The sequence below is a fragment of the Streptomyces sp. NPDC008121 genome, assembly GCF_042957155.1.
GTDB lineage: Bacteria > Actinomycetota > Actinomycetes > Streptomycetales > Streptomycetaceae > Streptomyces.
The window spans coordinates 340457-398127 of the sequence record NZ_JBIBHT010000002.1; the positions used below are offsets into that span (position 1 = coordinate 340457).

Below are 57671 nucleotides of genomic sequence, written 5' to 3' on the forward strand. Positions count from 1 at the left end.
CGCTCGACCGCCTCCCCCTCACCCCCAACGGCAAGATCGACAAGCGGGCGTTGCCGGAGCCCACCGCTCCGGACGCGTCGGATCGGGGGCGGCCGCCGCGCACCCCGTTGGAGGAGATCGTCTGCGCCGAGTTCGCCGAGGTCCTGGGCCTGGCCGGGGCTCCGTCGGCGGACGCCGACTTCTTCGAGCTCGGCGGGCATTCGCTGCTCGCCGCCCGGCTGGCGAACCGGCTCGCCTCGGCCCTGGACGCCCGGCTGGGTCTGCGTGAGGTCTTCGGCCACTCCACCCCGGCCCGGCTGGCCGCGCACCTCGCCGACCGGACCGGGAAGCGCGCCGCGCTGCCGCCGCGAACCGCCCCGGGCCGGCGGCCGGAGCGGCTGCCGCTCTCCTTCGCGCAGCAGCGTTTGTGGCTGGTGAACGGGCTGGAGGCGGGCGGTACGGCGTACAACGTGCCGATGGCGGTCCGGCTCGACGGGCCGCTGGACGTGACCGCGCTGCGCGCCGCGTTCCGCGACCTGGCGGAGCGTCACGAACCGCTGCGGACCCGGATCGCCGTCACGGACGGCGAGCCCCACCAGGTGGTGGATCCGGCCGGAGACGTGTCGTTCACGGTCCGCGAGGTCGCCCCGGAGGAGGTGGACGCGGCGGTGCGGGCGGCGGCCGGGCACGTCTTCGACCTGGCGGCCGAGGCGCCGCTGCGGGTGACCGTACTGCGTACCGGACCCGCGTCGGCCGTCCTGCTGGTGCTGCTCCACCACATCGCCACGGACGGGCAGTCCTTGAGCCCGCTGTTCGCGGACCTGTCCGAGGCCTATGTGGCCCGGCGTTCCGGCCGGCAGCCGGACTGGCCGCCGCTGCCGCTCGCGTACGCCGACCACGCGCTGTGGGAGCGGTCCGCGTCCGCAGGACCCGTGCTGGACGAGCAACTGGCGTATTGGCGTGAGGCCCTGGCCGGGCTGCCGGAGGAGCTGGGGCTGGTCCACGACCGGCCACGGCCTCCGGTGGCCGGGCAGCGCGGCGGGGCCGTGGAGGTGGACTTCGGTCCCGAACTGGGCCGTCAGGTGTCGGAGTTGGCCCGGAGGGAGCGGTGCACGCCGTTCATGGTCGTGCAGGCGGCGCTCGCGGCCGCGCTGACCCGGCTCGGTGCGGGCACCGACATCCCGCTCGGGTCGCCCGTGGCGGGGCGTTCGGAGGAGCATCTGACCGGTCTTGTGGGGTTCTTCGTGAACACGCTGGTGCTGCGTACGGACACCTCGGGCGATCCGGAGTTCCGGGAGCTGCTGCGCCGCGTGCGGACGACGGACCTCGACGCGTTCGCGCACCAGGACGTGCCCTTCGATCTCGTCCTGGAGGCCGTCAATCCGGTGCGTTCGCTGGCCCGGCATCCGCTGTTCCAGGTGTGCCTTGCGGTGGAGCGCGGCCCGGCGCCGGCCCCGGACTTCCCGGGGGTGCGGGCGGGCGCGGCCGAGCCGGTGGTGACCGGCGCGGTCAAGTTCGACCTGGAGTTCCTGCTGCGCACCGGTGCGGCGGACGGCGGCCCCGGCGCGGACGGTCTGGCGGGCACGGTGCTCTTCAGCGCGGACGTCTTCGAGCGGGCGACGGTCGAGCGGATGGTCGGCGTGCTGCACCGCGTCCTGGAGCAGGCCGTGTCGGCTCCTCGCCTCCGGGTGTCCGAGCTGGAGCCGATGGCGGACCGCGAACTGCTCCAGGTGCTGGGCGAGTGGGCGGGGGTACGGGACGTCGGGGCGGACGACAGGCCGCTGACCGAGCGCTTCGAGGAACAGGCCCGGCTACGCCCGGACGCGACCGCGGTGATCTTCGGCGAGGACCGGCTCTCCTACGGCCGGCTCGACGCCCGCGCCAACCGGCTGGCCCACCACCTGCGTACGACCACCGGCCTGGGCCGCGGAGACCTGGCCGGCATCCTCCTGGACCGCTCCCCCGACCTGGCCGTCGCCATCCTCGCCGTGCTGAAGACCGGCGCCGGATACGCCCTGCTCGACCCCGAGTTCCCCGACGAACGCCTCACCGGCACCGCCACCGACGCCGGCCTGACCACCCTCGTGACGACGGGCGGGCAGAACGGACGGCTGGCCGGTCCGTGGGCGGCGGTCGCGCTGGACGAGACGGATGTGTCCGGGCAGCCGCGGACCGGTCTGCCGGTGCGGCCCGGACCGCAGGACCCGGCGTGCGTGATGTTCACGTCCGGATCGACCGGGCGCCCCAAGGGGATCCTCTCCACCCACCGCAATCTCACCTCCACCCTCACCCACCAGACTCACTGCGCCTTCGGCCCCGAGGAAGTCTTCCTCCAGTGCTCCCCCGTCTCCTGGGACGCCTTCTCCCTCGAATTCTGGGGCGCCCTCCTCCACGGCGGCACCACCGTCCTCCACCCCGGACAACGACCCGATCCGGCCCTCATCGCCGACCTCGCCCCCCGCCACCGCGTCACGATGCTCCAGCTCTCCTCCAGCCTCTTCAACTACCTCACCGACGAACACCCCGACACCTTCACCACCACCCACACCGTCCACACCGGCGGCGAACCCGCCTCCCCGACGCACACGCGGCGGCTGCACGAGCGCTTCCCCGAGCTGCGGATCGTCAACGGCTACGGTCCGGCCGAGTCGATGGGGTTCACGACCACGTACACCCTGGACCCGGACCCGGCGGCTCCCGCGCTGCCCTCGGTGCCCATCGGGCGTCCGCTGGTCAACAAGCAGGCCTACGTCCTCGACGACCACCTCCGACCCGTACCCCCCGGCACCACCGGCGAGCTCTACCTCGCCGGACACGGCATCGCCCACGGCTACCTCGCCCAACCCACCACCACCGCCACCCGCTTCATCCCCCACCCCTACGGACCCCCCGGCACCCGCCTCTACCGCACCGGCGACCACGCCCACTGGGACACCCACGGCAACCTCCACTACACCGGCCGCACCGACACACAGATCAAAATCCGCGGCTTCCGCATCGAACCCACCGAGATCGAAACCCTCCTCACCACCCACCCCCACCTCACCCAAGCCACCGTGACCACCCGACCGGACCGCCACGGCACCGCGCAGCTGATCGCCTACGTCGTCGCCTCCGACCCGGCGACCGGGCAGCCGTCGTCGGCGGAGGTACGGCTGTGGCTGCGGGAACGGCTGCCCGACCACATGGTCCCGGCGTTCGTCGTACCGCTCGACCGCCTCCCCCTCACCCCCAACGGCAAGATCGACAAACGCGCCCTGCCCGCACCGCACGCCGGCGCCGGTGCCGGCGGGGAGGGGCGGGAACCGAGTACGGCGCTGGAGCGGACCCTGTGCACGGCGTTCGCCGAGGCGCTCGGCACGTCCGCGCCCGTCTCGCTCGACGACGACTTCTTCGACCTCGGCGGGCACTCGCTGCTCGCCGCCCGGCTCACCAACCGCCTGGGCTCCGCGCTCGACCTGCGCCTCACCCTCCGCGACGTGTTCCAGAACCCCACGCCCGCCCGGCTGGCCGCGTACCTCGACGACCGGTCCGCGCGGGCGGCGACGACCACCCCGAAGCCGCGCCGCGCCAGGCCCGCCCTGCGCCGCCGCACCGACCAGGAACGGATCACCTCATGACCGACCGGACCGCGCCCCTCCCCCACGCCGACGACATCGTCTGGGACCTGCCCGGCGAGGCCCCGCAGCGGACCGCGCTGCTCGTGCTGCCGCACGCGGGCGGCAACGCCCACGCCTACGCCGAGTGGCGGGCCCATCTGCCGCAGGACGTACGGCTCTTGATCGGACAGTACCCGGGCCGGGGCGCCCGCTTCGCCGAGGACCTGCCCCGGACCATCGCCGACCTGGCCGGCCCGGTGGCGGCGGCGCTCCCCGCCGACCTGGGCGAGGATCTGGTGGTCCTCGGGCACAGCATGGGCTCGCTCGTCGCCTTCGAGGTGGCCCGGCTGCTCACCGCCGCCGGCCGGGCGCCGCGCGCCCTGGTGGCCTCGGCCTGCCGGGCGCCGTTCCTGGAGAACCCCAGCGCCGTGCACCCCGAGCGGCTCGACGACGACCAGCTCGTCGCCGCGATCAAGGAGCGGGGCGGGACGGACGACGGCATCCTCGACGAGCCCGAGCTGCGCGAGATCATCATCCCGTCCATCCGTGCCGACTTCGCCATCGACGACGTGTACCGCTGCCCCGTCGAGGACGCCCGGGTCTCCTGCCCGGTCACCGTGATCGGCGGGGACGCCGATCCGGTGGTGCCGGTGGCGGCGCTCGACCGGTGGGCCGAGATCACCGAGGCCGGCTTCGCCGCGCACGTCCTGCCCGGCGGCCACTTCTACTTCCAGCAGCAGCTCCCGGGCTTCTTCGCCCTGCTCGGCGGCGTACTGGACGGTGGCGAACGGACCGCCGCGGGCGCCCCGCCCGTCGCGGCGGCGCTCGCGACCACCGCCGTGTGACGCCGTTTCCGCCTCCGCCGCGCCGCCCGACCGGGACCCGCTCCCGGACCCGGCCCGTACTCCCTCCGTACCCGCTTCCGCGCCCGGCCCGTACGCCGTTCGCGTCCCTTTCCGTCTCCGACCGGCTACCGACCGGCTTCCGCTCCGCCTCCGATCCGCTTCCGTGCTCTTCCCGCAGCAGAGGACTGTTCCGATGACGACTTACGCCGATGCCCCCGTCTCCACCGACCCGACCGTGATCCGCGAGCCCGGCAAGCCGGCCGTCCTGGTCACCCCCGGCCACTCGGACATCGCCGCCGCGGCGGCCTGGCTGACCGCCCACCGCGCCGCGATCCAGGCGGAGTTGCGGCGCTCCGGCGCGGTGCTGCTGCGCGGCCTGCCGGTCACCGACGCGGCCACCTTCGCCACCGCTCGTGACGCGTTGATCGAACAGCGCGCCGGCTACAAGGAGAAGGCCACCCCGCGCACCGACTTCGGCGAGGGCGTCTTCTCGTCCACCGATCTGCCCGCCGCCCAGCCGATCCGGCTGCACAACGAGAACAGCTACACGCTGGACTTCCCCGGCGTCCTGCTGTTCGGCTGCGTGACCGCCCCCGAGGAGGGCGGGGCCACCACCGTCGGCGACATGCGCGAGGCCCTGCGGCTGCTGCCGGCGGAGCTGCGCGCCCGCTTCGAGCGGGCCGGCTGGCTGCTCGTACGCAACTACTCCGAACTGGCCGGGCTGCCCTGGTACAAGACCTTCGCCACCGAGGACAAGGCGGTCGCCGAGGCGTACTGCGACGAGAACACCATCGGCTACGAGTGGCCGGACGACGACTCCCTCGTCACCCGGCAGCGCCGCTCGGCGATCGTCACGCACCCCGTGACCGGGGAGCGGGTGTGGTTCAACCACTTCGCCTTCTGGAACAGCCGCACCCTCGACCCGGACGTCCGTGACGTGCTCGTCGAGACGTACGGCGAGGACGGCCTGCCGTTCAACACCTACCTCGGCGACGGGACCCGGCTCACGGACGCCGAGGTCGACGCCGTCAACGAGGTCTACGACCGGGTGACGCGCCGGGAGACCTGGCAGCGCGGCGACCTGATGCTCGTCGACAACATCCTGTGCGCCCACGGCCGCGAGGCGTTCAAGGGCGACCGGAAGATCCTCGTCGCCATGGGCGAGCCGGTCGCGCTCGCCGACTGCTCCCCCGCCACCCAGCCGTCCACCACCGTCTTCGGGAAGTGACCACCGCCATGACCGCCGTCCTGCCCGAGCGCGCCCGCACCCCCCTCGGCCCCGCCTTCCCCCCTGCCACCGCCGACACCGGCGCCGACAGCGCCGCCGTGCGGCCGGCTCCCGCCGACCTGCTGGACCGGCTGGCCGCCGTCCCCGGCGGCCGTGCCGCCGTGGTCGCGGCCGACCGCGAGCTGACCTTCGACGAGCTGCGCGCCGACGCCATGCGGATCGCGGGCCGGCTGGCCGCGCTCGGCGTCGGCCCCGAGAGCGTGGTGGCGCTCTGCCTGCCGCGCGGTGCGGGACTGGTGTCCGCGCTGATCGGTACGCTCACCGCGGGCGCCGCCTATCTCCCGGTCGACCCGAGGCTTCCCGCCGACCGGCGCCGCTATCTGGTCGAGGACTCCGGCGCCGACGCCGTCGTCGCCCTGGGCGGCGGCCCGGACGACATGCCGCTGTCGCCCGGCGTCCCGCACCTGGACCTGGCGGAGCTGCTCGCCGACGGCACGGCCTCCACCGCCACCTCGTCCGCCCCCGCGTACCGGCCGGCGCCGGTGACCGGGAACACCCTGGCGTACGTCATCTACACCTCCGGTTCGACCGGCCGCCCCAAGGGGGTCGAGATCGGCCGGGAGGCCGCCTCCCGGCTGCTCGCGGAGCTGGAGGAGGCGGGCATCGCCGTGACCGAGGGCGGTAGGGTCGGCTGGAACGCCTCCCCCTCGTTCGACGCCTCCGTGCAGCAGTGGACCCGTGTCTGCCGCGGCGACACGCTGGTGATGATCGACGACGAGACGCGCGCCGACCCGGCGCTGCTCGCCGCGCTGGTGGCGGACGAGGCCCTCACCGACCTGGACCTCACCCCCTCGCACGCCGACCCGCTGCTGGAACTCCTCGGCGCCGACGGGGACCCGGGCCCCGGCGCCGGCCCCCTGACGCTGCTGATCGGCGGGGAGGCGATCAGCCCGGCCCTGTGGTCGCGGATCTCGGCCCTCGCCGCGACCGGCGCGGTCCGCGCCGTCAACCTCTACGGACCCACCGAGTGCACCGTGGACGCCACCGCCGGCTGGATCGAGACCGCGGCCGGGGAGGCCGCGGCCCCGCACATCGGCGCCGTCCTGCCGGGTCTGCGGATGCGCGTCCTGGACGAGAAGCTCCAGCCGGTCGGCGAGGACGGTGTGGGCGAGCTGTACCTCGCGGGACCGCGCGTGGGGCGTGGATACCGCCGTCGCCCCGGTCTGACCGCCGAGCGGTTCACCGCCGACCTCGGCCCCGACGCCGAGCCGGGCGGGCGCATGTACCGCACCGGCGACCTGGTGCGGGTCCTTCCCGGCGGCCGGCTCGGCTACCTGGGCCGGGCGGACGGCCAGGTGAAGCTGCGCGGCTTCCGCATCGAACTCCCCGAGATCGAGGCGGCGGTGACCGCCCACGGGTCGGTCGCCGAGGCCGCCGTCGTCCTGCGCGAGGACGTGCACGGCGCGCCCGGCCTCGTCGCCTACTACCGGGCCACCGGGCCCGTCACCGAGGCCGCCCTCAAGGAGCGGCTCGCCGCCGCCCTGCCCGCGTACATGGTGCCCGCCGTCCTCGTCCCCCTGGAGCGCTTCCCGACGACCGTCAACGGCAAGCTGGACCGGACGGCGCTGCCCGAACCGCCGCAGGCGGACACCCCGCGGCCCGCAGGGCCGGACTCCCCGACCGGCTCCGGATCCGGGCCCGCCGGGCCGGGAGCGACGTCGGCCGGCGACGGACTGTCCGCCTCCGAGGCGTTGATCGCCGGGGTGTGGACGGCCGTGCTCGGCGCCGAGGCCATCGGCCCCGAGGACAACTTCTTCAAACTGGGCGGCCATTCGCTGCTCGCGATCAAGCTCGTGTCGCGGGTACGGGCCGAGCTGGGCGTGGCCCTGCCGGTGAAGGCCGTCTACGCCAACCCGCGGCTGCGGGACCTCGCCGCCCACATCGACGGGCTCGTCGCAGCCCACGACGCCTGAGGACATGACCGTGACCCCGTTGTCGTTCGCCCAGCGCCGCCTGTGGTTCCTCGGGCGGCTGGAAGGCCCATCCGCCACCTACAACGCCCCGGTGGTGCTGCACCTGGACGGGACGCCCGATCCGGCGGTGCTCGGCGCGGCCCTCGCCGATCTGGTCGAGCGGCACGAGGTGCTGCGCACCGTCCTGCCGGCCGGCCCGGACGCCGAGCCCCGGCAGGAGGTCCGGGGCGCGGGCGCGGTCCCGCCGCCCGAGGTCGTCCGGTGCCCGGCCGCCGAACGGGAGGCGCGAGTGGCGGCGTTCGTCCGCGAGCCGATCGACGTGACCCGCGAACTCCCCCTGCGGGTCGCCCTGTTCACCTCGGAGGGGCCGACCGAGGGGCCGGGCGCCGGACGTCCGGAGGCGCGGGGCGGAGACGGCTCCGTCCTGGTGCTGCTGATCCACCACATCGCCACGGACGGCTGGTCCGTACGCCCCCTGCTGCGTGACCTCGACACCGCCTACCGCGCCCGGCTCGCGGGCCGGGCGCCCGCGTGGGAGCCCCTGCCGGTCCGGTACGCCGACTACGCCCTGTGGCAGCGGGAACTCCTCGGTGACCCCGACGACCCCGAGAGCCTGGCGGCGGAGCAGCTGGACCACTGGAAGCGGCACCTCGACGGGGCCCCCGAAGTGGCGGCCCTGCCCGCGGACCGGCCTCGCCCGGCCGAGCCCTCCGGGCGCGGCGGCACGTTCACGGTCCGGGTCCCGGCCGGCACCCACCGGGCACTCCTCGCCCTCGCCCGGCGGCACCGGGCGACCCTGCCGATGGCGGTACGGGCGGCGCTCGCGGTCGCCCTCTCGGCGGCCGGGGCCGGGCAGGACCTGGTGATCGGCACCCCGGTCGCCGGGCGGCCCGAGGAGGACCTGTACGAACTCGTCGGGTTCTTCGTCAACACCCTGGCGCTGCGGACGGACCTCTCCGCCGATCCGAGCGCCGCCGCCCTGCTGAAGCGGGTCCGGGACGCCGACCTGGCCTCGTACGAGAACCAGGACCTGCCGTTCGAGCTGCTGGTGGAGCGGCTCGCTCCGGAGCGGTCCCTCGGCCATCACCCGCTCTTCCAGGTGATGCTGACCGTCGACGGCGCAGAGGGCGCCGGCACGGTCCCGCTCGGGCCGCACCTCACCGGTCGGCCGGGCACCGCCGACCTGGGGGCCGCCAAGTTCGACCTCACCTTCTCCTGCGCCCAGGGCACGGCCCCGGACGGCTCCCCCGATGGGCTCGACCTCGCGCTGGGTTACGCCGTCGACCTGTTCGACGCGTCGACCGCGCGGCTTCTCCTGGACCTGTTCGTCCGGGCTCTGGAGGCCTTCGCCCGGGACGCCGACCGGCCGCTCGGCGCGCTGTCGCTGACCACCGCCGAGGAGCGGGCCGGGCTGGCGGCCCGGCACGAGGCCCTGGCCGTGGCGCGGTCGGCGACTGCGGCGGCGGCCGAGCGGCCCGGGACGCAGGCGGCGCGTCCGGGGCGCCGGGACGTGGGCGGCCCACGGGAGGAGATCCTGTGCGGGCTGTTCGCCGAGGTGCTGGGCCGCGCGCAGGCGGGGCCCGACGACAACTTCTTCCGGACGGGCGGGCACTCGATGCTCGCGGGCCGGCTGGTCAATCGGGTCCGGTCCGTCCTGGGGCTCGAACTGGGCATACGGGACCTGTTCCTGGCGCCCACCCCGGCCGCCCTGCACCGCCGGCTCACGGAGGCGGCCCGCTCCAGGAGCGCCTCCACCGACGGAACCGAAGACGGGACCGGGGCCGGGGTCGCCGCCAGGTCCGCGCCGCGTCCGGTGCCGGAGGGTGAGCGTCCGGCCCGGCTGCCGCTGTCGGCGGCGCAGCGGGCGCTCTGGCTCCTGGCCCGTATCGAAGGCCCCTCGGCCACCTACAACGCCCCCGTCGTGCTGCGCCTGGACGGGGAGCCCGACGCCGGGGCGCTGGGCGCGGCGCTCGCCGACCTGATCGCGCGGCACCCGGTGCTGCGCACCGCCTACCCTCACGTGGACGGCGAGCCGTACCAGCTCGTCAGGGAGGACTTCTCCCTCGGCCTGGAGACCGTGCGGTGCGCCGACGCGGCCGCACTCGACGCCGCCGTCACCGGGTTCGGGCGTACGCCGCTCGACGTGACCGACGGGGTGCCGCTGCGGGCCCGGCTGTTCACCACCGGCCCGGGGAGCGCGGACGGAGCCGGCGGCGCCTGCGCGCTGGTCCTGCTCGTCCACCACATCGCCGTGGACGGCTGGTCCCTGGAACCGCTCCTGCACGACCTGGACGTGGCCTACACCGCCCGCCTGGGCGGCCGCGGACCCGGGTGGGAGCCGCTGCCCCTCACCTACGCGGACTACGCGCTGTGGCAGCGCGACCTCCTCTCCGACCCGGAAGGCCTGCTGGGCCACTGGCGGGCCGCGCTGGCCGGACTGCCCGAGCGGACCGCGCTGCCGTACGACCGGCCGCGGCCCGCCGAGCCCGGCGGCCGCGGCGGGACCGTCGGCGCCCGGCTCGAACCCGGGACGTGGAGCGGGCTGACCGCGCTCGCCCGGGACCGGGGGGCCAGCCTTTTCATGGTGGCGCGGGCCGCCCTCGCCGCCGCCCTCGCCGCGACCGGTGCGGGAGAGGACCTGGCGATCGGCACCCCGGTCGCCGGCCGCTCGGACGAGGCGCTGCACGACCTGGTCGGCTGCTTCGTCAACTCCCTGGTGCTGCGCGCCGACACGTCCGGTGATCCGACGGCGGCGGCCCTGGTGGACCGGGTACGGGACGTCGACCTGGCCGCCTTCGACCACCAGGACCTGCCGTTCGACGTCCTGGTGGAGCGGCTGACCGGCGCGTCCGGACGGGCCCTCGGCGAACACCCCTTCTTCCAGGTCATGCTGACGGTCGCCTCCCCCGGTGCAGGCGACGACGTGGCCCGGCTCGGCCCGCTGACCGCCCGGGCCGGCACCGTCGACCTGGGGGCGGCCAAGTTCGACCTCAGCGTCCACTGCGCCCCGGAGCCCGACGGCGGCCTGCGGCTGCTCCTCGGGTACGCCGAGGACGTCTTCGAACAGGACACGGCACGACTGCTCCTGGACGTGTACGCCCGTACGCTCACCGCCTTCGCCACCGACCCCGCCCGGCCCCTGAGCACGCTCGGCCTCCTCACCGGGGCCGAGGCGGCCGGACTCGCCGTCCGCCGGGAGCGGCTCGCCGAGGCGGCACGGGTCGCCGCCGAGGCCGCGGCCGCACGAGCGGCCTCGCGGCAGCGGGCCGAGGGCGGCGGCGCCGGGAGCCGGCATCCCCGGGTGGAGCTGCTGTGCGGCCTGTTCGCGGAGATCCTCGGCCGGGTCGAGGTGCGCGCCGACGACAACTTCTTCCGGACCGGCGGCCATTCGATGCTCGCGAGCAAGCTGGTCAACCGGGCCCGGGAGGTGCTGGGCGTGCGGATCGGCATCCGGGACCTGTTCCTCGCCCCGACCCCCGAGGCGCTGCACGACCGCCTTCCCGCGGGCCACCCGGGTGCCGACGCTCCCGAGGCCGGCATGGAAGGCGGCGAGGACCGGCCGCCGCTCCGCCCGGCGGACGACCGTCCGGAGCGGATCCCGCTGTCGTACGCCCAGCGCCGCCTGTGGTTCACCGACCAGCTGGAGGGGCCCTCCGCGACCTACAACATCGCCCTGGTCCGGCGGCTCGACCGGCCGCTGGATCCGGCCGCCCTCGCCGCCGCGCTCGCCGATGTCGCCGAGCGGCACGAGGTGCTGCGCACGGTGTACCGGGCCGAGGGCGGGGAGCCCTTCCAGGTGGTCCTCGACGGGGCCCGCCCGCCGCTCGAGCTCGGCTTCCCCGCCGACCCGGCGGCGGCCGTGGACGCGGCGGCCGGTCATGTCTTCGACCTGGCGCACGACCTGCCGTTCCGCGCCTGGCTGTTCCTGCCGTCCGACGGCTCCGGCCGGCAGACCCTCGTCCTGCTGCTCCACCACATCGCCGCCGACGGCTGGTCGACGCGGCGCCTCCTCGCCGACCTCGGCACGGCCTACACGGCGCGGGCCTCCGGTGCGGCCCCCTCCTGGGCCTCGCTGCCCGTCCAGTACGCCGACTTCACCCTCTGGCAGCGGGACCTGCTCGTCTCCGGCCCGGAGGCCCGGCTGGGCTTCTGGGAGCGCGCCCTGGCCGGGCTCCCGCCGCTGATCGACCTGCCCACCGACCGGCACCGGCCCCCGGTGCCCTCCGGGCGGGGCGCGGTCACCGGCTTCACCGTCCCGGCGTCCGTGCGCGGCGGCCTGGAACGGATCGCCCGGGACACCGGCAGCACCCTCTTCATGGTGGTCCACGCGGCGCTCGCGGCCGTCCTCGCCCGCTGCGGGGCCGGTCCCGACGTGGCGGTGGGCACGGTGGTCGCGGGCCGGGACGACCAGGCGCTCGACGAGCTGGTCGGGTTCTTCGTCAACACCCTGGTCCTGCGCACCGACACATCCGGCGACCCCTGCTTCGCGGATCTGCTCGTACGGGTCCGGGAGGCCGACCTGGCGGCGTACGCGCACCAGGAGGTGCCCTTCGACCTGGTCGTCGAACACCTCAACCCGCACCGGTCGTCGGCGCACCACCCGCTGGTGCAGGTGATGCTCCGGGTCGACCAGGACGCGGACCCGGACAGTGCGAGCGGGGCGGGCGCGCCGGGCGGTCCACTCGCCGGCGAGGCGCTGCCGTTCGGGGCGCACACCGCCAAGGCGGATCTGACGTTCGCCCTGACCGGCAGCGCGGACCACGGAGGTCTGGACGGAGTACTTGAGTACGCCACCGACCTGTACGGCGCGGCCGGCGCGGAGCGGCTGGCGGGTCTCCTCCAGTACGCGCTGGCGCTCTTCGCGGCGGACCCGGCGGCCCGCCTCGGCGTCCTCCCGGAGGGGCCCGGGCGGCCGGGCCGTGGGCCGTACGCCACCGTGGCGGGCTACCGCGTCGACCTGGGGCACGTACGGCAGGTCCTCGAAGGCCTGCCCGGCGTCACGGACGCCGAGGTGTCCCTCGCGGAGGGCAGGCTGGTGGCCCGGGTGACGGGCTCGGTCACGGAGGCCGAGGCGCAGTCGTGGGCGGCGGACCGGCTGCCGGAGTACGCGGTGCCGGTGGTGACCGCCACCGGGCAGGAACCGCCGGCGCCGCCGGCGCCGGGGGGTCCGCTGCCCCGGCTGGTGGAGCTGTTCAGCGAGGTCCTCGACGGCAAGGAGATGTCCGCGGACGCGAACTTCTTCCGCTCGGGCGGGCACTCCCTGCTCGCGGTGCGCCTACTGAACCGGGTCCGCGCGGAGCTCGGCCGCGAACTGACGCTCCGGGACGTCTTCCGCCACCCCACCCCCGTCGCCCTGGCCGCCCTGCTCGCGGCCGCCCCCGCCCCTCCGCCGGTCCCCGCCCTGCGCCGCCGCACCCGCGCGGGCACCCGCGTACCGCAGCGCTGACGGAACCTTCACCGGCCGGTGGCGACCCCCGTCGGCCGGACGCCGACACAGCGAGCGTGCGTGCCGGTCACCGACGCCGCGGGGAATTGCCAGACACCTCCCTAGAGCCCGCCCGTCCTCGGGCGGGCTCTCGGCGTGCCCGTACGCATGCCGTCCTGACGCCGGCTCCTCGCACGGCACGCGGAGGGAGGCCCGTCGGGTGCAACGGAGCGGACGCGCACCCGTCGGGTCGTCCGGAGTCCCGCCCGCCGTGCCCCGGGGGGGGCAGTTCCGGGCGGCAGTGGCGGGGGCCGGAGCTGCCGCGGGGACTGCCCGCCGCGGGGTGGTCGCGCTCGTAGCGTGGTGGGCGGAGTCGGGAGGAGGTCCCGATCCCGGACCCCTCTCACCCCTCACCTGGAGGCCACGCGATGCCCTCGACCGCTCCCCCCGCCTCTGCCGCCTCCGGGTCCGGCCCCCTGGACCGGTTCGACGCGCAGGTCGCCGCCGGTCCCGAGCGGGTCGCGCTGGTGCACGGTGAGCGCCGGATGACGTACGGGCAACTGGCCCTGGCCGTGGCCCTGCGCGCGGATCGGGCGCAGGGTCCGGCGGAGGCCGAGGGCGGGACCGAGACCGGGATCGGTCGGGCCGTCGCGCTCCTGGCGGCGCTCCGTTCGGCCCGCGACGAGGCCGCCGAGGCGCCGGAGCTACGGGAGTTGCTGCCGGCCCTGTCCGCCGGTGCGGCCGTGGACCTCGGTGCGGTCGGGCCGGCGGCCGGGGACCGCGTACCCCTGTCGTTCGCGCAGCGTCGGCTCTGGTTCCTCCACCGCCTGGAGGGTCCCGCCGCGACCTACAACCTGCCGCTGGTGGTCCGTCTGGACTCCGTCCCCGACCGGGACGCGCTGGAGGCGGCGCTCGGCGACGTGGTGGAACGCCACGAGGTGCTGCGCACGCTGTATCCGGCGGACGACGCCGGTGAGCCGCGCCAGCTCGTCCTCGACCGGCCGCGCCCGACGCTCACGGCGCGTGCCTGCCCGCCCGCCGACGTGTCCGCCGAGGTCGCCCGCTTCACCTCCGGCACCTTCGACCTGGCAGCCGAACTCCCGCTGCGAGCCGCCCTGTTCCTGCCGGACGGCGACGGCGCGGAGGGCGCGGGCGGCGCGGAGGACGGGGGCGGCGCCGTGCTGGTTCTGCTCGCGCACCACATCGCGACCGACGGCTGGTCGGTGGGCCCGCTGCTGCGGGACCTCGGGGTCGCCTACGACGCGCGCCTCGCCGGGCACGAGCACGGCTGGGAGCCCCTGCCGGTGCAGTACGCCGACTACACCCTGTGGCAGCAGGAGCTGCTCGCCGACGACACGGAGCTCGCCGCCTACTGGCGGGGCGCCCTCGCCGGTGTGCCTCCCCTGCTCGACCTGCCCGCCGACCGGCCGCGGCCCGCCGCCCCGAGCGGCCGGGCCGGCACGCTCACCGCCGAGCTGGACGGCGAGACGCACGCGCGGCTGGCCGCCCGGGCCGCCGGCGCGGACGCCAGTCTGCTGATGGTGGCCCAGGCGGCCCTCGCCACCGCCCTGGACGCCTGCGGCGCCGGACCCGACGTGGCGATCGGCACCCCGGTGGCCGGGCGCTCCGACGAGGCCCTCGACGAGCTGGTCGGCTTCTTCGTGAACTCCCTGGTGCTGCGCACCGACGTCTCCGGGGAGGCGGGACCGGCCGAACTGGTGGCCCGCGCCCGGGAGGCCGCGCTGGGGGCGTACGCCCATCAGGAGTTGCCCTTCGACCGGCTGGTGGAGCTGCTCAACCCGCGCCGGGCACCCGGCGCCAACCCGCTGTTCCAGGTGACCCTCGCCGTCCAGGAAGAGGCGGCGGGGGCGGACGCGCGGGCGGTGCGGATCGGGGACACCCTCGGCGGCCGGTACGAGGAGACCGGCCTGGACGCCGCCAAGTTCGACCTCGCCGTCACGGTCGTCGCCCGCCCCGGGCACGGCGGCCTTGAGCTGTGGTGGAGCTACGCCGAGGACCTGTTCGACGCCGCCACGGCCCGGCTGCTGCTCGACGCCTACGTCCGGGCGCTGGGCCGGTTCGCCGACGGCGGCGACGTGCCGGTGCGTTCCGTACCCCTGCTGTCGGCGGCCGAGCGGGAGTCGCTGGCCGCCCGCCCGTCGCGGACCACGGTCCTGGCGGGGCCGGACGGAGCGGAGGGGTCCGACGGGGGCCGGGGGCCCGGCGCCGCGCCTGGGACCGCCGGGGAGACCACGGCCGATCCGGCCGTCGTGACCGCGCTGTGCGGGATCTTCGCCGAGATCACCGGCCGGGAGGAGGTCGGCCCGGACGCCAACTTCTTCGCCGTCGGCGGCCACTCGATGGCGGGCGTACGGCTGATGAACCGCGTGCGCGCCGTCCTCGGGGCGGACCTGAGGCTGCGGGACCTGTTCCTCGCGCCGACCCCCGCCCGGCTGGCCGTCCGCCTCGCCGCCGCGTCGGCCGGCGCATCGGACGCACCGGGTACGGCAGGTGCGGCGGTCGCGGCCGGGGGCCGTCCCCCGCTGGCCGCCGTGCCCCGCGCACAGCGGCCGGAGCGGCTGCCCCTCTCGTACGCGCAGCGCCGGCTGTGGTTCGTCGACCAGCTGGAGGGACCCGGCCGTTCGTACAACATCCCGTTCGTGCTGCGGCCCGACCGGCCGCTGGACGCCGGGGTTCTGGCCCGGGCGCTCGCCGACACGGCCGAACGGCACGAGGTGCTGCGCACGGTGTATCCGGCGGTGGACGGTCAGCCGTACCAGGAGGTGCGGGAGAACGTCCGACCGGTGCTCGACGTCGTGACGACGGACGCCGGGGGGCTGGCGGCCGCCGTGGACGCGGCGGCGGGATACGTGTTCGACCTCGCCCGGGAGATTCCGTTCCGGGCCTGGCTGATCGAGACCGCCCCGGAGCCGGGACACCCGGAAGGACGACGGACCGCAGCACCGGGGAACGCGTCCCGAGAGGCCGGGGCGGGGAAAGCACAGCAGGACGCCGAGCCGGGGGCGCAGACCCTCGTGGTGCTGGTGCACCACATCGCCGCCGACGGCTGGTCGGCGCGGCCCCTGCTGGACGGTCTCGCCGCCGCGTACGCGGCCCGTCTCGGCGGCGCGGCCCCCGCCTGGGATCCGCTGCCGGTGCAGTACGCCGACTACACCCTGTGGGAGCAGCGGATGCTGGCCGGCCCCGAGGCGGCGGAGCAGACCGCGTTCTGGCGGGACCGGCTGGCCGGTGCGCCGCCCGCCCTGGAGCTGACGCCGGCCCGGACCCGCCCGGCGGAGGCCACGCACCGGGGCGGTGCAACGCCGGTCCCCGGCCTGGACGCGGAGGTCCACGCCCGGCTGGAGGCGCTGGCCCTGGAGCACGGCGCGACGCTGCTGATGGTGGTGCAGGCGGCCCTCGCCGCCGTCCTGACCCGGCACGGCGCGGGCACCGATCTGCCGCTGGGCACGGTGGTCGCGGGCCGGGACGACCAGGCGCTCGACGAGCTGATCGGGTTCTTCGTCAACACGCTGGTGCTGCGGACCGACACCTCGGGTGATCCGTCCTTCACCGAGCTGCTGCGGCGGGTGCGGGAGACGGATCTGGCGGCCTTCGCCCACCAGCAGCTCCCCTTCGACCTGGTGGTGGAGGAGCTGAACCCGGTGCGCTCCACCGCCCACCACCCGCTGGTGCAGGTGATGGTGCAGGTGCATCCGGCCGAGCGGACCGCCCCGGCGGACTCGCCGCTGGCCGGCACGGCGCTGGGCGCCGCGTCGGGGCTCACCAAGTTCGACCTGACGCTGGCGCTGCGGGAGACCCGGGACACGGACGGAGACCCGGCCGGCCTGGCGGGGGTCCTGGAGTACGCCGCGGACCTCTTCGACGCGGCCACGGCGGCCCAGTTGGCGGCGCACGTGGCACGGCTGCTGCGGGTGGTGGCGGCGGAGCCGGGGACGCGGATCGGGGACGTACCGCTGCTGTCGGCGCGGGAGACGGACCGGCTGGCGGCCTACAACGCCACGGCGGTGCCCCGGGTGGAGCCCGGTCTGGTGCACGAGCGGTTCGAGGAGCAGGCGCGCCGCACGCCGCGGGCGATCGCGGTGCGGTACGAGGACGAGACGCTGACCTTCGCCGAGCTGAACGCCCGGGCGAACGCCCTGGCGCACCGGCTGATCGAGGCCGGGACGAGGCCGCACGGCGCGGTCGGGCTGCTCCTCGACCGCACCCCGCACCTGCTGGTGGCGGCGCTGGCGGCCCTGAAGTGCGGGGCGGCGTACGTCCCGCTGGACCCCCGGCTGCCGGAGACCCGCATCGCCATGATCATGGAGGATACGGGGGCGCGGGTGCTCGTCACCCAGGAGATGTACGCCGACGGCGCTCCGGTGGCGGGGCAGCTGGCGGCGGGGGTACGGGTGCTGTCGGCGGACACGCCGGTGCCGGACTGCCGCCGCGGCGACCCGCGGGTGCCGGTGGGCGAGGACGCCCTGATGTACGTGATGTTCACGTCGGGGTCGACCGGCCGGCCGAAGGGCGTCGGGGTCACCCACCGCAATGTGGTGGAGCTGGTCACGGACCGCTGCTGGAACCACCGCAACCACCGTCGGATGCTGGTGCATTCGGCGATCGGGTTCGACGCCTCCACGTACGAGCTGTGGGTGCCGCTCTTGAACGGCGGCGAGCTGGTCTTCGCGCCCGGCTCGGGCACGGACCTCGCCGAGCTCGACCACGCGATCCGGGCCCACGGGGTGACCGCGGCCTATTTCACAATGGGGCTGTTCCACATCATGGCCGACGAGGGTCTCGACACCCTGAAGCTGCTTGACGAGGTGTGGACCGGTGGGGACGTGGCCTCCCCCGCCGCGTTGCAGCGGGTCCTGGACCACTGCCCGGACACGGTGCTGGTGCACAGCTACGGTCCGACGGAGACCACGTTCGCCTCGCACCACCAGCGGCTTGACCGCGACTGCCGCGTCCTGCCCGGCGTGTTCCTGGGGGCCGCGCTGGACAACACGCGGGTGCACGTCCTGGACGAGCAGCTGCGGCCCGTGCCGGTGGGGGTCGCCGGGGAGATGTACCTGGCGGGGGCGCAGGTGGCGCGCGGCTATCTGGGCCGGCCGGGGCTGACCGCGGAGCGGTTCGTGGCCGACCCGTTCGCCGCGGACGGCAGCCGGATGTACCGCACCGGCGACCTGGTGCACTGGACGGCCGACGGCGAACTGCGGTTCGTGGGGCGGGCGGACGGGCAGATCAAGCTGCGCGGGTTCCGGATCGAGCCCGGGGAGATCGAGGAGACGCTGGCCCGCCACCCGGGCGTGGGGCGCGTCGCCGTGGTCGTCCTCGACGACGGCCCGGGCGGCAAGCGCCTGGTGGCGTACGCGGTGCCGCGCGCCGGCCACTCCCTCACCGCGGAGGAGCTGCTGCGCTGGGCGGGCGGTGAGCTGCCCGAACACATGGTGCCGGCGGCGGCGGTCCTGCTGGACGAGATCCCGCTGACCGTGAACGGCAAGCCGGACCGGAAGGCGCTGCCGGCGCCCGCACCGGCGGCGGCCCCGTCCGGGCGTCCGCCGCGCACCCCGCGCGAGGAGGTGCTGTGCGGACTCTTCGAGGACGTCCTCGGGATCCGCGGGGTCGGGATCGACGACAACTTCTTCACGCTGGGCGGGCATTCGCTGCTCGGGGTCCGGCTGGTGAGCCGGATGCGGACGGCGCTCGGCCTGGAGCTGGGCGTCCGGGACCTGTTCCGTACGCCGACGGTGGCCGGGCTGCTCGCCGACGAGCCCTCGGGCTTCGACCCGATGGGGGTGCTGCTGCCGCTCCAGCCGGGCGGCACCCGGCGGCCGCTGTTCGCGATCCATCCCGGTACCGGCGTGGGATGGTCGTACGTGGGTCTGGCCCGGCACCTCGGCCCGGACCAGCCGCTGTACGCGATCCAGGCGCGGGCGCTCTCGGAGCTCGGGCACAGCCCGGAGTCCGTGGAGGCGATGGTCGAGGACTATCTGGCGCACATCCGGCGCGTCCAGCCGCACGGCCCGTACCGCTTCCTCGGCTGGTCGTTCGGCGGAACCGTCGCTCACGCGCTCGCGGTACGGCTGGCCGGACTCGGCGAGCGGACCGAGCTGCTGGCCATGATGGACGTCCACCTGCTGCCCACGGAGCCGGAGCGCCGGCGGATGACCCCCGCGCAGAAGCGGGAGATGCTGGTCGGCGACGCCGCCGACGAGCCCGCGGACGCCCCCTTCGACGTGGAGGGCCTGATCGGGCTCGTCCGCGAGACCGACCCCGTCCTGGGCGGATTCTCGGACGGCGAGATCCGCTCCGTGATCGGCGCCTCCATCGACCATGCAGAAATCATGAACCTTTATGCGCCGCGCCCGGTGACGACGGACATGCTTTTCTTCGCGGCGCAGGGAGAAGGCGCCCCCGAGAACATTCTTTCCGACTCCTGGATCCCTTATGTGGACGGGGTCGTGGAGAAGCACACCATTCCCGTCATCCACACGCGGATGGGCGAACCGGAACCCCTTGAAATGATCGGCCGTATCCTTTCCGAGAAAATGAGGAGTCTGTCATGACGAATCCCTTCGACGACACCGAGGGCAGCTTCCACGTGGTGGTCAACGCCGAGGGCCAGCACGCCCTGTGGCCGGTGTTCATCGAGGTTCCCGCAGGCTGGGACAGTGTGTGGGGGGCCGGCCCGAGGGACGAGGCGCTGGCGTACGTCGAGGCGAACTGGACCGACATCCGGCCCAAGAGCCTGCTCGCCCAGTACGTCTGACGGGAATATCGAAGCACCTGCACGACCGAGAGCCGCGGTCCGGATCATGTCCGGACCGCGGCTCGATGCTTTTCTCCGAGCTTTCCGCCCGCCCTCGGCAACCGGAGCTCTCCGGGTCGCCGGCGGCTGAGGTTTCCGCCTTTTCTGCCGCCGCAACTTCCTCTTTCCCTCCTTGCCCGTTCCTATATTGGGGGCATGCGACGACGGAGTGTGAAGGTACTGCTGACCGGTACGGCGTCGGATTCCCATACCTGGAATCTCGTCTACCTTCGGCTGTTCTTGGAGGAGCAGGGCCATGAGGTGACCGGCCTGGGCCCCTGCGTCCCCGACGAGCTGCTCGTGGCGGCCTGCGCGGAGCCCCGGCCCGACCTGGTCGTCATCAGCAGCGTCAACGGCCACGGCTACCGCGACGGCCTCTCCGCCGTCCGCGCCCTGCGGGCCGCCGGAGTTCAGGTCCCGGTGGTCGTCGGAGGCAAGCTGGGCGTCGCCGGGCGGGCCGACGAGGAGCGGCGGAACATGCTCCTGGAGGCCGGCTGCTCCGCCGTGTTCGACGACGGCGACGTCCAGGCCCTGCGCGCGTTCACGGCCGCACTCGTCCTCGCCGACCCGGCCGACGACGACGCGGCACCCATGGCCGTACCCCCCGCCGTTCCGGGTTCCGCGGAGCGGGTGCCGGTCGTGTCCGAGCGGGTGCCGGTCGTCCCCGCGCGGGTGCCGGTGGCGTCGGGGGCCGTGGCGTGAGTACGGCCGGGGGGCTGCTCGCGGTCCCGGTGGACGACCACCGGGACGGCCCCCTCCCCCTCCCCTTGCCCCGGGCGCCCCTTCCCCCGGGCCCGCCCGCCCCGCTCTCCTTCGGCGGGTTCGTCGCCCGGGCGGCCGCGGCCGGCCGGCTCGTGGTCCAGCCGCGGATGGGCTTCGACACCCCGGAGCGGATGCGGGCCGGACTGGCCGCCACCCGGGCCGCCGCGGCGGTCACGGTCGGCACCCTCACCATCGACAGCTACACCCGGGTCGGCGACCTCGCGGCGGCCCGCGCGGCCCTCGCCGAGGGCGCCCCCCTCAACGGATACCCGATCGCCGCCCACCCCGCCGAACGCACCCGCGCCATGCTCGACGGGATCCTCGGCCCCGCCTTCCCCGTCCAGGTGCGCCACGGCTCCTCGCGGCCGGAGGCCATCGTCCGGGCCCTCGCCGCCGCCGGCCTGGACGCGACCGAGGGCGGCCCCGTCTCGTACTGCCTGCCCTACGGCCGTACGCCACTGGCCCGGTCCGTCGACAACTGGGCGCGGGCCTGCGAACTCCTCGCGGCCCTGGCGCCCGCACCACGCGTGCCGCACCTGGAGAGCTTCGGCGGCTGCATGCTCGGACAGCTCTGCCCGCCCGGACTCCTGGTGGCGCTCAGCGTGCTGGAGGGACTGTTCTTCACCCGGCACGGCATCCGCAGCGTCTCGCTCAGCTACGCCCAGCAGACCGACCCCGTGCAGGACGCCGAGGCCGTCCGGGCCCTCCACCGGCTGGCCGCCGAACTGCTGCCCCCGGACACCGACCGGCACGTCGTCCTCTACACCTACATGGGGGTCTTCCCCCGGACCGCGCACGGCGCGACCCGGCTCCTGGAGGACTCCGCGCGGCTCGCCGTCCACGCCGGAGCGCAGCGGCTGATCGTCAAGACGGCGGCCGAGGCGCACCGCATCCCGACCGTACGGGAGAACGTCCGCGCCCTGGAGACGGCCGCGGCAAGAGCCGGGCTCGCGGCGCCGGCGGATGCCACGGTCGCCGCGGCGCTCGAGGCCGACAGCGAGGTGTACCGGGAGGCCCGGGCCTTCGTGGACGCCGTCCTCGACCTCGGCACCGACCTCGGCCGGGCGCTGCGCACCGCCTTCGCACGCGGGATCCTGGACGTGCCGTACTGCCTGCACCCCGACAACGCGGGCCGCTCCCGCAGCTTCGTCGACCCCGGCGGCCGGCTGCGCTGGGCGGAGACCGGGTCGATGCCCGTGCCGCCGTACGCGGCCCCCGGCGGCCGCACTCCGCTGACCTCCGACGGGCTGCTGGCCGCACTGCACGGTGTCGCGGCCCGCTACGACACCGCGTCACCGCCCGGGCCTGCGCCGACTGCCGCACCCCGGCCCGACCTCACCCCTCCCGCCTGACCGGCCGACCGGCTGACCGGACGGCGTCGGCTCGCTCGCCCGGTCCTCTCCCTCCCGCCTGACCTTGCCCCTGCCGCCCCACCCGACCCTCTGGAGTAGACAGACATGGAACACGCCCACACCCCCGCTCCCGCCCCTCCCTCCCTCGGCGAGCACCTGGCGTCGCCGCGCCTGCGGTCCGCGATGCTGGTCCAGCAGGAAGCGCTGTACGCGGCGCGGGAGTTCCTGCGCGGCGAGGGCTTCACCGAGCTGCTCCCCCCGCTGATCGGGCCGGTCACCGACCCCGGCGGCCGGGGCGCCAAGGCGCTCGACGTGGACTACTACGGCCGCCCGTACAAGCTGATGACCAGCGCGATCCTGTACAAGCAGGCCTCGCTGCGCGGCTTCCCGCGGCTGTTCTACATCGCCCCGAACGTGCGGGTGGAGCCGCCTGAGACCGCCGGCACGGGCCGGCACCTGGTGGAGTTCCACCAGATCGACGTGGAGATGGCCGGGGCGAGCCGGGAGGAGGCGCAGGAGATCGCCGCCGGGCTGCTGACCCGGGTCGTGGAGCACGTCTGGACGTCCGTTCCCGACGTGCTGCGTGAACTGGGGCGCGAGGAGGGGGCGTTCGCCGAGCTGCGGGCCGGGAAGTTCGAGGCGTGCACGCACGAGGAGGCGGTGGCGCGGCTGGCCGCGCTCGGCCACGCCCAGAGTCCGGACGGGGAGATCGACTGGGAGGCCGAGCGGATCCTCTCCGAGGAGGCGGGCTGCCCCTTCTTCGTCAACGACTACCCGAAGGGTTCGCGCGGTTTCTACGACCGGGAGGATCCCGAACGGCCCGGTGTGCTGCGCAACTTCGACCTCATCGCGCACGGCGGTTTCGGCGAGCTGGTGAGCGGCAGCGAGCGGGAGGCCGACTATCCGACGATCGTCACCCGGATGCGGGAGAGCGGCGAGAACCCGGCCAAGTACGCCTGGTACCTCGACCTGGCGCGCGAGGGGCTCTCGCCCAGCGCCGGCTTCGGCATGGGCCTCCAGCGGCTGGTCCGCTTCCTGACCGGTCTGGACGCCCTGTGGCAGGTCAGCGCCTACCCGAAGCTGCCGGGGGTGATCGCGCCGTGAACACCCCCTCCCTGACGGCCGGCGGCTTCCCCGAGGAGGCGGTCCGGGCACGGGCGCGCCGGGGCGCGGCGGAGGTCTTCCCGCCGGCCGGTGCCTACGGGTCGGCGCTGTTCGGCGCCCACCCCGCCGGGGCCGTGTCGACCGCGACCGACCCGTCCGGGGCCGCCGCCCCACCCGCCGTCCTCGACGAGCTGGACGCGCTGCGCCTGGCACCGCCGGTCTTCATGCCCCGACGGCTGGAGAAGCTCATCGAACTCGGCCGGGAGCCCGGCCACGGAGACGTGGACCTGCGCACCGGCATCGGCGGCTTCGCCTCCCGACTCCCCGTATATCTCTCGGCGTTCGGCTCGACGCGGGCCGGAAGCGGTGATCTGGCGGTGGCGGCGGCCCGGCAGGCGGGACGGCTCGGCATCCCGATGGTCATCGGCGAGAACATGGTGCCGGTGCACGGCTACCGCTCGGTGCTGCTGGCCCGGGTGGAGGCGTACACGGAGGCCGCGGACGACGGTGCCGGCGGCGTCGTGGTGCAGCAGTCCACCGAGGACGCCGACTCCGAGGTGTGGAACCTCCTCTACAGCGACCCGGCCTCGCGGGCCCTGCGCGACTCGGGGCGGCTCGGCTTCGAGCTGAAGATCGGCCAGGGCGCCAAGCCGGGGCTCGGCGGGATGACCGTCGTCGGCGCGGCGGAGGCCGAACGGCTGGCGGCCGCAGGGAAGTTCGCCCTCGGCGAGGAGCTGGTGCCGGACGGGGCGCGGCTGCGCTGCGCGACCCCGGGCACGTTCACCGAGGAGATCGTCCGTCAGCAACTGCGCTTCATGAGGAACAACTTCCCGCTCGCCCGTACGTGGGTGAAGTTCCACCCGGGCCGTGACATCGCCACCGCCGCCGCGACGGCGTGGGCGGCCGGGGCGGACGCGGTCACGGTGGACGGCGCCGAGGGCGGCACCGGGTGGGCGCCCCGGGTGTTCCTGGAGGGCGTCGGGCTGCCCCTGGCCGCCTGCCTGGACGCGGTCGACCGCCCCGAGGGGGCGAGCCTGCTGGCCTCCGGGCGGATGTGGGAGGGCGGGCGCGCGGTCCGCGCGCTGGCCCTGGGCGCGACCGCGGTGGGGCTCGGCCGGGCGGCACTGCTCGCCGTGGACGAGGACCGGGAGCACGGCCTGTCCCGGCTGGCGGAGGCGCTCGCGCTGGAAGTCCGCCTGCTGGTCAGCGCCTTGGGGCAGTACAGCCCCTCGGCCCTGAGCCGTGCCGACCTCTGGCCCCCCGCCCCCGCCGCCCTCGCCACCCCGCCCGCGGTCCCCACCGGGCCCCGCCCATGACCGCCCGACCGGACGGACGGGGCCGGCCACGGGCGGGAGCGTCCCGCCGGGCCCGGCGCTCGCTCGGTGGAGCGCCGGAAGGCGGTCGGCGCCGGGCGCGACACCACGGGCCACCGCCTCGGCCCGCCGCCCCCCGGCCGCTGCCCGCGTGTCCGGGCGCCGGGTTCGCCGTACGGGCCCGGTTCCTCCCGGACGGAGTGCTGCCCGGCGTGACGGTGGCCCCCGGGGCCCCCGCCGTCGCGGCCCGGGCCGCCGGGGAGGCCGCGGCCCGGCGGCTCGCCCGTACCGGCCGGGCGCATCTCGGCGGACGCCTGGAGCTCCGGGTGCTCGGCACCCCGGCCGGGCCGGCCACCCTCGCCCACGCCGCCGAGCGGGCCGGCGTACGGGCCGTCACCGCCGCCTTCCCCCACCCACCCGCCACCCGAAGGACCCCCTCATGACCACCACGTCGCCCGCCCCCGCCTCCACGGCTCCCCCCGCCGCGCCGGGGCCGGCCGCCGCCGTGCCCTGGGGCCGGGTCGGCGCGCTCGTCGGCGGCCAGGCGGCGGTCCAGCTCGGCAGCTTCGGGCTCCTCATCGCGATGAACTGGACGGCCGTGCAGATCGGCGGCACCAAGGCCGTCACCCTGCTGATGCTGGCGGCGACCGTGCCCCGCGCCCTGATGCTGATCTTCGGTGGGGCGGTCGCCGACACCCTCGGGCCCCGGTTCGTCCTCCTGCGCACCACCAGCGCCCGCGCCGCCCTGCTCGCGTTCGGCGCGGTCGTCACCGCCACCACCCACCAGTTGTGGCCGCTGGTGACGATCGCCCTGGTGGAGGGCATGCTGCTCGGGCTGGCCGGCCCCGCCTCCGGGATGCTGCTGCCGCGGTTCGCGAGCGGCGGGCAGCTCGCGCGCGCCAACTCGGCGTACGCGATGGTCCTCCGGGTCGCCCCGATCCTCGGCGCCCCGGCCGGCGCGTGGCTGATCACCGTCGGCGAGCTGTGGGTGGCCATGGCGGCCGCCGCCGCCACCGGCGTGATCTGGCTCGGCTGCCTGCTCCACGTCACTCGCGGCTTCACCCGGCCGGCCAGGAGCCGGGGCGGCCCGTCCCTGCTGCGACGGTCCGGGGACGGCTTCCGGCTGCTGGCCCGGCATCCGCGGCTGCGCTGGATGTTCGTCGCCTCCCTCTGCCTGGACATGGCGTTCAGCTGGCCGGCGGAGGTGGCGTTGCCGCTGCTCGTGCACCAGCGCGGCTGGGGCGTCGGAGCGGTGGCCATGGTGCTGGCGGCCTTCAGCGTCGGGGCGCTCGGCTCCAGCGCGCTCGGGGCCGCCTTCGCCCACCGCATCCCGGTGTTCGTCCGGCTGGTCGTGACCGGGGCCGGCCTGGCGGTCGGCATCACGGTGATGGCGCTGATGGCGACTCCGCTGTCGCTGACCCTGGTGGCCGCCGCGGTCGGTCTGCTCTCCGGGCTGAACGGCCCGGCGATCGTGACGCTCTATCAGGAGGCGGCGCCGACCGACCGGATGGGGGCGGCGATGTCCACGCTCTCCCTCGCCGGGATCGGCACCGCCCCGCTGTCGATCGCGCTGTTCAGCTCCCTCTCGCTGGTGCTGGGCGTGCAGCAGACGTGGCTGCTGTGCGGGGCGATCGCCGCCGTGTCGCCGGTCGCGGCCTTCCTCGCGCTGCGGCAGCGGCCCGAGCCGGCCGCCGAGAGCCCGGTTCCCGCCCCCGCGTGATCCGCCCACCCGAACAGGAGGCATCCGATATGGCCGCACTCACCACCGGACGGCTGCTGGTCCCCCGCCGGCTGTCCGGCGCGGGCCCCGCCACCGCCGCCCTGACCCCGGCGGGGCCGGGGCTGTGGCTGGTGGACACCACCGAGTACCGGGCGCACGCCGCCCGGCACGCCCCCGGCACGCTGGACTCCGTGGAGCTGTCGCGCGCCGCCGAGTTCGTACGGGCCGCCGACCGGGACGGGTACGTGTGCGCGCACGTCGCGCTGCGCCGGCTCCTGGGCGCGTACCTCGGCATGGCGGCCCGTGAGGTGGTCGTCGAGCGCGCCCCGTGCGCGCACTGCGACGAGCCGCACGGCCGCCCCGTCCTGCCCGGCGGCACCCTGCACTTCTCCCTCTCGCACTGCGAGGGTCTGAGCCTGCTCGCCTTCGCGGCCACGCCGGTGGGCGTGGACGTGGAGCAGGTGCCCGACGCGGCGGCGATCGCCGAGACGGCCGACGTGCTGCACCCGCGGGAGGCCGCCGAACTCGCCGTGCTGCCCGCCGTCGAGCGGCCGCCGGCCTTCACCCGGGTGTGGACCCGGAAGGAGGCGTACCTCAAGGGCACGGGTGTCGGTCTCTCCGCCGACCCGGCCGCCGACTACGTCGGTGCTGGCCCGGTCCCGACTGCGCCGCCGGGATGGACCCTCAGCGACGTCCTCGCCCCGGAGGGCCATCACGCCGCCTTGGCGCTCGCCGACCCCGCCCCGGACCCTGCTCCGGACCCCGGCCCGCCGGGGTGACCCCGGATACGGAGGGCTTGTGACGCGTCGAGGGGGTGTCTGCCGGACACCCCCGAGGCCCCGCGCCGATGGGCGCGGGGCCTCGACGCGCGTGCGGACGCCGTCCGACCAGGGGTGGTCCTGCACGGTGGGCTGCGGGCTGCGGGCTGCGGGCTGCGGGCTGCGGGCTGCGGGCTGCGGGGGCGTATACGACGACGGCCGGTGCGTCCGGGAGGGGTTCCTCCCGGACGCACCGGCCGTTTGGCGTGTCGTGGGGTTCTCGTCATTCTGCGGGTGCCGTCGGCCGCCCCGGATCGCCCGGGGTCCGGGCCGGCCCGTGGGTCACGGGCCGTCGGCCGCCGCGGGTCCTTCGTTCTCCGGTTCCCCGTTTCCGGGGCCGTCCGGAGAGGCCTCGATCCAGGCGGTGAGCTGTTCCGGCGTGGTGGCCGGGTCCGCGACCAGGGTGGCGAGGGTGTCCTCCTGGAAGGTCGCGGTGGTCACGGCCGGACAGCGGTGGCAGGCGGAGACTCCGGTCTGCTGCCACCACTGGCACCGGCCGCGCAGGTGGCACCGTGGGACGGACCGCTCCTCGCGGGCCGCCGGCAGAGTCCGTACGCGCTCCACGAGCGTGCAGTCGTTGCCCCGCCGGTGCGCGCAGGCGGACACGCAGTGCGAGGCGAACCTCAGCACCCGGGTCGGCTCGATGCCCGCCGGGACGGCGCCGAGCGCCTCGGCGGCCGGAATCGGCCGCTCCAGGTACACGACCTGCCCGTCCTCGCCGGAACGCACCCCGAGTACCTGTGACTCGGGGCGGTCCGCGGCACCGCTCGGACACCAGGTGAGCGGGGCCTGCTCGGGCCCGCTCCCGTCCTGTCGGCCGGACTCCGCGCCGGCGGGCTCCGCCGCGGCGGGCCGGCCGTCGCTCGGCGCGACTCCCACGGTGCCCACCGCCGTCAGCTCTCGACCGACTCGGCGACCTTCTGGCCGACCGGGTCGCCGAGCGTGCCCGCCTGGGCCGCCTCCAGCTCCACCGCCTTCACCAGGTGGACGTGCAGCTCCTGGACGGAGCCGATCCGCTCGGTCGAGGCGGCGCTCGCCGGCGCCGCCGCGCCGACGGCGATGCCCGCGGCGATCACCACCGCCGCGCCACCCGCTGCCAGCCGGTTCTTCTTCATGGGCACTCCCGGTGCGAAAGGCGCAGCCACGGCTGTTCCGGAGCTGTCCGCCGACCTCCGACGGTAGGACCCCGGATGCCCCCAAGGCGGCAGTCGGCAGCGGCAGTTCACGACGGTGCTGGGCCGGCCGCGGAGCCGGGCGGGTGCGCGGCGCGGTACGGCTACGGCGATACGGATCCAGCGGCACGGGTACGGCGGTGCGGGCCGCTCGTACCGGCGGCTCGGCCGCGGCGGGTCAGGTCACACGGCCGCCGGACGCGGGGTGCTCCCCCGGCCCTTCACGGCGCGGGGCCAGCGGCGTGGGCGAGAGGGCGGAGGTCTCCTCACCGGCTTCGAGGAGGGTGTCCGCCGCGCCGACGATGAGCGGGTCGGGCTCGCCCACGGCCTCGCGGTCCTTGCTCCCGTAGTCCACGCGCCACAACAGGCTCCGCATGGCCTCCAGGCGTCCCCTCCGCTTGTCGTTGCTCTTGACCACGGTCCACGGGGCGTGCGCGGTGTCCGTCGCCCTGAACATGTCGACCTTGGCAGCGGTGTAGTCGTCCCAGCGGTCGAGGGAGGCGAGGTCGGTCGGGGAGAGCTTCCACTGCCGCACCGGATCCACCTGCCGGATCGCGAACCGGGTGCGCTGCTCGGAGCGCGAGACCGAGAACCAGAACTTCACGAGGTGGATGCCGTCGTCGACCAGCATGCGCTCGAACTGCGGGCACTGGCGGAGGAAGAGGTCGTACTCCTCGTCCGTGCAGAAGCCCATGACACGCTCGACGCCCGCGCGGTTGTACCAGGAGCGGTCGAAGAACACGATCTCGCCGGGGCCGGGGAGGTGGGCGATGTACCGCTGGAAGTACCACTGGCCCGCCTCCCGCTCGGTCGGCTTGTCCAGCGCGATGATCCGGGCCCCGCGGGGGTTGAGCCGCTCGGTGAACCGCTGGATCGTGCCGCCCTTGCCGGCGGCGTCCCGGCCCTCGCACACCACGACCAGCCGGGCGCCGGTGTCCTTGGCCCAGCGCTGCAGCTTGAGCATCTCGATCTGCAGGATCCGCTTGGCCCGCTCGTACTCGCCCCGTCGCACCTTGCGGTCGTAGGGATAGTTCTCCTGCCAGGTCCGGATCGGGTCGCCCGCGGCGCTGAGCAGTACGGGCTGTTCGGGGTGGGTGTGGTCCACGCTCAGGCCCCGGAGCAGGTCCCCCCGCCCGTCCTGGTCCTGTCCGCCCTGGTCCCGTCCGTCCTGGTCCCGTCCGTCCTGATCCTGCGCGTCCTGGTCCTGTCCGCCATGATCCTGTGCGTCCTGGTCGTGCCCTTCCCGGGCGCCGTCCCGGTCGTCGTCTGGCCGGCCGTCCCCCGGGACTTCCCGTTCGCCTTCGCTGTTCGTCCCCGTCACGTCGCTCACCTCGTCGTCCTCTCGTCCAGTCTGCCCCAGCGGCCCGTTCATCGCGTGCCCGACGGGGCCGTGGCCTCCCAGGGCGCGGGTCCGGTGCCGTCGCTCCAGGCGACGAGGTCCTCGTGGTCGAAGCAGAGGATCCCGCACTGTTCGGCGTACTCCGCGGCCGGCTGGGTGAAGCCGCCGGTGGTGACGACGGCGGCGACGGACGCCTCGTGGACGGCGAAGCAGGTGCCGCCGAACCGCTGGACGTCCTGGGAACCGACCTTGTTGATCGGCCCGTAGCGCTTGCACTGTATGACGACGCGCCGGCCGTCGGGCGTCGTGGCGATCACGTCGGCGCCGAGATCCCCTGCTCCGCCGACGACCTCGACGTCCCCGCAGCCGTCGCGGGCGCAGAGCGCGGCGACGGCCTGCTCGAAGGTGTCGGGGTCCATGGCCGCGTAGTCCTCCGCCCCGAGCCGGACGGTCTCCTCCACGACGACATCGGACGGAACGTCCTCCACCACCACGCCGGCGGGGACCTCGTCCGCCACGAAGGCCGGTGCGCCCTCCGGCGCGCCGGGTATCGGCTCGCCCGCGTACGGGAGTTCGGGCTCACGCGTCTCCTGCACCGGGAGCACGGGGTCGACGAAGCCCGGTCCGGGGGCGCCGGGGCGCATCACGCGGCGGCGCGGGAGGCGGCGCCCGGGCCCGCGGCGGGTCCGGGCGCGCCAGAGCAGGGGCGCCGTCAGGACGAGTCCCGCGACGGCGAGGCCCGCCGGGACCGGGTGTTGCTGGGCCGTCCGGGCGAGGAGCCGCAGGGCGAGGCCCGTGGCGCACAGGCCGATGGCGAGCAGGCCGAAGAAGAGGAGCAGTTGCCGCATGCTGAAGGCCGGCCTCCGCGGGGCGCGCCGGACGCGCTTGGTGGGCGAGGTCATGGACGGCTCCTGCCGCCGACGGCGGCCAAGTCAAGATCACTCATGGGAGCCGTCTGCCCCGCGTCCCCGGTTTTCAACGGCCGGGGCGGTCGCCCGTCGGCGCTTCGTCCGGAAGGCGTCGTCGCGGCCGCTCTCGCGGGGGTTACGGCGGCCGTCTCCCGGGAGCGGCGCCGCGTCTCGACGTACGTGCCCGCAGGGCCTTTGTCGCGGCCGAGCTCGCAGGCGTACGGCGGCCGTCCTCGGGAGCGCCGCGTCTCGACGTACGTTCCCCCGCGGGGCGTTTGTCGCGGGCTCGCGCGCGCCGCTATCCGGCCGCCATGTCGGGGCCGGGCAGGAGCGTGTCGTCCAACCGGCAGCCCAGCTCCCGGAGTCCGCGGGCGATGGCCGTCGCGCGGCGGCGGAGTTCGGCGACCTCGGCGGGCTCGGCGGCCGCTCCGTCCCGGCCCTCGCCGGGCGTCCCGCCTTCCACAGGGGACGGCGGAGGCGGCGTCGCGGCGGTCACCGCGTCCCACGCCTCACGGGCGACGGCGTCCGCCACCCGGTCGTCGATGGGGGCCCCGGTGTGGGGAGCCGGGCTTTCCGTGCCCGTGGCGGCGTCGGCCGTACTGCCACGACCGCCCGCGGACGGGACGGCCGGTCCTTGGTCTCCGGCCCCGGTGGACAATCCCGACCGGCCGGGATCGTCGGGTCGCCCCGACATCCCGGTGCGCCGCAGATACTCCTCCACGGCCATGCGCGCCTCGCGGGCGTCGGCCGACTCGGTGGGCTGGTGCGGATGGCCTGGCTCCGACGTCGTCATGGTCGGCAACCTAACGGCGGGCCGCACCCCGGTGGCCGCGCCACGCCAGGGACACGGCCCCGGTGGGGCGTCAGCTGTTGTGCCTGGCCAGGCTGTAGACGAGGACGAACGCGGCGACCGCCATCACGGCGATGTGGAGCCAGGCCGGAGCGGCGGTGGCGTCGGCGGCGGCCGTCAGCACCGTCGAGGCGTCGGTAGGGGTCGGGGTGAACGAGGTCATCGTTGCCTCCTGCTGGATGTCGACAGGTCGTCGACAGGACGGAACCCGCCCGCCCCCGGGGGGGCGGGCGGGGTCGGATCAGTGCCGGGAGCGCCGCCCGTTGGCGATCCCGGCGACGTGCAGGGCCAGGGCCGCCAGCCCGAGCAGCATGACGTTCGCCGAGGTGAACACCTCGTTGGTGGTGATCTCGGCGACGTTGATCAGAAACGCGATGATGAACAGCACCGCTGCGGCTATGCCCAACATGTTCCGACTCCCTTGTCCTGTCATGGTCAGAGGTGTCGTGTACCCCCGTATCCGCGCCGCAGCCCCCACGCGCCCGGGGTTGTGACGGGGCGACCGTCCGAACTGCCTCCACGCCCCGGTGCGGTGGGGCGTCCACGGCGCGCGGAGATACAGTCACCGCACGTCAGACGCTGTTCCTGCCCAGGGGGGTACCCATATGTCCATGTCGACTCCGATACCGAGCCGCAGAGCGGCGCTCGCGGCGCTGACCGGGGCGGCGGTGGGCGCGTCCCTGCCGCTCGCACCGACCGCCTTCGCCGCACCGACCGCCCCGAACGCACCGACCGCCCCCGCCGTCCCGGCGACGACCGGCTCCGCCGTGTCCGGTGCCCCCGGTGGCCGGCTGCCGATGGTCGCCGATCCGTGCGACCCCTGGCACTTCGGCGCCCACCCGGCCGGTGCGCTGACCACCCGTCACGTCGCCGGGTCTCCCCCGCTGCTCGAGGTCTCAGACGACAAGGGCGTTCTCGCCACCCTGACCACCGGGGCCGCGACCGTCACGCTGCGCGGGCCGCGGCGCTGGTTCACGGAGCAGAAGAAGCCCTTCGCCGACGAGTTCGACCGGACCCTGCCGGCCGGGAAGAACGGCTGGGGCTCCTCCCCCGGCGGCGGCACCTGGTCGACGTACAACGGGCCCGACACGCAGTACTTCCTGGAGGCCGGCCGGGCGGTCGTCCTCCTCGACCGTGCGGAGGCCGGCTCCAGCCGGCATGCGCTGCTCCCCGACAAGGCGGTCGGCGACGTCTCCGCGGCCGCCCGCTTCTCCTTCGACAAGGTGCCCGGCGGTGCCCCCGCGTCCCTCGCGCTCACCTTCGCGGTCACGGACGTGAGCAACCACTACCGGGCCCGGCTGATCGTCACCCCGACGGGCGAGGTCCAGCTCGCCCTGGAGAAGGCGCTCGCCAACGACGCGACCACCCTCGGCGCGGCCGTCACGGTCGGCACCGGCTTCGCGGCCTACGACCACTGGTGGGTACGGGTGGAGAAGACGGGATCCCTGCTGCGCGCCCGCGCCTGGCGGCATGGTTCCGACGAGCCGCGGGAGATCTGGCACCACAGCCTGCGCGACCCCGAGAAGGACCCGGCGAAGGTCTTCGACACGGGCACCGTCGGCGTCCGCGCCCAGGCCGCGTCCGGGGCCACGGTGACACTGCAGGCGCGGGTCTACGACTTCCGGGTCGACGCGGCGGAGTGGGCCGACCCACCGGTCGTCTCCCACGACACCTGGGTGCGGGTCCTGCCGGAACCGTTCGACGGCACCTGGACACCCGCCCTGGAGCAGCGCGTCCGCGCCTGGGCCGGTGACACGTCCCCCGACGCCCTCGCGTACGCCTCCATGTACCGGCCCTTCGCCCCCGATGTCACCGATCCCGCGCTCCCGGGGGCGCGGGTGCTCGGCCAGTCCGGGTACAGCAAGCCCGACGCACAGGGCCTGCGCGTCATCGGCGCCGACTTCCACGAGTACATGGGGCGCGACTGGACCTTCCCGGCGAGCGGCGAGACGGTGGCGGCGGACCCGGAGTTCGCGGGCTGTCTCGACTGCTCCGGCTTCGTGCGGATGGTGTACGGCCACCACCTCGGCATCCCGATGGTCGCCCACCGGGGCTTCGACGGCCGCACCCTGCCGCGCACGTCCAGGGACCAGTCCGCCCACGGTCCCGGAGTCGTGGTGGCCAAGGGCACGACCGCCGCGCCGTCGCTGGCCGCCCTGCGGATCGGGGACGTGGTCTTCTTCGACGCGACCGCCCCGGACCCGGCGGACCCCGAGGCCGCCGAGGGGGTCGTCGACCACACCGGCATCTACCTCGGCCAGGACCGGCACGGCGATCTGCGGTTCGTCTCCAGCCGCAAGACGCCGAACGGTCCGACCCTCGCCGACCTCGGCGGCAGGTCGGTCCTCAACGGCCGGAAGACGGAGGACGGGAAGAAGGGGGAGCTGTACACGGACTCGCTCCGGGTCGTCCGCAGGTTCTGACACCCGGACCGGGTTCCGACGCCCCCGCCGGGCCGGCCGTTTTCTAGCCGGCCCAGCGGCCCGTCATGAAGGCCATCGCGAAGACCGCGGCCAACGGCACGGTCAGGGTCAGATAGACGCTCGCGAACCGCGGCCTGCGGCCGGCCCAGTGGGCGAGGCCGATCCACAGGGGCCACCACAGGAGGGTGGCGCGCGGGATCGAGGTGTACCAGTAGGAGGTGCCGAGGGCCCAGAGACTGAGGGCGATGTAGAGCGCTTCGGGCCAGCGGCGCCGGTGGGCCAGGAGGCCGAGGAGGGCCAGACCGACGACCATCGCGACGAGTTCCGCCTGGAACATGAAGGCGTACGGCGTGGTCTGGCCGTGGTCGAAGGCGGAGTCCCAGGTGTGGGACCAGGCCGTCCAGGGGGCGTGGAAGTCGCGGTACCAGCCGCGTTCCTGGGCGTGCTTCCAGGCCATCCAATCGCCCGTGTGAGCGTGCAGGTACAGGGTGTAGAGGGCGGGCGGGACGGCGGGGAGGGCCGTCCAGGGCAACCGGCGCCAGTGGCTCCGGTCGGCGCGGGCCGCCAAGAGGAAGTGCAGGGCGATCGCGGCAGCGAGGAAGAGGCCGCTCACCCGGACCGTCGTGGCCAGTGCGGTCAGCACCGAGGCGAGGGCCCAGGCATGGCGCCGGGCGGCGAGCCAGGCGGGCAGCGCCAGGGCGAGGAACAGGGCCTCCGTGTAGCCGACGGCCAGGAAGATCCCGCAGGGCGAGACCAGCAGGAAGAGGACGGCACGGCGGGCCCCCGCCGTGTCGGGCAGATGGTGGCGGGCGATGCGCGCCAGGGACAGGACGGCGACCGCCCCGGCGACGAGCGAGATCAGCAGCCCGGCCGCCGTCCAGTGCGGGACGACGAGGTGCACGGCACGCAGGAACAGGGGGAAGCCGGGGAAGAACGCCTCGCGGTTGTCTCCCCCGGTGCCGCCGCCGGCCCCGGGGGAATCCCCGGAGCCGGGGCCGGGGTCGGGGAAGTAGCCGTCCTGTGCGATGTGGAGGAAGTGCCCCCAGTCCCAGTGCTCGAAGGGGGTGAGGACACCGGCGGCCTCGTGGGCCTCCCCGTCGGCGGGGAAGAGCCACCGGGAGCAGTACGCCATGATCCACAGGCCCGCCCGGGTGGCCAGGTAGAGGCAGAGCACCTCCGCGTCGTCGCGCCGGAGCCGCAGCGCCCGCCGGACGCACCTCGCGCGCCCCGGGACTCCGCCCGCGGCCGTGTGCTCGGGGCCGCCGGCCGTCGCGGTGCGCGGCACGGTGCGAGGAGGGGCGGCGAGCGGCGCCGCCGGGGCGGGCCGGCGTATCTCGGGGGGCGAAACGGGCATGCGGCGCTCTCTCGGGTGGTGGTGGGCGTGCTCGACCGCCCCGGGAGCCGTGCGTGAGCGGCGCGGGGTGGAGGGGAGCCGGACCGGGTCCCGGCGGAGGGGGCCGGGTCAGGGCTGGGTGGACGTGGCTCCGCCGCGGGGCGGCTCGGTGACGGTCCCGAAGGGGCCGTCGGTACCCAGGGACGTCGGGGTGGAGGAGGGCGGCGTGGTGTTCGAGGGGGCGGTGGTGGCCGAGGGGGACAGACGGCTGGTCGGTGCGGGGAGCGGGGGCGAGGGGCTGGTGGCCGGGGGCTGGGGCGACGGGCCGCCGCTCACCAGGACGGCCGCGGCCACGCCGCCGCCGAGGGCGAGGCAGACGGCGGCGGTGAGACCGGCGACGTGGCGCCGTCTCGCCTGCCTGCCGCGCTCGGCGATCCGCGCGAACGGCGGGGCGTCGGCGCGGGCCTGTCCGGAGCTCGCCGCCTGCTGGAACAGTCGCCGCAGCGGGTCGTGGGGATCAGGCACCGGGGGCCTCCTCAATGCGTGGGTCCTGCAGCCGGTCGGCGAGTGCGGTCCGCGCGCGGACCAGGTGCGTCTTGACGGTGCTGGGTGACATGCCGGTCTCCGCGGCGATCTGCTCCACCGTGAGGTCGCACAGGTAGTGCAGGGTCACGGCGCGGCGCTGACGGTCCGGCAGCCCCCGCAGTGCCTCCACGAGGACGACCTCCTCGGGACCCGGACCCGCGACGTCGGGCGGCGCGCCGGTCCGTCTCCAGGCTTCGGCGGAGCGCCTCCCGAACCGCCAGCGGCTCACCGCGAGGCGCCAGGCGACCGTTCTGATCCAGGCCTCCGGCTGCCCGTTCCGGTCCAGCTGCCGTCGCCTGGCCCAGGCCTTGACGAAGGCCTCCTGCACCACGTCCTGCGCCTCGTGCAGGTCCCCGAGCATCACGTACAGGTGCCCGGTCAGACGTGCGACCGTCTGGGCGTAGAACTCTTCGAACTCCTCGACGGTCAACAGCCACTCCTGGATCTCTCTCGCTTCACTCCGCATACGCCCGGCGCCCCGCGTCCGGTCGACACGGGAGGCGGGTTCGGGGGGTGACGCTCGTCACGCCGTGGGCGTCGTACCGATCCTGCCGGGCGCGCGGCGGCGGGCATCGCGCCTCTTCGCCGTGTCGGCGCGCGAGGCGAAGGGCCACGGCGGCAGGTTGGGCGGGTCCGGGACCGGCGTTCGAGTGGTCCGGGCGTCGCGGTGGAACTTCCCGGGTAGGCGGACGGTGTGAGTTACGTGAACCCCGGCGGGGGCTACTCCCGTGACAGCCGGTACCTCGACGCCCGGATCACCGCCGACGGCAGGGACGGCTTCGCGGTGGAGCCGGGCCGCTACCGGCTGGTGGTCAGCCGGGCCTGCCCCTGGGCGAGCCGGGCGGTGATCGTGCGGCGGCTCCTCGGTCTGGAGAAGGCGCTCTCGATGGGGATCGCCGGGCCGACGCACGACGAGCGGAGCTGGAGCTTCGACCTGGATCCCGGCGGCCGCGATCCCGTGCTGGGCATCGAGCGGCTCCGGGAGGCGTACCTCGCGCGGGATCCGGAGTACGACCGGGGCGTCACGGTGCCGGCGATCGTGGACGTGCCGAGCGGCAAGGTCGTGACGAACGACGTTCCGCGGATCACCCTCGACATGGAGCTGGAGTGGCGGGCGTTCCACCGCGAGGGGGCTCCGTCGCTCTATCCGGAGGAGCTGCGCGCGGAGATCGACGCGGTGAACGACGTCGTCTACCGCGAGGTGAACAACGGCGTCTACCGCGCCGGGTTCGCCGGCTCCCAGGAGGCGTACACCACCGCGTACGACCGGTTGTTCGCCCGGCTCGACTGGCTGTCGGAGCGCCTCGAAGGATCCCGCTACCTGGTGGGCGACACCCTCACGGAAGCGGACGTACGCCTGTTCACCTCGCTCGTCCGCTTCGACGCCGTCTACCACGGTCATTTCAAGTGCAACCGCCACAAGCTCTCCGAGATGCCGGTGCTGTGGGCCTACGCCCGGGACCTCTTCCAGACGCCCGGATTCGGCGACACGGTCGACTTCGAGGACATCAAGCGGCACTACTACGTGGTGCAGAGCGACATCAATCCCACCGGGGTCGTACCGGCCGGCCCGGACCTGTCGGGCTGGGTCGCGCCGCACGACCGGGCGGAGCTGGGCGGCCGGCCGTTCGGCGACGGGACCCCGCCCGGGCCGGTGGCCGCCGCCGAAGCCGTACCGGCGGGGCACACACCGCTGCGTTCCTGACCTAAGCCGCCCCCGCCCGCCCGGGAGTTCCCGGGTGCGGCCGGGACGCGAGGTCAGGACTCGTACCCGCGGTGAGGACGCGAGGTCAGGCCCCGCGGTTAGGACGCGACGGGCGTGCCGACGGGCGCCACGTCGGTCTCCGGCTCTCGGGGCGGGTCGCCGAGCTGGTCGCGGAGGTAGTTCCAGACCACGGCGATCAGCGCCGCCGCCGGTACGGCGAGCAGGCTGCCCACGATGCCCGCCAGGCTGCCGCCCAGGGTCACCGCAAGCAGGACCACCGCCGCGTGGAGGCCGAGGCCCCGGCTCTGGATCATGGGCTGGAAGACGTTGCCCTCGAGCTGCTGCACCACGACGATGATGGCGAGGACGATCAGCGCGTCCGTCGGCCCGTTGGACACCAGGGCGATGAGGACCGCGACGAAACCGGCGAAGAGGGCGCCCACGATGGGGACGAACGCCGACACGAAGGTCAGCACCGCCAGCGGCAGCACCAGCGGCACGCCCAGGATCCACAGGCCGAGGCCGATGAAGACGGCGTCGAGGAGTCCGACCAGCGCCTGGGAGCGGACGAACGCCCCCAGGGTCTCCCAGCCGCGTTCGGCGACGATCGGGACGTCGGTGGACAGCCGGCCGGGGAGCTGGCGGGTCAGCCAGGGAAGGAAGCGCGGGCCGTCCTTGAGGAAGAAGAACATCAGGAAGAGCGCCAGGACGGCCGTCACCAGACCGTTGATGACGGTGCCCACGCCGGTGACGACGGCGGAGACCATGCTGCCGACGCTGTCCTGGATCCGGGCGATCGCGGAGTCGAAGGCGCCGGTGATCTGGTCGTCGCCGATGTTCAGCGGCGGCCCCGCGGCCCACTCGCGCAGCCTCTGGATGCCCTCTACGACGCCGTCGGTCAACTCGCCCGACTGGGATGCCACCGGTACGGCGATCAGCGCCACGATACCGGCGGCGACCAGGAGGAAGAGCACCGTCACCACGGACGCGGCGAGGGCGGGGGGCCAGCCGCGGCGGCGCAGGACCCGGGCCAGGGGCCAGGTCAGGGTGGTCAGGAAGAGGGCCACTATGAGCGGCCAGACGACCGACCACATCCGGCCGAGGAGCCAGAGGGCCACCCCGGCCATCACCAGGACCAGCAGCGACTCGGCCGAGACGCGCGCCGTCGTGCGGAGTGCACCGGCGACTTTTCCAGAGTTCAACGTGGCAGACATGAGGGCCACCCTATTGATACTCCCGCCGTGGCTCGATGTCGCCGTTGGTCGAGGGCACGGCCCCAGGCCGCTGACGACCCGTCAGTCGTCCGGAGCGGGCTCCGCCTCCCAGCGCAGCAGATCGCCCGGCTGGCATGCGAGCACCTCGCAGAGCGCGGCGAGCGTCGCGAAGCGGACCGCCTTCGCGCGGCCGTTCTTCAGCACCGCGAGGTTGGCCGGCGTGATGCCGACGCGTTCGGCCAGCTCCCCCACGGACATCTTCCGTCTGGCCAGCATGACGTCGATGTCGACGACGATCGGCATCAGATCACCTCGTCCAGCTCGGCCCGCATCTTCGTCGCCTCGACGTCGAGGGCGACGGCCTGGGCGAGCAGCATCCGCAGGACGAGCACGATGAGCGCGAGACCGAGGACGGCGAGGCCGGCCCCGCCGACGAGGAGGACGATGCCCGGCGCGACGGCCTCGCCGGGGGCGAGGACCGTCCCGAGCGCGAAGACCAGGAACGCGGCCGCGACGAAGGCGCCGATCACGATGTGGACGTAGCGGAAGGCCGCGTGGGAGAAGACGGTGCCGCGTCTCACCATCGTCACGAGCCGCCACACGCAGACCAGGACGACCTGCGCCGTCACGAATCCGAGGACGATGATCACGAGGAGCGGGGTGCGCAGATACGCGTACTCCGGCTTGAGCCCCTCCATGTCGGCGGCCAGCAGCGGCACCATCACCGCCTGGACGAACACCGATCCGGCGAACAACGCCACGAGTACGGCGCGCAACGCGAGCACGGTCAGTCTTCCCATGATCTCTCCCTCGATCGAGCTACGATGGAAATCTATCGAGAAACGATAGGTGAGGGCAAGTGCGGGAGAGACGCCGTCGTCCGCGGGATTCAGTCGGCGAGGTTCTGGCGGCGGGGTTCAGTCGGCAGGGTTCAGCCGAGGCCGTCGGGCGGCCAGCCCGTGCGGCGCAGGTACTCCCCGTACAGCGCCTGGCAGCGGGTCGCGTGGGAGCCGCCGAGCCAGGGCTTGCCGGGGCCGAGGAAGTGGATGATCCTCGGGCGGGCCCCGTACTCCTCGTCCAGGACCTCGTCCTCGGCGGGGCAGTTCCACTTTTGGGGGAACTCCGCCCACCGTCCGCCGGCGACGGCGTTGAGCGCCTCCTGGTCGGCGAAGCGCATGGCGGGGTGCGCGCGGGCGTAGGCGAGGGCGCGCTCGCGGACGCGCTGGGCCTTCCAGCGGTCGAGGTCGATGACCATCACACCGGCGTTGAAGTACCTGGCGCGGGCGTCGAACCCGAGCTCCCGGTGGTCCGGCACGCCGTACGGGGACGAGACGAACGGGATGCCCTTGTCCTGGGCGGCCGCGAAGGGGTGCCCGCCGAGGCCGACCCGCCAGAGCGTTGAGGTGTCCCCCAGGACCAGCACGTCGGCGTCAAGGTAGATCATCCGCCGGTAGACGGGCGGCAGCAGCTCGGGCAGGAACCAGCGTCCGTAGACGTTGCGGTTGAGGTGCGGCACGAACTCGTGGTCGGAGAGGGGCAGTCCGTCCAGCTCGTCCAGGGACGGCAGCCGCAGGAAGTCGACGCTCGCCCCGTCGCTCCAGGCGGCGGCGAGACGGCCCCGTGAGCGCTCGGATATCCCGAGGTCGAGGACGACGAACTCCAGCTTCTCGCCCGCCGCGTGGAGATCGGCGTGGTGATCGATGAGCGAGCGCCCCACAACCGCCAGCGGCAGGGCGTACGCCTCGTCGACCGCGAACCCCACACAGCTCCGCACACCCCGCTCCACCCGGACCTCCCCCGTCGCTGGAGTCCTCGCCCCGGGCGTCGCCCGCCAAACGCCGTCCGGGACGTCGATTCGGTCGCCCCGAGGGGTGAGGCGCGTCTCATCGGTGCGGTCGCGCTTGTGTATGCAACTCGTTGCATACGAGGATCGGGGCATGGCACTCGAACACGCGATCCTCGTGTCGCTGCTGGAACAGCCGGGCTCCGGCTATGAGCTGGCCCGGCGGTTCGAGCGGTCCATCGGATACTTCTGGACCGCCACGCACCAGCAGATCTACCGCGTGCTCAAGCGCATGGAGACCGACGGCTGGGTGGACGTCCGCGAGGTGTCCCAGCAGGGCCGCCCGGACAAGAAGGAGTACTCCGTCGCCCCGCGCGGGCGGGAGGCCCTGTCCGGGTGGTTGCACGAGCCGATCGAGCCGGAGAGCGTCCGCCACGACCTCGCCGTGAAGATCCGCGGCGCCGCCTTCGACGATCCGGCCGCGCTGATCCACGAGGTCGAACGGCACCACCGGGCCCACACCGACCGGCTGGCGCGCTATCTCGCGGGCGAGCTGCGCGACTTCACCGGAGCCCAGGCGCCCCGGCCCGCCGGCCCGCCCGACGCGGGGCGCGAGCTCCAGCACGTGGTGCTGCGCGGCGGCATCGCGTACGAGCGGATGACGCTCGCCTGGCTCGACGACGTCCTCGCCACCCTGCGCGGCCTCGGCCGGACTGGGCACTGAACGCCCGGAACCCCGCCGCGCCGCTCCCCCAGCCCTTCTTCTCTCCCCTTCGTTACCGACTCGACCCGACGCCGGAAAGGCGGACACCCATGGCCGACCCGCTGCTGTTCAACCCGCGTACGTACGACCCGGCGCACTTCGATCCCGAGACGCGCCGGCTGCTGCGCGCCACCGTCGACTGGTTCGAGGAGCGCGGCAAGCGCCGGCTGATCGAGGACTACCGCTCCCGCGCCTGGCTGGGCGACTTCCTCGCGTTCGCGGCCAAGGAGGGGTTGTTCGCCACCTTCCTCACCCCCGCCTCCGCCGCCGACGGCGCGGAGGACAAGCGCTGGGACACCGCCCGGATCGCCGCCCTCGACGAGATCTTCGGCTTCTACGGGCTCGACTACTGGTACGCCTGGCAGGTCACCATCCTCGGCTTGGGCCCGGTCTGGCAGAGCGACAACGCCGCCGCCCGCGCCCGGGCGGCCGAACTCCTCGGTCAGGGCGAGGTGTTCGCCTTCGGTCTCTCCGAGAAGACCCACGGCGCGGACATCTACTCCACGGACATGCTGCTGGAGCCGGACGGGCAGGGCGGCTTCCGCGCCACCGGCTCGAAGTACTACATCGGCAACGGCAACGCCGCCGGACTCGTCTCCGTCTTCGGCCGCCGCACGGACGTCGAAGGCCCGGACGGTTACGTCTTCTTCGCCGCCGACAGCCGCCACCCGGACTACCACCTGGTGAAGAACGTCGTCGACTCCTCGAAGTACGTGAGCGAGTTCCGGCTGGAGGGCTACCCGGTCGCCGCCGAGGACGTCCTGCACACCGGACGCGCCGCCTTCGACGCCGCCCTCAACACCGTCAACGTCGGCAAGTTCAACCTCTGCACCGCCTCGATCGGCATCTGCGAGCACGCGATGTACGAGGCCGTCACCCACGCCCACCAGCGCATCCTCTACGGCCGCCCCGTCACCGCGTTCCCGCACGTGCGCCGCGAGCTGACCGACGCGTACGTCCGCCTCGTCGGCATGAAGCTGTTCAGCGACCGCGCCGTCGACTACTTCCGCTCCGCGGGCCCCGACGACCGCCGCTACCTCCTCTTCAACCCGATGACGAAGATGAAGGTGACCACCGAGGGCGAGAAGGTCATCGACCTGATGTGGGACGTCATCGCCGCCAAGGGCTTCGAGAAGGACAACTACTTCGCCCAGGCCGCGATCGAGATCCGTGGACTGCCCAAGCTGGAGGGCACCGTCCATGTCAACCTCGCGCTGATCCTCAAGTTCATGCGCAACCACCTGCTGGACCCGGCCGAGTACGCGCCCGTGCCGACCCGGCTGGACGCGGCCGACGACGCCTTCCTCTTCCGGCAGGGGCCGGCCCGGGGCCTGGGCTCCGTACGCTTCCACGACTGGCGCGCCGCCTACGACGCGTACGCCGAGGTGCCGAACGTGGCCCGCTTCCGCGAGCAGGCGGACGCCCTGTGCGCGTTCGTCACCACCGCCGCCCCCGACGAGGAGCAGAGCCGCGACCTGGACCTGCTGCTCGCGGTCGGCCAGCTGTTCGCGCTCGTCGTGCACGGCCAGCTGATCCTGGAGCAGGCGCGCCTGACCGGTCTCGACGCGGACGTGCTGGACGAACTGTTCGCCGTCCTCGTCCGGGACTTCTCCGCGCACGCCGTCGAGCTGCACGGCAAGGACTCCGCCACGGCCGCGCAGCAGAGCTGGGCCCTGGAGGCCGTCCGGCGTCCCGTCGTCGACGAGGCCCGTTCGGGCCGCGTGTGGGAGCGGGTGGAGGCGCTGGCCGGGGCGTACGAGATGGCGCCGTGACGGGTGACTCCGTGACGGCGTGACGGCCGGGGGGGACGCGCCGTTCGCGGTGGTCGGTGGCGCCGACGACCGCGAGCGGCGCCGCCGGCCGCCGGCCGGCCCCGTCCGTGGGGGCTACTGCAGGACCGCTTCGGCCCGCATGGCGAGGAAGTTCGCCTTGTACGCGTCGTGCGTGGCGGCGCCGGGCACCCGGATCAGGGCCTCGTCGTTGTCGCGCAGCGAGGAGACGTCCAGGTTGTGCGAGCCGGTGAAGGTCCACTTCGTGTCGGGGTGGCCCGCGTAGTTGCCCTCGACGAGCAGGTACTTCGAGTGGACGAAGTACCCGTCGGCGTCGAGGCGGTAGGGCTTGATCCGCGGGTGGCCCTGGAGGGTGGCGAGGTCGTTGGAGTCCTTGTAGACCACCTCGATCCAGCAGTCCTGGTTCGCGAGCGAGCGGAGCTTGGCGGCGATCGCGTCGCGGTGCAGGGCCCAGGCGGCGATCCGCACGACGGTCTTGTGGGAGGCGCTGCCGACCGTGGTGTTGCCGGTGCAGGAGACGTTGTCGAGGAAGCCGAGGACGATGTCGCCGCTCTTCTGCGGGAAGAAGTAGTACTTGAGGTCGCCGGCCTCGCCCTGCCGGTAGTAGTCGTCCGTCTTGACCATGGCGGCGAGGTCGTTGAAGTAGCCGGTGTAGGCCGTGTAGAGCGCCGTGTTGCCGACGACGGTGTAGGCGTTGTTCCACTGGCGGGCGGTGGCCGAGACGGTCTGGTTGGCGGAGCTCTGGACGACCACGTCCTCGGCGACTCCCGCGTCGCCGACGCGGGAGAAGGTGAAGAACTTGTTGTGGTTGTACGGGTTGGTGCCGCCCTGGGCGATGCAGGCGCCGCCTTCGGTGCACACCCGGACCCACGAGCGCTGCGTCCGGTCGGTCCCGAGGGCGCTGACCAGCTTCTGGGCCGGTGCCGGGTCGGGGGCCTCGACCGACTTGTGGTCGAGGACGACGCGGACGTTGACGCCACGGTTGTGCGCCGCCACAAGGGCGTCGGTGTACTCCTGGTCCTGCATCACATAGAGGGCCGCCCGCAGGGTGCGGCCGCTCTGGGTGTCGTCGATCGCCCTGATGATGTGGTCCTTGACGGCGTCCTGTTCGGCGGCCGTCCCCTTCGGGTTGTTGAAGACCGCGCCGGTGGTGAGCGGCGGGGCGTCCTCGGCGGCGGCGGGCGCGACGGCTGAGAGCATCAGGGTGAGGGCGACCGAGACGGTCGCCCAGAGGCGCTGACGGATGATTCCTCCTCAGGTGACTGGTGGCATGAGCCTGCCATGCACCTGCGGAGCGTTCGCGGGAGGGTCCTGCCGCGAGGAGGGGCCGACCCGGACGAGAAAACGACCGCGGCGGCGAGCCGGAAAGCCGAGCCTGTCCGGCCCTTCTTTCCGGCTCGCCGCCGCTTCGTCCGCCGTGCCCCGGCGCGGCCCGTCGTCAGCCGGGCCAGGTGCCGGTCAGCTTACGGGTGGCCTGGGCGCCCGACCGGTCGACGGCCGCCTTGACGACCGCGAAGACGGCGCCCTGGATCGCCGCGGCGAGCAGGATCTCCCGCCAGGAACGCTCCTCGTCCGTGGCGTCCGGGGCGTCGTCCTCGTGGGCGATCATCTTCCAGGTCTGCTTGAACAGCGCGCCGGCCAGCATGCCGCTGATCGTGCCGAGGGTCAGACCGACCGGCTTGTAGGCGATTTTGGAGGCTTTCACCAGCACCTTCCCTTCCGTGAACGGCGTGCCGCGCGAGCGCGGCGCGCGAGGAGCAGGATGCCCAGGACGCTCGCGCCCGCTCCGGCGAGCAGCGCGGTGCGGTTCTCCCGGGCGATCCGTGCCGTACCGCCGGCCTTCTCCCGGACCGGCTGCGGGGTCTTCTCCTGGACGAGCCGGCTCGCCTGCCCGGTCTTGTCGCGGAGCCCGTCCGCAGCGTGCCCTGCCTTCTCGCGGATCCCTTCCGCGGCCCGGCCGGCCTTGTCCTGTGCCGGTTCGACGGCCTGCCCCTTCACCCGGTGGACGGCGTGCGCCGCCTTCTCCCGCACCTGTGTGGTGACCTCGGCGGCCTTCTGCCCCGCCTCCGCTCTGACGTCGGCGGCCTTCTCCCGTACCTGCGCGGCCTTCAGTTCGGCCTCCGCCTTCACGTCCGCGGCCTTCTCCTTCGCCCGGGACTTGACGTCCGCCTTGGCGGCCAGCGCCTCGACGGTCACGCCCAGCTCCTCACGGGTCCGTTCGACCTGGGCCCGGAGCTCCTCGGGCGTGGTGGCGGCATCCTCGCCGGGCCGTTCGGCGTGCGGGTTCCCCGCGCTGTCGTGTCGCTTGTCGGAAGTCATCGGTGTGCCTTCTTCTTGATCTCGGCGACGTCTTCCTTGACCGAGGCGACGGCCCGCTCGGGTGTCGCCGGGGTCGCCTTGTCGATCTGCTGCTTGCCCGTCGCGGCCAGCACCGCGGCGATCACGGCCATCACACCGGCGATGATCAGCGCGGACGCCCACACCGGCAGGGCCAGCGCCAGCGCCGCGATGACGGCCGCGGTCAGGGCCTGGAGCGCCAGGAAGCCGAACAGCCCGGCGCCGCCGAACAGCCCGCCGCCGACGCCGAACCGCTTGCCCTTCTGTCTCATCTCCGCCTGGGCGAGCCGCATCTCATCGCGGACGAGCTGCGACAGCTGCTGGGAGGCGCGCTGGACCAGCTCGCCCACCGGCTCGTCCGAACCGCTCGTATGGCGTTGGCGTTCGACGGTGGCCATGTCTGTTCACCTGTCCTTCTTCGCCGTCGTCGGGTCCTGCCCTGTCACGTCATGTGCCTGCGGCTTCCCCTCCCTCCCGGTCTCACACCCGCCCGGGGGGCTCGTTCCGGCGGCTCCGTCCGGACCCGTCGCCGCCGCGGTGCCGAGGCCCCGGACTCACTCGGCCCCTCCCATGCGCCGCTTGTCCTGCTCGTCCCAGGCGCGGGTGTCGCGCGGCTCGACGTACGGCTCCTCCTCCTCCGGATGGCCGCCGACGATGGCGCGCTCACGGGCCATCTCGGCGTCGAACTCCAGGCCGAGGAGGATGGCGAGGTTGGTGATCCAGAGCCACAGCAGGAAGATGATCATTCCGGCGACGGTGCCGTACGTCTTGTTGTACGAGCCGAAGTTCGCGACGTAGAAGGCGAACCCCGCGGAGGCGACCATCCAGATCAGCAGCGCGAGGACGCTGCCGGGGGTGATCCACCTGAAGCCCCGGATCTTCGCGTTCGGCGTCGCCCAGAAGAGGAGCGCGATCATCATCGTGACCAGGATCAGCAGCACCGGCCACTTGGCGATCGACCAGACGGTCAGGGCGGTGTCCCCGATGCCGAGCGCGCCGCCGACCTGGCGGGCCAGCTCGCCGGTGAAGACGACGATCAGCGCGCTGACGACCGCGAGGAGCATCAGCGCGATGGTGACCACGAGACGGACCGGGAGGACCTTCCAGACCGGCCGGCCCTCGGGGATGTCGTATACGGCGTTGGAGGCGCGGATGAAGGCGGCGACATAGCCCGACGCCGACCACACGGCCAGGACGAGACCGACGATCGCCATCAGTGAGCCGATGCCCGCGTTGCCCTGGAGCTGCTCCACCGCGTTGGTGATGACGTCGCGGGCGGCGCCGGGGGTCAGCTTGGCCATGTTGTCCAGCACGCTGTCCGTCGCCGACTTGCCGGCGATGCCCAGCAGCGAGACCAGCACCAGCAGCGCGGGGAAGAGGGACAGCACGCTGTAGTAGGTCAGCGCCGCCGCCCGGTCCGAGAGTTCGTCGTCCTGGAACTCCTTGACGACGCGGCGCAGGATCGCCGTCCAGGACTTCTTCGGCATGTCGACCAGCGTGTCCGGGGCGTCCCGCTCCACCGACGCGTCCGGACCGAAGCTCTCCCCGTCGTGGCCCGTGCCGTCGTCGCCCTTGCCGTCGCCCGCCTTCCCTTCGGCGGGCGCGTCGGGGCGCTTCCCTCGCTTCCGGGCGTCCGAAGCGTGCCGGTTCCTGAAGTCGCTGAGCCGTGTCATGCGCTGCGAGTACCCACACGGCGTGCATGCATGGCCGCCATGTGGGGGCTTCGGGGCGGAGCCCGTTCGGGAGGGGCGGGCGGCCGTACGGGCGGCGTGGAGGGGCGGGAGCGGGGCAGACGTGGTATATGACCGTAGCCAAGACGTGTGTGCTCGTACTCGACTGCGCGGAGCCCGAGCGGCTCGCGGAGTTCTACGCCTCCCTCCTCGGCGCCGACGTGGAAGCCGGCGGGGACCCCGACTTCGTGGTGCTCACCGGCGCCGGCGGGACGCTGCTCGCGATCCGCCGCGACCACGGTTACGCACCACCCAGCTGGCCGCGTCCGGACGACTCCCAACAGGCGCACGTGCGCGTCCTGGTCGCCCCGGAGGACCTGGACGAGGCCGAACGCGAGGCGGTGTCCCTCGGCGCGCGGCCGGTGACGGCGACCTCCCAGCCGTTCGTGCCCACCGCGCGGGAGGGGCGCCGGCTGGAGGAGCGCACCTTCGCCGACCCGGCCGGCCACTCCTTCACGCTCGCCCCCGCCGCACCCGACGCGGGCGTGCGCTGACCACAGGCCGCACGACGGCGACGCCATGGGGCACCCCATGGCGTCGCCGTCGTGTTGTGGCGCCCAGGGCTCCGCCACATGCTGGATCCAGCGACGGGTGGGCATGGTCCGCCCGGTCGAGGGCACACGGGTGGGGTTCGTTCGAGGGAGAGGGAACCATGACAGCGCAGTCGTCACCGGCCTCTGTGCCCGCCCCGTCGGAGTCCACCATCACCACGGCCGTGCCGTCCCGTCTGGACCGCCTGCCGTGGAGCCGATGGCACTGGATGATCGTGATCGGGCTCGGCACCGTCTGGATCCTGGACGGTCTGGAGGTCACGATCGTCGGCAATGTCGCCGGCCGCCTCGCCGAGGAGGGCAGCGGCCTCGACATCACCTCCGCGCAGGTCACCGGCATCGCCGCCGCCCTATACGTCGCGGGCGCGTGTCTCGGCGCCCTGTTCTTCGGCTGGCTCACCGACCGTTACGGCCGCAAGAAGCTGTTCATGGTGACGCTGGCCGTCTATCTCGCCGCGACCGCCCTGACGGCGCTGTCGTTCGAGAGCTGGTGGTTCTTCCTCTTCCGGTTCCTCACCGGCTTCGGCATCGGCGGCGAGTACGCGGCCATCAACTCCGCGATCGACGAGCTGATCCCGTCCCAGTACCGCGGACGCGTCGACCTCATCATCAACGGAAGCTACTGGCTGGGAGCGATCGGCGGCGCCCTGCTGTCCATCGTCATGCTGGACACCGACATCTTCCCCAAGGACCTGGGCTGGCGGCTCAGCTTCGCCCTCGGCGTCGTCCTCGGCCTCGTCATCCTGCTGGTGCGACGGCACGTCCCGGAGAGTCCACGGTGGCAGTTCATCCACGGCCGGGGCGACGACGCCGAGGAGCTGGTCAGCGCGGTCGAGCGGGAGATCGAGGAGGAGAAGGGCGAGCCGCTGCCGCCGCCGGACCGTGAGATCACGATCCACCAGCGCAAGAGCATCGGCTTCGGCCTGATCGCGAAGACGGTCTTCGGGCGCTACCCCCGCCGCGCCGTCCTCGGCCTCTCGCTCTTCATCGGCCAGGCGTTCCTCTACAACGCCATCACCTTCGGCTTCGGCGCCATCCTCACCACCTTCTTCGACGTCCCCACCGGCCACACCGGCTACTACTTCGCCGTCATCGCCGCGGGCAACTTCGTCGGCCCCCTGCTGCTCGGCAAGCTCTTCGACACCCTCGGCCGCCGCATCATGATCTCGTCGACGTATCTGCTCTCCGGCATCCTGCTGTTCGGCACCGCCTGGCTCTTCGACCGCGGTTCGCTGACGGCCACGACGATGACGGCCTGCTGGTGCGTGGTGCTCTTCTTCGCGTCGGCGGGCGCGTCCAGCGCGTACCTCACCGTCTCCGAGGTGTTCCCCATGGAGACGCGCGCCATGGCCATCGCCTTCTTCTACGCCCTCGGCACCGCCGCCGGCGGTATCAGCGGCCCGCTGATCTTCGCCGAGCTCACCGAGTCGGGGGTGGTCGGGGACACCGTGATGGCGTTCCAGATCGGCGCCGGGCTGATGTGCGCGGCGGGTATCGTCGCGGTGTTCCTGGCCGTGAACGCCGAACGGCGCTCGCTGGAGGACATCGCCGAGCCGCTGTCGACGGTCCGGTCGGACGCGGGAACCGACGGCGTCACCGGAACCGGACCCCGTACCGCCCTCTGACGCCACGGGGTGCCCGCACCGGCCGGTGCGGGCACCCCGTGAGGCCGCGCTGTCGGCGTGGTCAGCGCACCGCCACGGTTTCCTCGCTCAGCGGGACGAAGGGCTGGAGGAAGTCCCCGCTCCCCCGCACCAGACCGTAGGTGGCCTCCGGGACCTCGATCCAGGCGCCCGGCAGCCCGCTGAGCGGTTCGGAGACCACGAGGCGGCTGTCGTCGGAGAGTTCGTCCAGGAACGTCAGGTCGGGGTGGAGACCGCGCAGGGTCTCCACCTCGGCGCTGTAGTAGAGGGAACGCGAGCGCCGTTCACTCGAATAGCGGAAGACCCAGATCCCTTCGCCGTCGGTCACGGCGATCGTCATCTGGAGCGGGTTCTCGACCCCGTGCTCCCGGCCCAGGCTCTCCACATGGCCGGCCATCCGCGCGACCGCCGCCGGCGGGTCCTGGTCCAGGCCGTAGGTGAGGGCCAGGAAGAACATGACCTCGGAGTCGGTCGACCCCTCGATATCAGCGAAGAGCGACGGATCGATGCGCAGGCACAGATCCCGCCGCAGCCGGTGGAAGTCGTTGATCGCGCCGTTGTGCATCCACAGCCAGCGCCCGTGGCGGAAGGGATGGCTGTTGGTCTGCTGGATCGCGGAACCCGTGGACGCCCGGATGTGGGCGAAGAAGAGGTGGGAGCGGATGTGCGACGAGATCTCGCGCAGATTGCGGTTGTTCCACGCGGGCCCGGTGTCGCGCACCACCGCCGGCGTGGGCAGACCGGGGGTGTACCAGCCGATCCCGAAGCCGTCGCCGTTCGTCGTCTCCACGCCCATGCGCGAGTGCAAGCTCTGATCGATCAGTGAATGTGCCGGACGGTACAGGACGGAATCCAGGAGCACCGGGGTCCCTGAGTAGGCGAGCCATCGGCACATGCTGTGCGCTCCTTCCCTACCTCCCCCGGCACGTGGGCCCCTCCATCATCACGCGTCGTCAGGGGTGACCGCCAGACGGCACGCCGGAGCGAGCGGCTCCGCATCCCGGCCCTGACCTGCCATACTCCTCACGATGCGTGTCGCACTGATCACAGCGGGCTCCCACGGCGATGTGGCGCCCTTCACCGGCCTCGGTCACGGGCTGGCCGAGGCCGGTCACGACGTCACCCTGGTGACGCACGAGTCCTTCGCGGACCTGGTGGGCAGGGCCGGTCTCGGCTTCCACGGCCTGCCCGTCGATCCCCGGGCCGAACTGCGGTCGGAACACGGTCGTCGGCTGCTGTCCAGCAGGAGCGGGCCCGGGAAGCTGGCGTGGGTCTTGGCCATAGCGCGGCGGCTGGTCGGCGACATGGCGCAGGGCATGCTGGAGGCGGCCCGGGCGAGCGACGTACTGCTGCTCTCCGGCTCCGTCGCCCCGCTGGGCCAGGCCATCGCCGAGGGGCTGCGGCTGCCGAGCCGGGGCATGTGCCTCCAACCCCTCGCGCCGACCCGCGCGTTCCCTCCGCCCGTCGTGGGCACTCGGTCCTGCGGTGGCACCGGCAACCGGTGGGCCGGGCGGGCGGTCAATGCCGCCCTGGACCTGGTCTTCGACGAGGCGGCCCGCGCCCTGGAGGCGGAACTCGGTGTTCCGCACCGTCGTTCGCGGGCCCGGCGCCGGGCCCGCGAACGGCAGGACTGGCCCGTGCACCACGGCTTCAGCCCCTTCGTCCAGCCCCGGCCCGCCGACTGGCGCCCCGGTCTGACCGTCGACGGCTACTGGTGGCCGTACGACGCCGCGACGGCCGAACTCCCCCGCGAGGTGCGGGATTTCCTCGACGCGGGCCCCGCGCCGGTCTTCGTCGGCCTGGGCAGCCCGACGGTGCCCGACCCCGAGCGGGTGAGCGGCCTGATCGTGCGGGCGCTGCGGGCGGCCGGACTGCGGGGCGTGGTGCAGTCCGGCTGGAGCGGGCTGCGGGTGGAGGGGGACGACATGCTGACGATCGGTGAGGTGCCCCACTCCCTGCTGTTCCCCCGGATGGCGGCCGTCGTGCATCACGCGGGCGCGGGGACGACGGCCGCAGGGCTGCGGGCGGGCGTGCCGGCGGTGCCCATGCCGGTGTGGTTCGACGGGGCGTTCTGGGCCGCCCGGCTGAAGGCGCTCGGCGTCTCGCCCGGCTCCGTACCCCTGCGGCGGTTCACCACGCCGGACGCGCTCGCCGCGGCGCTCACCGCCGCCACGACGGACCCGGCCCCCCGCCGGCACGCCGCCGCCGTCGCCGCGCGGCTGCGGCGGGAGGACGGCGTGGAGCCGGTACGGGCCGCGCTCGCCCGGCTCGACCTCTGAACGCCCCGCGTGCGCGCCGCCGGACACGTACCGTGTGATCACGCGTGCCGGTGAGGCGCGGGGGAAGGGGAGTCGATGGTTCCGGGGACCGTGCAGCAGTTGACCATCCTGCTGATCCTGGTGCTGCCCGGGGTCTTCTACCAGGCCGTCAGGGAGCACCTTCGAGGGGCCGTCGCGGCCGAGCAGGAGCCGCAGAACCGGCTCGTACGGGCGATCGCCGCCGGTGCCCTGCTCGACGCCGTGTACGCGCTGGTCGCGGGGCCCTGGCTGGTGCGGGTCCTCGCGGGTGAAGGCGCCGGGCCGGTCGCGGGGGTGCTCCGGCAGCCCCGTGCGGCGGGGTTCGCCGCGCTCGTCCTCGTCGTCCTGGTGCCGGCCGGGGTCGCCTGGGCGGAGTCGGCGTGGGACCGGCGGCGCAGGAAGGCGCGGTACGAACCGACGCCGACGGCCTGGGACGCGCTCTTCCGCGACCGGGGTTCCTGCTTCGTCCGGGCCCGGCTGAAGAACGGCCTGTGGGTGGGCGGTTGGCTCGGGACCCGGTCGGCGGTCTCGGCGTACCCGCAGCAGGGGGACGTCTATCTGCAGGCGCAGTACCGCATGGGCCCCGACGGCGCCTTCCTGGGACGGGTGCCCGGCACGGCAGGGGTGTATCTGCGGGCCGCCGACATCGACGTACTGGAACTGCTCCACCCACCGGATCCGGCACCGGGTACGGGCACGGACGCGGTCGCCGGCGAGACTCCGGGGGCCGTGCCCGTGCCGGCGCCGGCCGTCGTTCCGGCGCGCACACGAGAGGAAGGGACGGAACGTGACGCAGCACGAAGGGCAGCCCACTGACGAGGAGTTGGACGCCCTGCTCGCGGAGTTCTCCGAACGCCGCACCTACCGGCCCACGGACGAGGTGCCCGAGCCCGACGACGTGCCGCAGGCGCCCTCCGGGACCGCGATGGGCGATCCCGGAGATCCCTCGTCGGCCGCCGGCTGAGCCGGGGCGTCGGGACGTCGGCGCGGGTCGGTCAGGGCCCGTTGTGGAGGTGCGCGGCCCACAGGTGGGGCGCGTGGAGGAGGCGGGCGCGGAGCTCCCGGACCGGGCCGTGCAGGGCCGTCGCGGGGTCGAGGGGCCGCCCGTGCGCGAGGTCGTCCGCGAGGGAGGCGTAGAACCGCTCCGTGAGCCGAGTGGCCACCTTGTCGGCGACCGGCCAGAGCGTCCCGATCACATGCGGATACCCGGCGAGCTGGAACGCCGACACCAGGTGGACCGACTCGTCGGGGAGCAGCATCCCGCCCTGGGACGTGGAACACGCCGAGAGGACGGCGAGGACCGCCTCGGTCGGGCTCTGCTCGGCCGCGTGGAGGACCGTGAGCCGGCCGTCGTGGAGGACCAGACCGCTCGCGGAGGGCTCCAGCGGGTCGCTCACGCCGTGACAGCTGAAGTGGACCCAGGGGTGTGCCGGCAGGCGGTCGCGTACGGCGTCCACCGTGGCCGCCCGTCCCGCGAGTTCGACCCCGTCGGGGAAGAGGCCGCGCAGCAGCCGCGCCTCCTGCGACGCGCCGGGCAGCGGGGCGGCCCCTGGCGTCTCGGCGAGGGAGACGACCAGCGGAGCGGGGCGGCGTGCGGACGCGGTGGCGGGTGCGCGGCGGGCCCGGACCAGGGCGCGCAGGGTGGGCGTGTACGAGGAGACGACCCGGTCCATGACGCTCCGGCCGGAGCCGGCGGACGCGTGCGAGGCCGGGTCCGTACGGCCCGCGGCGTGCAGCGGCAGGAAGGACAGCCAGCCGGTGGGGCACCACCAGAGCCGTGTCCAGGGTTCGTCGTCGATCGGGACGGTGCGCAGACCGAGCCGGTCGAGCACCGGCTCGGTGACCGTGTCCCACAGCCACGCCAGCGTGTCGGTGAGCCTCCGCATCGCGGCGCGGGCGCGCGGCGCGCCCTGGAGGCCGTACGACTCCTCGATCGCGTCGAGGAAGTCGACGGCGCGGCGCTCGGCCTCTGCCTGGTCGAGGGCGGGCAGCGGGACCACCTCGATCCGCCCGTCGGGGGTGACGACGAGCGCGTCGGAGCGGTACCGGCTGACGTTGACCACCACCACGGGGCCGGCGGCGGCGGCCGGGAGGAGGTCCGCGACGCTCGGGGGGCTCAGGAAGTCGGCCAGGCCCGGGAGTCGGCGGATCCGGCCGAGCAGCGCGTCCCACTCGCGGGACAGGGCGTGCCGCGACTCGGCCGCGAGCCCCGCGTCGCCGCCACCGGCCCCGCGCTCGGGAGCGTGCGGGCCGGACGGCGGGGGCCCTGGCAGGCCCGAGGCGTGCGGGCCGGGGGGACCGAAGCCGGGGGCCCGCACGTCGGTGCCCACGTCGACGCGGAGGCCCGCCGGCCCGCGCCCACCCGCGCTGAGGGCGTCGCGGATCCGTTCGAACTCGGCGGCCAGGCCGGGGGCGGCCGCCCGGAGCCGGGAGAGGTCGCCGCGGCTCTCCAGGCCCTGAGCGAGCAGCACTCCGCGGCCCTGTTCGAGGAGCGTGAGCGCCGCTTCGGGGTCCCCGGCCCGGAGGGCCAGCGCGGCGGCGTCGGAGGCGATTCCCCTGCCCGCGCCGAGCCGTGACTCCTGATCGGCGCGGCCGAGGCTGCGCGGAGCGAGCCGGGGCAGCAGGCCGATGGCGTACGTGTACGCGGTGAGCGCCTCCCCGTCCCGACCGGAGGCGGCCGCCGCGTCGCCCCAGACGCGGGCGGCGAGCACCCGGGTCTGGACCGGTGCGACCGGACTGTGCGCCGACTCCCGGGCCAGCCGGGTGGCCTCCGCCAGGTCGGCGGGATCGCCGACCACCGCTCGCCCGAGCTGGGCCCGGGCCAACAGCCATTGGGTGTGGGCCTGGTCGGGATGGCCGTCGGGGATGCGCGCGAGGGCTTCCCGAGCCGCGCTCACCGCCCGCTCCAAGAAGTCGCGGGCGGCCCGGCCGGCCGGGTCCTCGGCGAGTTCCCCCGCGAGGACGCAGGTGGTGGACAGATTCATCAGGGCCGCGGCCCGCCGCGGATGCCCGTCGCCCAGACCGGCGACCGCTTCCTCCAGGACCGTCCGCGACTCCGCCAGCGCGGCGACGTCCGCCTCCTGGGAGAGGGTGTATCCGGGCAGGGCGAGGCTCAGCAGCAGGACACCGAGGTTGACACGGGCGATGTCCCTGGCGTGCCGCTCTCCGTGCTCCAGCGCGATGGCCTCGCGCAGCAGCCCGGCGGCCTCGTCGGCGGCGGCCCGTTCCTCGGTGATCTGGTGCCAGGACCGGAGCGCCTCGGCGAGGTTGGAGAGCAGTCCGGCGCGCTCGAACGCGGTGGGCGGGCTCTCGTCGACGGCGCGGCGCAGGACCGTCACGGCCTCCGCGAGCCAGGTCCGGTCACCGGTGATCCGGGCGCGGTGCATCAGGGCGGCGCCCAGGTTCGTCAGCACACCGCCCATGCCCGCGGCCCGGACGGGCGCGGTGGCGACCGCCTCTCGCAGGACGCCGATCGCGGTGTCCATGAGGGCGTCGTCGGCGGTCTCGGCCGCGCGGCCCCACAGGCACCAGCCGTAGCTGGTGAGCACGGCGGACCGGTCGCGGGGGGCGCGGGCCGCGTCGAGGGCCGCGCGGTAGCGCGTGAAGGCCTCCTCGCGCAACGCCTCGTCGTGGGTGCGCAGATGGAGGTCGGCGAGGACGTTGGCGAGGCCGACGAGGGCACGGGGGACGGATTCGCCCAGCTCGCGGGAGCCCAGGGCCGGGGCCGCCTGCGCGGCCGCGACCGCCCTGCGGTGCCAGGTGACTGCCTCCTCCAGGAACGCGCCGTCCCCGGTGAAGCGGGAGAGCGAGCGGAGCGCGTTGCCCAGGCGGCTGTAGTTGCCCTCCTGGCCTGGTACGGCGGAGCCGGTGTCCCGTACCGCCTCGCGCAGCACCTCCACGGCCTCCTCGACCAGCCGGGCGTCCGAGCGGAACTGCGCGAGGTACTGCAGGCCGTCGCCGAGGTTGCCCAGCCGGTGCGGGAGGTAGTGGTCGTCCGGTGGGGAGGCGTCGACGGCGTCCCGGTGCGCCCGTACGCCCTCGGCGAGGAGCTTTCCGTCGGCGGTCAGGGTGGCGAGGCCGATCAGGGCCGCGCCGAGGTTCGAGCGGTGTGCCGCCTCCTCCGAGGGGCTGCCGGTCTGCGTGGCCGCCAGCGCCTCGCGCAGCACGCGCACGGCTTCGACGAAGTGGGCCGGGTCGCTCGTCGTGGTGGCCCGGTCGAGGTGGAAGGCGCCCAGGCCGCCGAGGTACTCCGCGCGGCGGGGGTCGTCGGCGGGGAGCAGCCCGATGGCCTGGCGCATGAGGGCGATCCCCTCCTGCCGGTCCCGCTCGGCGTCGCCGTGCGGGTCCGCTGAGCGCGGGTCGTCCGGGGCGTCGGGCCGGCGGGGCCGGGTGGGGTCCGGAGCCTGGTGGGCTGCCAGCTGGGCGAGCGCCGATCCGAGGTGGAAGCGCACCTGCGCCTCCCGGGTCCCGCTCGTGCGCGGCAGCGCCAGGCACGCGCGGAGCGTCCGTACCGCCTCATCCGCCGCCACGGCGGCCGCCGCTTCGTCGCCCGGCCTCTCGCTGACGGCCTTGAGGGCCAGGGCGAGCTTGAGGAGGGCACCGGCGTGCTCGGCCGAGTGCGGCGGGGCCGCGGCGACGAGCCTGCGCAGGAGGGCGACCGGCTCGTCGAGGGCGTCGGGCGCTTCGGTCACGCGCGCGTGCATCCTCAGCAGGTCGGCGAAGTCGGTGCCGCGGGAGATGCCACGCGGATCGTCGGCCGGGGTGGCGTCGAGCGCCTCACGGGCGCTGTCGATCGCCGCCTCCAGATCGGCGACGCCGCCGCGTGCGACGAACCGGGCGCGCAGGACGTCGCTCAGGACGCTCTTCGCCTGGGCGCGGACGGGGTGCCCGGCGGGGGCGGTCTCCACGGCCTCCCGGGCAGCGCTGTACGCGGCGTCGAGGGCGGCGGGGCTCCCGCTCCGGATGCCCTGGCCGTGGAGGACGAAGGCGAGCTGGCTGAGCGCCATGGCCCGTTCGACGATGTTGGGCGCCCGTTCGGCCGCGCGCCGGCAGATCTCGACGCCCTCGTCGTAGAGGGCGGTACGGGTGGCGCTGTCGTGACCTGCGGGCGCCCCGGCCGTTCCCGTACCCGCCCCCGGAGGCGGACCCGTTCGGGTGGCCGTCCCGACGGGTCCCGAACCGGGGGTTCCCGGCCCGTCGTGCCCCGCGTCGGTGGTCGGCTCCGGCGCGAGGGAGAGGGTGATCAGCGCGGCCCCCAGATCCATGAGGTACGCGCCGGTCGCCGGCTGGTCCGCCGCGGAGACCGCGACCGCCTCGCGGAGCGCCCTGACCGCCTCCGGCAGCAGCGAGGTGTCGTCGAGCAGGACCGCGGCCGAGACGAGCGTGGAGCCCAACTGGGCCAGGAACAGGGCGTGGAAGAGGTCCTGCGGCTCGGTGAGCCGGATCGCCTGCTGCGTCTCGCCCAGGCACTCGCGCATCACGGCCGGATCGGAGGTCGCGTCCGCCCAGGAGCGCAGCGCGAACCCGAGGTTGGCGTGCCTGCGCGCCTGCTCTTGCCGTTCGCCGGGGGCGGCGGCGACGGCGGCGCGGCTGACCTCCACGGCGTCGGCGAGCACGTCGCGCCCCGCCCCGTCCCGGTAGGCGTACACCATGATCAGGCCGAGGTCCGACAGACAGGTGCCCTGTTCGGCGCTGCCGGCCGGGAAACCCCCGACGGCGTGGCGCAGCAGCCGGGCGGCGGCGGGCAGCACCGCCGGGTCGCGGTTCCGTTGGTACAGCACGGAGATCCCGGTGCCCGCCTGGAAGGCGTCCCCGGGATCGGCGTCGGCCCCGGCGGGCTCGTCCGCGAGGACCGCCAGGAGCGGGCGGACGAGCGGCGGCATGCGCTCGGGGTAGGCGGCGTGGACGTCGAGGAAGCAGAGCAGGGCAGCGCCGAGCGCCGCGGCGTCCTCGCCGCCGCCGGCGAAGTAGCGGCCCCATTCGAGGAACCCGAGGGCGTAGCTGCCGACCAGCAGGACCCTGCCGTCCGGCAGCGTGGCGGCGCGGCGGACCTCCTCGGCGGCGGCCTCGGCCTCGTCGGTGAGGAACCAGCGCAGTTCCTCGGCGTCCTCCTCCGCCCGCAGGGTACGGGCCAGGATGACGTTCGCCTTCTCCTCCGCGAACCGGGACCTCTCCTCGGCCGTCATGGTCTCGTGCCGCCCGCCGTCCACGCACCGTTCCTCTCACCGTCCGCGCGTCGGCCCTGTCGCCGTCCGCGCACCCTGTTCCCGGCCGTGCGGGACGTCCGTCACATGCCCTGGGCGGGCGGGACATCGTC

The 57671-nt window shown here is 74.4% G+C and carries 45 protein-coding genes (2 of these 45 running past the window's edge); 23 read left to right on the forward strand and 22 right to left on the reverse strand.

The window, feature by feature from the left end:
- The 14 genes from ACFZBD_RS07120 to ACFZBD_RS07185 all read left to right on the forward strand — a co-directional run.
- On the forward strand, positions 1 to 3599 hold the 3' portion of the coding sequence (locus tag ACFZBD_RS07120; protein ID WP_391136821.1) for an amino acid adenylation domain-containing protein. The gene continues 2854 nt to the left of window position 1, outside the view; only the last 3599 of its 6453 coding nucleotides appear in the window; its start codon lies beyond the left edge, outside the window; its stop codon occupies positions 3597 to 3599.
- The gene (locus ACFZBD_RS07125; RefSeq protein WP_391136824.1) at positions 3596 to 4423 is read left to right on the forward strand and encodes an alpha/beta fold hydrolase; all 828 of its coding nucleotides are present in this window, start codon (positions 3596 to 3598) and stop codon (positions 4421 to 4423) included. The genes ACFZBD_RS07120 and ACFZBD_RS07125 overlap by 4 nt, the downstream gene beginning before the upstream one ends.
- A 193-nt stretch (positions 4424 to 4616) precedes the next feature.
- Complete coding sequence (locus ACFZBD_RS07130; RefSeq protein ID WP_391136827.1) at positions 4617 to 5651, forward strand: TauD/TfdA family dioxygenase; 1035 nt, start codon at positions 4617 to 4619, stop codon at positions 5649 to 5651.
- Positions 5648 to 7624, forward strand: coding sequence for an amino acid adenylation domain-containing protein (locus ACFZBD_RS07135; protein WP_391136830.1), 1977 nt, complete (start codon positions 5648 to 5650; stop codon positions 7622 to 7624). The genes ACFZBD_RS07130 and ACFZBD_RS07135 overlap by 4 nt, the downstream gene beginning before the upstream one ends.
- A 10-nt stretch (positions 7625 to 7634) precedes the next feature.
- Positions 7635 to 13070, forward strand: a complete 5436-nt coding sequence (locus tag ACFZBD_RS07140; RefSeq protein WP_391136833.1) for a condensation domain-containing protein — start codon at positions 7635 to 7637, stop codon at positions 13068 to 13070.
- 407 nt (positions 13071 to 13477) lie between these two features.
- Positions 13478 to 19621 (forward strand): amino acid adenylation domain-containing protein, encoded by a 6144-nt coding sequence (locus ACFZBD_RS07145; protein ID WP_391136836.1) that lies wholly within the window; start codon positions 13478 to 13480, stop codon positions 19619 to 19621.
- A complete protein-coding gene (locus ACFZBD_RS07150; protein WP_391136839.1) occupies positions 19618 to 19824 on the forward strand; it encodes an MbtH family NRPS accessory protein in 207 nt (68 codons plus the stop codon). The genes ACFZBD_RS07145 and ACFZBD_RS07150 overlap by 4 nt, the downstream gene beginning before the upstream one ends.
- A gap of 195 nt (positions 19825 to 20019) precedes the next feature.
- Entirely contained in the window at positions 20020 to 20565 is a 546-nt protein-coding gene (locus ACFZBD_RS07155) for a cobalamin-dependent protein (RefSeq protein ID WP_391136842.1), read from the forward strand.
- On the forward strand, positions 20562 to 21977 hold the full coding sequence (locus tag ACFZBD_RS07160) for a methylaspartate mutase (protein ID WP_391136845.1): 1416 nt from the start codon (positions 20562 to 20564) through the stop codon (positions 21975 to 21977). The genes ACFZBD_RS07155 and ACFZBD_RS07160 overlap by 4 nt, the downstream gene beginning before the upstream one ends.
- Positions 21978 to 22082: 105 nt before the next feature.
- Positions 22083 to 23081: an amino acid--tRNA ligase-related protein gene (locus tag ACFZBD_RS07165; RefSeq protein WP_391136848.1), complete on the forward strand. Its 999-nt coding sequence runs from the start codon at positions 22083 to 22085 to the stop codon at positions 23079 to 23081.
- Positions 23078 to 24397 carry a glutamate synthase-related protein gene (locus ACFZBD_RS07170; RefSeq protein ID WP_391136851.1) on the forward strand — a complete coding sequence of 440 codons (1320 nt, stop codon included), beginning with the start codon at positions 23078 to 23080 and terminating at the stop codon, positions 24395 to 24397. Before ACFZBD_RS07165 ends, ACFZBD_RS07170 begins: the two co-directional genes overlap by 4 nt.
- 209 nt (positions 24398 to 24606) lie before the next feature.
- Positions 24607 to 24837 carry a hypothetical protein gene (locus ACFZBD_RS07175; RefSeq protein WP_391136854.1) on the forward strand — a complete coding sequence of 77 codons (231 nt, stop codon included), beginning with the start codon at positions 24607 to 24609 and terminating at the stop codon, positions 24835 to 24837.
- The gene (locus ACFZBD_RS07180) at positions 24834 to 26114 is read left to right on the forward strand and encodes an MFS transporter (protein WP_391136857.1); all 1281 of its coding nucleotides are present in this window, start codon (positions 24834 to 24836) and stop codon (positions 26112 to 26114) included. Before ACFZBD_RS07175 ends, ACFZBD_RS07180 begins: the two co-directional genes overlap by 4 nt.
- 29 nt (positions 26115 to 26143) lie before the next feature.
- A complete protein-coding gene (locus ACFZBD_RS07185) occupies positions 26144 to 26893 on the forward strand; it encodes a 4'-phosphopantetheinyl transferase superfamily protein (protein WP_391136860.1) in 750 nt (249 codons plus the stop codon).
- A 321-nt stretch (positions 26894 to 27214) separates the two neighbouring features.
- Here the strand turns inward: ACFZBD_RS07185 and ACFZBD_RS07190 are convergent, their stop codons facing one another.
- From ACFZBD_RS07190 to ACFZBD_RS07220, 7 genes are all read right to left on the reverse strand, one after another.
- Entirely contained in the window at positions 27215 to 27661 is a 447-nt protein-coding gene (locus ACFZBD_RS07190; protein WP_391136863.1) for a hypothetical protein, read from the reverse strand.
- Positions 27662 to 27825: 164 nt separating this feature from the next.
- Complete coding sequence (locus ACFZBD_RS07195; RefSeq protein ID WP_391136866.1) at positions 27826 to 28047, reverse strand: hypothetical protein; 222 nt, start codon at positions 28045 to 28047, stop codon at positions 27826 to 27828.
- A gap of 235 nt (positions 28048 to 28282) precedes the next feature.
- The gene (ppk2, locus tag ACFZBD_RS07200) at positions 28283 to 29227 is read right to left on the reverse strand and encodes a polyphosphate kinase 2 (protein ID WP_391138515.1); all 945 of its coding nucleotides are present in this window, start codon (positions 29225 to 29227) and stop codon (positions 28283 to 28285) included.
- A 245-nt stretch (positions 29228 to 29472) separates the two neighbouring features.
- Positions 29473 to 30345 (reverse strand): restriction endonuclease, encoded by an 873-nt coding sequence (locus ACFZBD_RS07205; RefSeq protein WP_391136868.1) that lies wholly within the window; start codon positions 30343 to 30345, stop codon positions 29473 to 29475.
- 304 nt (positions 30346 to 30649) lie between these two features.
- Positions 30650 to 31144, reverse strand: coding sequence for a hypothetical protein (locus ACFZBD_RS07210; protein ID WP_391136871.1), 495 nt, complete (start codon positions 31142 to 31144; stop codon positions 30650 to 30652).
- A 70-nt stretch (positions 31145 to 31214) separates the two neighbouring features.
- The gene (locus ACFZBD_RS07215) at positions 31215 to 31364 is read right to left on the reverse strand and encodes a hypothetical protein (RefSeq protein WP_391136874.1); all 150 of its coding nucleotides are present in this window, start codon (positions 31362 to 31364) and stop codon (positions 31215 to 31217) included.
- A gap of 78 nt (positions 31365 to 31442) precedes the next feature.
- The gene (locus tag ACFZBD_RS07220) at positions 31443 to 31610 is read right to left on the reverse strand and encodes a hypothetical protein (protein WP_391136877.1); all 168 of its coding nucleotides are present in this window, start codon (positions 31608 to 31610) and stop codon (positions 31443 to 31445) included.
- Positions 31611 to 31812: 202 nt separating this feature from the next.
- Here ACFZBD_RS07220 and ACFZBD_RS07225 point away from each other — a divergent pair, with 202 nt between their 5' ends.
- The gene (locus tag ACFZBD_RS07225) at positions 31813 to 33624 is read left to right on the forward strand and encodes an NlpC/P60 family protein (RefSeq protein ID WP_391136880.1); all 1812 of its coding nucleotides are present in this window, start codon (positions 31813 to 31815) and stop codon (positions 33622 to 33624) included.
- A 43-nt stretch (positions 33625 to 33667) separates the two neighbouring features.
- On the opposite strand, the gene ACFZBD_RS07230 is transcribed toward ACFZBD_RS07225, so the two are convergent.
- From ACFZBD_RS07230 to ACFZBD_RS07240, 3 genes are all read right to left on the reverse strand, one after another.
- Positions 33668 to 34978, reverse strand: coding sequence for a hypothetical protein (locus ACFZBD_RS07230; RefSeq protein ID WP_391136883.1), 1311 nt, complete (start codon positions 34976 to 34978; stop codon positions 33668 to 33670).
- A gap of 108 nt (positions 34979 to 35086) precedes the next feature.
- Positions 35087 to 35482, reverse strand: a complete 396-nt coding sequence (locus ACFZBD_RS07235; RefSeq protein ID WP_391136886.1) for a hypothetical protein — start codon at positions 35480 to 35482, stop codon at positions 35087 to 35089.
- Entirely contained in the window at positions 35475 to 35972 is a 498-nt protein-coding gene (locus ACFZBD_RS07240) for a SigE family RNA polymerase sigma factor (protein ID WP_391136889.1), read from the reverse strand. Before ACFZBD_RS07240 ends, ACFZBD_RS07235 begins: the two co-directional genes overlap by 8 nt.
- 264 nt (positions 35973 to 36236) lie before the next feature.
- On the opposite strand from ACFZBD_RS07240, the gene ACFZBD_RS07245 reads away from it, so the two are divergent.
- Positions 36237 to 37247, forward strand: a complete 1011-nt coding sequence (locus ACFZBD_RS07245) for a glutathione S-transferase C-terminal domain-containing protein (RefSeq protein WP_391136892.1) — start codon at positions 36237 to 36239, stop codon at positions 37245 to 37247.
- A 98-nt stretch (positions 37248 to 37345) separates the two neighbouring features.
- On the opposite strand, the gene ACFZBD_RS07250 is transcribed toward ACFZBD_RS07245, so the two are convergent.
- The 4 genes from ACFZBD_RS07250 to ACFZBD_RS07265 all read right to left on the reverse strand — a co-directional run bounded on the left by ACFZBD_RS07250 (position 37346) and on the right by ACFZBD_RS07265 (position 40235).
- Positions 37346 to 38461: an AI-2E family transporter gene (locus ACFZBD_RS07250; RefSeq protein ID WP_391136895.1), complete on the reverse strand. Its 1116-nt coding sequence runs from the start codon at positions 38459 to 38461 to the stop codon at positions 37346 to 37348.
- An 81-nt stretch (positions 38462 to 38542) separates the two neighbouring features.
- Positions 38543 to 38764 carry a helix-turn-helix domain-containing protein gene (locus ACFZBD_RS07255; protein WP_391136899.1) on the reverse strand — a complete coding sequence of 74 codons (222 nt, stop codon included), beginning with the start codon at positions 38762 to 38764 and terminating at the stop codon, positions 38543 to 38545.
- Positions 38764 to 39261: a DUF2975 domain-containing protein gene (locus tag ACFZBD_RS07260; RefSeq protein WP_391136902.1), complete on the reverse strand. Its 498-nt coding sequence runs from the start codon at positions 39259 to 39261 to the stop codon at positions 38764 to 38766. Before ACFZBD_RS07260 ends, ACFZBD_RS07255 begins: the two co-directional genes overlap by 1 nt.
- A 131-nt stretch (positions 39262 to 39392) precedes the next feature.
- Positions 39393 to 40235, reverse strand: a complete 843-nt coding sequence (locus ACFZBD_RS07265; RefSeq protein WP_391136905.1) for a glycosyltransferase — start codon at positions 40233 to 40235, stop codon at positions 39393 to 39395.
- Between the two features lie 163 nt (positions 40236 to 40398).
- Here ACFZBD_RS07265 and ACFZBD_RS07270 point away from each other — a divergent pair, with 163 nt between their 5' ends.
- A complete protein-coding gene (locus tag ACFZBD_RS07270) occupies positions 40399 to 40968 on the forward strand; it encodes a helix-turn-helix transcriptional regulator (protein WP_391136908.1) in 570 nt (189 codons plus the stop codon).
- 89 nt (positions 40969 to 41057) lie between these two features.
- Positions 41058 to 42779 (forward strand): acyl-CoA dehydrogenase family protein, encoded by a 1722-nt coding sequence (locus ACFZBD_RS07275; protein ID WP_391136911.1) that lies wholly within the window; start codon positions 41058 to 41060, stop codon positions 42777 to 42779.
- Positions 42780 to 42893: 114 nt separating this feature from the next.
- On the opposite strand, the gene ACFZBD_RS07280 is transcribed toward ACFZBD_RS07275, so the two are convergent.
- The 5 genes from ACFZBD_RS07280 to ACFZBD_RS07300 form a co-directional block, all read right to left on the reverse strand.
- A complete protein-coding gene (locus ACFZBD_RS07280; RefSeq protein WP_391136914.1) occupies positions 42894 to 43997 on the reverse strand; it encodes a phospholipase D-like domain-containing protein in 1104 nt (367 codons plus the stop codon).
- A gap of 238 nt (positions 43998 to 44235) precedes the next feature.
- A complete protein-coding gene (locus ACFZBD_RS07285; RefSeq protein WP_391136917.1) occupies positions 44236 to 44502 on the reverse strand; it encodes a DUF4235 domain-containing protein in 267 nt (88 codons plus the stop codon).
- A complete protein-coding gene (locus ACFZBD_RS07290; RefSeq protein WP_391136919.1) occupies positions 44499 to 45116 on the reverse strand; it encodes a DUF3618 domain-containing protein in 618 nt (205 codons plus the stop codon). The genes ACFZBD_RS07285 and ACFZBD_RS07290 overlap by 4 nt, the downstream gene beginning before the upstream one ends.
- Positions 45113 to 45532 carry a phage holin family protein gene (locus ACFZBD_RS07295; RefSeq protein WP_391136922.1) on the reverse strand — a complete coding sequence of 140 codons (420 nt, stop codon included), beginning with the start codon at positions 45530 to 45532 and terminating at the stop codon, positions 45113 to 45115. The genes ACFZBD_RS07290 and ACFZBD_RS07295 overlap by 4 nt, the downstream gene beginning before the upstream one ends.
- Before the next feature lie 156 nt (positions 45533 to 45688).
- The gene (locus ACFZBD_RS07300) at positions 45689 to 46807 is read right to left on the reverse strand and encodes a YhjD/YihY/BrkB family envelope integrity protein (protein WP_391136925.1); all 1119 of its coding nucleotides are present in this window, start codon (positions 46805 to 46807) and stop codon (positions 45689 to 45691) included.
- A 128-nt stretch (positions 46808 to 46935) separates the two neighbouring features.
- On the opposite strand from ACFZBD_RS07300, the gene ACFZBD_RS07305 reads away from it, so the two are divergent.
- A complete protein-coding gene (locus ACFZBD_RS07305) occupies positions 46936 to 47358 on the forward strand; it encodes a VOC family protein (protein ID WP_391136928.1) in 423 nt (140 codons plus the stop codon).
- Between the two features lie 158 nt (positions 47359 to 47516).
- Complete coding sequence (locus ACFZBD_RS07310; RefSeq protein WP_391136931.1) at positions 47517 to 49040, forward strand: MFS transporter; 1524 nt, start codon at positions 47517 to 47519, stop codon at positions 49038 to 49040.
- Positions 49041 to 49101: 61 nt separating this feature from the next.
- Here ACFZBD_RS07310 and ACFZBD_RS07315 read toward each other — a convergent pair whose 3' ends face one another.
- The gene (locus ACFZBD_RS07315) at positions 49102 to 49953 is read right to left on the reverse strand and encodes a class II glutamine amidotransferase (protein WP_391136934.1); all 852 of its coding nucleotides are present in this window, start codon (positions 49951 to 49953) and stop codon (positions 49102 to 49104) included.
- A gap of 133 nt (positions 49954 to 50086) precedes the next feature.
- Here ACFZBD_RS07315 and ACFZBD_RS07320 point away from each other — a divergent pair, with 133 nt between their 5' ends.
- From ACFZBD_RS07320 to ACFZBD_RS07330, 3 genes are all read left to right on the forward strand, one after another.
- Positions 50087 to 51337, forward strand: a complete 1251-nt coding sequence (locus tag ACFZBD_RS07320; RefSeq protein WP_391136937.1) for a nucleotide disphospho-sugar-binding domain-containing protein — start codon at positions 50087 to 50089, stop codon at positions 51335 to 51337.
- Positions 51338 to 51412: 75 nt separating this feature from the next.
- The gene (locus ACFZBD_RS07325) at positions 51413 to 52171 is read left to right on the forward strand and encodes a DUF6338 family protein (protein ID WP_391136941.1); all 759 of its coding nucleotides are present in this window, start codon (positions 51413 to 51415) and stop codon (positions 52169 to 52171) included.
- Positions 52143 to 52319, forward strand: coding sequence for a hypothetical protein (locus ACFZBD_RS07330; RefSeq protein WP_391136944.1), 177 nt, complete (start codon positions 52143 to 52145; stop codon positions 52317 to 52319). Before ACFZBD_RS07325 ends, ACFZBD_RS07330 begins: the two co-directional genes overlap by 29 nt.
- 31 nt (positions 52320 to 52350) lie before the next feature.
- Here the strand turns inward: ACFZBD_RS07330 and ACFZBD_RS07335 are convergent, their stop codons facing one another.
- Together ACFZBD_RS07335 and ACFZBD_RS07340 are read right to left on the reverse strand one after the other, a co-directional pair.
- Entirely contained in the window at positions 52351 to 57564 is a 5214-nt protein-coding gene (locus ACFZBD_RS07335; protein ID WP_391136947.1) for a CHAT domain-containing protein, read from the reverse strand.
- Positions 57565 to 57641: 77 nt separating this feature from the next.
- On the reverse strand, positions 57642 to 57671 hold the 3' portion of the coding sequence (locus ACFZBD_RS07340) for a right-handed parallel beta-helix repeat-containing protein (protein ID WP_391136949.1). It continues 3588 nt past the right edge of the window; only the last 30 of its 3618 coding nucleotides appear in the window; its start codon lies off the right edge, out of view; the stop codon is at positions 57642 to 57644.

What these genes read in the sequence shown, in the direction of transcription:
- ACFZBD_RS07125 (WP_391136824.1), top strand. Translation starts at nt 3,596, where the DNA reads ATGACCGACCGGACCGCGCCCCTCCCCCACGCCGACGACATCGTCTGG.
- ACFZBD_RS07130 (WP_391136827.1), top strand. Translation starts at nt 4,617, where the DNA reads ATGACGACTTACGCCGATGCCCCCGTCTCCACCGACCCGACCGTGATC.
- ACFZBD_RS07145 (WP_391136836.1), top strand. Translation starts at nt 13,478, where the DNA reads ATGCCCTCGACCGCTCCCCCCGCCTCTGCCGCCTCCGGGTCCGGCCCC.
- ACFZBD_RS07150 (WP_391136839.1), top strand. Translation starts at nt 19,618, where the DNA reads ATGACGAATCCCTTCGACGACACCGAGGGCAGCTTCCACGTGGTGGTC.
- ACFZBD_RS07155 (WP_391136842.1), top strand. Translation starts at nt 20,020, where the DNA reads ATGCGACGACGGAGTGTGAAGGTACTGCTGACCGGTACGGCGTCGGAT.
- ACFZBD_RS07165 (WP_391136848.1), top strand. Translation starts at nt 22,083, where the DNA reads ATGGAACACGCCCACACCCCCGCTCCCGCCCCTCCCTCCCTCGGCGAG.
- ACFZBD_RS07180 (WP_391136857.1), top strand. Translation starts at nt 24,834, where the DNA reads ATGACCACCACGTCGCCCGCCCCCGCCTCCACGGCTCCCCCCGCCGCG.
- ACFZBD_RS07185 (WP_391136860.1), top strand. Translation starts at nt 26,144, where the DNA reads ATGGCCGCACTCACCACCGGACGGCTGCTGGTCCCCCGCCGGCTGTCC.
- ACFZBD_RS07195 (WP_391136866.1), bottom strand. Translation starts at nt 28,047, where the DNA reads ATGAAGAAGAACCGGCTGGCAGCGGGTGGCGCGGCGGTGGTGATCGCC.
- ACFZBD_RS07205 (WP_391136868.1), bottom strand. Translation starts at nt 30,345, where the DNA reads ATGACCTCGCCCACCAAGCGCGTCCGGCGCGCCCCGCGGAGGCCGGCC.
- ACFZBD_RS07210 (WP_391136871.1), bottom strand. Translation starts at nt 31,144, where the DNA reads ATGACGACGTCGGAGCCAGGCCATCCGCACCAGCCCACCGAGTCGGCC.
- ACFZBD_RS07215 (WP_391136874.1), bottom strand. Translation starts at nt 31,364, where the DNA reads ATGACCTCGTTCACCCCGACCCCTACCGACGCCTCGACGGTGCTGACG.
- ACFZBD_RS07220 (WP_391136877.1), bottom strand. Translation starts at nt 31,610, where the DNA reads ATGTTGGGCATAGCCGCAGCGGTGCTGTTCATCATCGCGTTTCTGATC.
- ACFZBD_RS07225 (WP_391136880.1), top strand. Translation starts at nt 31,813, where the DNA reads ATGTCGACTCCGATACCGAGCCGCAGAGCGGCGCTCGCGGCGCTGACC.
- ACFZBD_RS07230 (WP_391136883.1), bottom strand. Translation starts at nt 34,978, where the DNA reads ATGCCCGTTTCGCCCCCCGAGATACGCCGGCCCGCCCCGGCGGCGCCG.
- ACFZBD_RS07250 (WP_391136895.1), bottom strand. Translation starts at nt 38,461, where the DNA reads ATGTCTGCCACGTTGAACTCTGGAAAAGTCGCCGGTGCACTCCGCACG.
- ACFZBD_RS07255 (WP_391136899.1), bottom strand. Translation starts at nt 38,764, where the DNA reads ATGCCGATCGTCGTCGACATCGACGTCATGCTGGCCAGACGGAAGATG.
- ACFZBD_RS07260 (WP_391136902.1), bottom strand. Translation starts at nt 39,261, where the DNA reads ATGGGAAGACTGACCGTGCTCGCGTTGCGCGCCGTACTCGTGGCGTTG.
- ACFZBD_RS07270 (WP_391136908.1), top strand. Translation starts at nt 40,399, where the DNA reads ATGGCACTCGAACACGCGATCCTCGTGTCGCTGCTGGAACAGCCGGGC.
- ACFZBD_RS07275 (WP_391136911.1), top strand. Translation starts at nt 41,058, where the DNA reads ATGGCCGACCCGCTGCTGTTCAACCCGCGTACGTACGACCCGGCGCAC.
- ACFZBD_RS07280 (WP_391136914.1), bottom strand. Translation starts at nt 43,997, where the DNA reads ATGCTCTCAGCCGTCGCGCCCGCCGCCGCCGAGGACGCCCCGCCGCTC.
- ACFZBD_RS07290 (WP_391136919.1), bottom strand. Translation starts at nt 45,116, where the DNA reads ATGACTTCCGACAAGCGACACGACAGCGCGGGGAACCCGCACGCCGAA.
- ACFZBD_RS07295 (WP_391136922.1), bottom strand. Translation starts at nt 45,532, where the DNA reads ATGGCCACCGTCGAACGCCAACGCCATACGAGCGGTTCGGACGAGCCG.
- ACFZBD_RS07300 (WP_391136925.1), bottom strand. Translation starts at nt 46,807, where the DNA reads ATGACACGGCTCAGCGACTTCAGGAACCGGCACGCTTCGGACGCCCGG.
- ACFZBD_RS07305 (WP_391136928.1), top strand. Translation starts at nt 46,936, where the DNA reads ATGACCGTAGCCAAGACGTGTGTGCTCGTACTCGACTGCGCGGAGCCC.
- ACFZBD_RS07310 (WP_391136931.1), top strand. Translation starts at nt 47,517, where the DNA reads ATGACAGCGCAGTCGTCACCGGCCTCTGTGCCCGCCCCGTCGGAGTCC.
- ACFZBD_RS07315 (WP_391136934.1), bottom strand. Translation starts at nt 49,953, where the DNA reads ATGTGCCGATGGCTCGCCTACTCAGGGACCCCGGTGCTCCTGGATTCC.
- ACFZBD_RS07320 (WP_391136937.1), top strand. Translation starts at nt 50,087, where the DNA reads ATGCGTGTCGCACTGATCACAGCGGGCTCCCACGGCGATGTGGCGCCC.
- ACFZBD_RS07325 (WP_391136941.1), top strand. Translation starts at nt 51,413, where the DNA reads ATGGTTCCGGGGACCGTGCAGCAGTTGACCATCCTGCTGATCCTGGTG.